The following is a 56887-nucleotide window of genomic DNA, read 5'->3' as shown; positions in this document are numbered from 1 at the left end:
ACTCCCATGGTTACGTGGAAGTGGAGACGCCCATGCTGCAGCTGATCCACGGCGGTGCGACGGCCCGCCCCTTCGAGACACACCTGAATGCCTTCAACCAGGACATGACGCTGCGTATCGCCACCGAGCTGTACCTCAAGCGCGCTGTGGTCGGCGGCATTGACCGGGTCTTTGAACTCGGCCGGATTTTCCGCAATGAAGGCGTTGACTCTACGCACAGTCCGGAATTCACCACGCTGGAAAGCTATGAGGCGTACGCCGACCAGTTCGTGATGGCCGACCGCATCAAGGAGATGATCCTTAATGTGGCGGACAGCCTGGGCACCAGGGTGCTTGAAACCCCGCAGGGCACCATTGACCTTAATGGAGAATGGCGCTGGCTGGGGGTCTACCCGGGATTGTCCGAAGCGGTGGGCCGGGAAATCACTCCGGAGACCGGTGGCCACATCCTGCGCGAAATTGCCGACGAGCACGGCGTGAAGATCGACCCGAAGTGGGATACCCAGAAAACCGTGGTTGAGTTGTTCGGCGAAATCGTCGAGCCCACCCTGCTGCAGCCGACCTTCGTCTACGATTACCCGCCAGCGGCGCAACCGCTGGCCCGAAACCACCGGGATAAGCCGGGGCTGATTGAGGCATGGGATCTCATTATCGGCGGAATGGAACGCGGCACCGCGTTCTCCGAACTGATTGATCCGGTGATCCAGCGCGAACGCCTGACCCAGCAGTCACGTCTGGCGGCGGCCGGCGACGAAGAGGCCATGCAGTTGGATGAAGACTTCCTGCGCGCCCTGGAATACGGCGCTCCGCCGATGGGCGGCATCGGACTGGGCATTGACCGGCTGGTGATGCTCTTCACCCAGGTCGGAATCAGGGAAACCATTCTGTTCCCGCTGCTGAAGCCGGAGGTGGGTTGAGCATGGAATACCTGTGGGTGCTCGCGCCGTCGCTAGGCGTCGGACTCTTGTTCTATTTCGTGATGAAAGCCATATTCAATGCCGACCGCAAAGAGCGCGAAGCATTGGCTGAGGCGGAGCGCGAAGCCGATAGGCGTGCCGCCGAAGGCGGCACCGAATAACGGCAAACCCCGGACGATTATTGATCGCCCGGGGTTTCTCCTTTAAGCACTACAGTGCGTGTGGTTTGGTGCGATGACGGTTATACCGATATCGCTCATGCCAGATTCTCTAGGGTTTTCTAAATCAGTTCGTATTGCCATCAAATACAGTGTGCGCAATAATCAGTTTGGTTCGGTAATCCCGGCCAAATTGTTCACTCACTAAAGGAGCCTTCCGTGGCGCAAGAAGTAAAAATCATTCTGGTTGACGATCTGGATGGTGGCTCGGCGGATGAAACGGTCCGCTTCAGCATGGATTCCAGCAGCTACGAGATTGATCTTTCTTCAAAGAATGCCGCGGCCCTTCGCGACGCTGTTAAGCCGTTCATTTCCGCCGGTCGGAAGATTCCTTCCCGCGGTGCAAGGGCCGGCAAGCCGGCCAGCAGCACCCGCAGCCAGGATGCCTCGGCAATCCGGGCGTGGGCGCGGGACAACGGCTACAACGTCAGCGACCGCGGTCGTGTGCAGTCTGAGATCATCGAGGCCTACAAGGCCGCCCACGGGGGATAACGGGCGGCCCGTTCCCTGGCGGGCAGATCGATCGGCGGGGCGGACAGGCAACTGTCCGCCCCGTTTGCGCTCCTGTCGCAGGGCATTACCCCTAGGGCGAACAGGCCTCCCAAGAGGCAGTCGGGCACGTAGCATCAAAGTACGCAGTAGCTAGGAGTGTGCGAGATGTTTGAGAGATTTACCGACCGTGCCCGTCGCGTTGTCGTGCTGGCTCAAGAAGAAGCCCGCATGCTCAACCACAACTACATCGGCACCGAACATATCCTCCTGGGTTTGATCCACGAGGGTGAGGGCGTTGCCGCCAAAGCACTGGAGTTCCTCGGCGTCTCCCTGAATGGCGTTCGTGAGCAGGTCCAGGAAATCATCGGCCAGGGCCAGCAGGCCCCGAGCGGTCACATTCCGTTCACGCCGCGCGCCAAGAAGGTTCTGGAGCTCTCGCTGCGCGAAGCCCTCCAGCTTGGCCACAACTACATCGGTACCGAGCACATCCTGCTGGGCCTGATCCGCGAAGGCGAAGGCGTGGCCACCCAGGTGCTGGTCAAGCTGGGTGCGGACCTCAACCGCGTGCGCCAGCAGGTCATCCAGCTGCTCTCCGGCTACCAGGGTAAGGAGCCGGTCACCGCGGGCCAGCAGCAGGAGGGTACTCCTGCCGGGTCCGTCGTGCTGGACCAGTTCGGCCGCAACCTCACCCAGGCCGCGCGTGAGTCCAAGCTTGACCCGGTGATCGGGCGCGAGCATGAGATGGAACGCGTCATGCAGGTCCTCTCCCGCCGCACCAAGAACAATCCGGTGCTGATCGGCGAACCCGGCGTCGGCAAGACGGCCGTGGTCGAGGGCCTGGCCCAGGCCATTGTCCGCGGCGACGTGCCCGAGACGATCAAGGACAAGCAGCTCTACACGCTGGACCTGGGGTCACTGGTGGCCGGTTCCCGCTACCGCGGTGACTTCGAGGAGCGGCTGAAGAAGGTCCTGAAGGAAATCCGGACCCGCGGCGACATCATCCTGTTCATCGACGAAATCCATACGCTGGTCGGAGCGGGTGCGGCCGAGGGTGCCATCGACGCCGCGTCCATCCTGAAGCCCATGTTGGCCCGCGGGGAACTGCAGACCATCGGTGCCACCACGCTGGACGAGTACCGCAAGCACATCGAGAAGGACGCCGCGCTGGAGCGCCGGTTCCAGCCGATCCAGGTTGAGGAACCGTCCGTGGAGCACGCCGTGCTGATCCTCAAGGGTTTGCGCGATCGCTACGAGGCGCACCACCGGGTCTCCATCACCGACGGCGCCTTGGATGCCGCCGCGCATCTGGCCCACCGCTACATCTCCGACCGTTTCCTGCCGGACAAGGCCATCGACCTGATCGACGAGGCCGGCGCCCGGCTGCGCATCCGCCGGATGACTGCACCGCCGGAGCTCAAAGACATCGACGAGCGCATTTCCCAGCTGAAGAAGCAAAAGGAATCGGCCATCGATGCCCAGGACTTCGAGGGTGCCGCCACGCTGCGGGACCAGGAAAGCCGGCTGCAGGACGAGCGGGCGGAGAAGGAACGCGCCTGGAAGTCCGGCGACTTGGATGAGATTGCCGAGGTTGACGAGGACTTGGTGGCCGAGGTGTTGGCCAACTCCACCGGCATCCCGGTGTTCAAGCTGACCGAGGAAGAGTCCAGCCGCCTCATGCACATGGAGGCCGAGCTGCACAAGCGCGTGATCGGCCAGGACGAGGCGATCAAGGCCATCTCGCAGGCGATCCGGCGCACCCGCGCCGGCCTGAAGGACCCCAACCGTCCCTCCGGTTCGTTCATCTTCGCCGGCCCCACCGGCGTCGGCAAGACCGAGCTCGCCAAGGCCTTGGCGGAATTCCTCTTCGGTGAGGAAGACGCGCTGATCACCCTGGATATGTCCGAATACTCGGAGAAGCACACGGTCTCGCGGCTTTTCGGTGCCCCTCCGGGATATGTCGGCTACGAAGAGGGCGGGCAGCTGACCGAGAAAGTCCGCCGCCGTCCGTTCTCCGTGGTGCTCTTCGACGAGGTGGAGAAGGCCCACGCGGACCTGTTCAACTCGCTGCTGCAGATCCTCGAGGACGGCCGCCTGACAGACAGCCAGGGCCGCGTCGTGGACTTCAAGAACACGGTGATCATCATGACCACCAACTTGGGCACACGGGACATCTCCAAGGGCGTCATGACCGGCTTCCAGTCGGGCACGGACACCAAGACCGGATACGAGCGGATGCGCGCCCGGGTCCAGGATGAGCTCAAGCAGCACTTCCGGCCCGAGTTCCTCAACCGCGTTGACGACACGGTGGTCTTCCCGCAGCTGAGCGAGGAAGAGATCGTCCAGATCGTGGACCTGTTCGTCGAGCGGCTGCGGAAGCGGCTGACCGAGAAGAACCTGAAGATCGAACTGTCCGATCCGGCCAAGGTGCTGCTTGCCACCCGCGGCTACGATCCCACGATGGGTGCCCGACCGCTGCGCCGGACCATCCAGCGGGAGATCGAGGACCAGCTCTCGGAGAAGATCCTCTTCGGCGAGTTCCACCCCGGCGAAACCATCCACGTGGACGTCGAGGGCGAGGGCGAAACGGCAACGTTCGTCTTCACCAGCACCGGCGCCCCCAAGGCGATTGAGGAAGTGCCGGACACCCCGGCTCTGTCCCAGTAGCCAGCACTGCGCACGGAGAACCCCGGCCCCGGCCGGGGTTCTCCGCTTTAACCGCCCGATATTGGACGCGAACAGCGTTGATTTGCGTGCTTGTCCGTGATCCGCGGCACAAGTAGTGTTTACTGAATCCATGAGTTCTGAAGCACTTACTTCCGATGTGCGGGTGGAGGCACCCCTCCAGCAGGCTCCCGCCACCCCGTTCAGCGACCTGGACCGCTTTATCGCGCTGCCGCGGCTGGGGTCGCTGGTGCTCAGCCCGGACGGCAGCCGACTGGTCACCTGCGTCGGCGTGCTGAACTCCGGCGCCACCGAGTATGTCTCGGCCCTCTGGGCAGTTGATCCCGCCGGTGCGCGCCCGGCCCGGCGGATCACCCGCAGCTCCAAGGGCGAATCCGGTGCGGCCTTTGCCCGCAACGGCGATCTCTATTTCACCTCCGCCCGCCCGAGCCCCGACGATCCCGCTGAAGAGCCGGTGCCGGCACTGTGGCGTCTGGCGGCGACCGGAGGCGAAGGCCGGATGGTGCTGTCGCGTCCCGGCGGCGTCGCCGCGGTGCGCTGTGCCCGCGACGCAGACACCGTGGTGGTGGACGGCCAGGTCTTGCGCGGCTCCGACGGGGAAGAGGGCGACGCGAACCTGCGCGCCGCCCGCAAGGACAAGAAAGTCTCCGCGATCCTGCACTCGGGGTACCCGGTGCGCTTCTGGGATCATGACCTGGGACCGGGGGAGAAGCGGCACTTCATCCTGCAGGAATCCGCGGACGACGCGGCTGTAACCCTGACAGTGGATGACGAGCCGAACGGCAGCCTGCGCAACATCACCGAGTGGGCCGGAAATGCCCTGATGGAAACCGCGGCCGAACTCAGCCCGGACGGCAGCACCCTGGTGGTCAACATCCGCCGGCCGCTGCCGCGGGGAGACAGCCGCAGCGTGCTGGCCGCCGTGGACACCGCAACCGGCGTGCGCCGGACCCTGCTGGAAAGCCCGGACACCGACTACTCGCCCGGTCCGGTCAGCCCCGACAACCGAACCGTGGTGGTTGTCTGCGAATCGGTCTCCGGGCCGCAGACCGTTCCTTCGGTCCGGCTGGGGCTGCTTCCGCTGGCCGGCGGCGAGCTGCGTCCGCTGGCTGCGGACTGGGACCGCTGGCCCCACCCGGCGGCCTGGTTGCCCGACGGTTCGGGCCTGCTGGTGACAGCCGATGACGCTGGCCGCGCTCCGTTGTTCCGCGTCGACGCCAACACCGGCGCCGTGCGGCAGGTGACGCACGACGACGCGGCCTACACCGACGTCGTGGTCAGCCCGGACGGTCGGTTCGCCTACGCGCTGCGCAGCTCCTACCTGTTTCCGCCCGAGCCGGTGCGCATCGACCTGTCCTCCGGGGAGACCACCGTCCTGCCCTCGCCTGCGCCCCGTCCGGAACTGGGCGGCCGGCTGGAAGAAATCACGACGACGGTGGGCACCGACGGCGCGCAGGTTCCGGTGCGCGCCTGGCTGGCGCTGCCCGAGGGCGCGTCCGCCCAGAACCCCGCGCCACTGCTGCTGTGGGTGCATGGCGGCCCGCTCGGCTCATGGAATGCGTGGAGCTGGCGCTGGTGCCCGTGGCTGCTGGTGGCGCAGGGCTACGCCGTGCTGCTGCCGGATCCGGCGCTCTCCACCGGTTACGGCGATGACTTCATCCGCCGGGGCTGGGGGCAGTGGGGACAGGCCCCGTACACGGACCTGATGGCCATCACCGACGCCGCCGTGCAGCGGGAGGACATCGACGGCACCCGGACGGCGGCGATGGGCGGTTCCTTCGGCGGCTACATGGCCAACTGGATTGCCGGGCATACCGACCGGTTCCGGGCCGTCGTCACCCACGCCAGCCTGTGGGCACTGGACCAGTTCGGACCGACCACTGATGTATCCCCATACTGGGAGCGGGAGATGACCCCGGAGATGGCGCTGGAGAACTCCCCGCATTTGCATGTGCAGAACATCAACACGCCGATGCTGGTGGTGCACGGCGACAGGGACTACCGGGTTCCGATCGGCGAGGGGCTGCGGCTCTGGTACGAACTCCTGTCCCGGTCGCAACTGGCCGCGGGGACGGACGGGGAGACGCCGCACCGGTTCCTGTACTTCCCCGACGAGAACCATTGGGTGCTCTCCCCACAGCATGCCAAAATCTGGTACTCCGTCGTCTCCAACTTCCTCGCCCGGCACGTGCTGGACCAGGAGGCGGAGCTGCCGGCCGAACTGGGGCTTTAGACTGACTGGGTGACCGACGCCTTCAAGATCCGCCCCGCCCGCACCTCCGACGTCGTGGAGATTCGTCGACTGGTGAAACCGCTGGCCGACGAACGGGTGCTGCTGGAGAAGGAAGCGGTGGCGTACTTCGAAGGCATCCAGGAGTTTCGGGTCGCCGAGACGCCGGAGGGCGAAGTAGTGGGCTGTGGCGCCGTGCACGTCATGTGGGAGGACATTGCCGAGGTGCGCACGCTGGCCACCGCAGCGCACTGGCGCGGCAGGGGAGTAGGCCATGCCCTGCTGGACGAACTCATCGGCGCGGCCAGGGATTTGGGTGTCAACCGCGTCTTCTGCCTGACCTTCGAGGTGGACTTCTTCACCCGGCATGGCTTCGAGGTCATGGCCGACCAATCGGCGGTGGACCCGGAGGTCTATTCCGAGCTGCTGCGGTCCACCGACGAAGGCGTGGCCGAGTTCCTCGACCTGGCCCGGGTTAAACCCAATACGCTGGGCAACACCCGGATGATCCGCTCACTCTGACCGGCCGCCGCGGCCGCTGGGACCGGCTCCTTCCCTGCTAGCTGGGAAGGCTGATGCCGTCGCCTGCCGTGACGGCCAGCCCGTCCGCCAGCAGCCCGTCGAGGGCCCGGCCCAACTGGTCGTCGCCGGCCGGCAGTGCGCGCAGCGCAGCCAGAGGCCCTTGGTAGGCAGCGGGCAGCACCGCCAGTTCAAAACTGCCCAGCAGGACCTCGCGCGGAACGGACGATTCCGCTTCGCGCAGGACGGCCATCATGGCACCCCGCACTTGCCGGTCGGTGCCCGCCCAAGCCTGCCCCTTGGGGACGTAATGGGGCTCCGGGCGCCCTGCTTTCACCCAGGCGCAGCGGTCCAGCACCGGGCAGGCATCGCAGCGCGGCGACCTCGCCGTGCAAACGAGGGCGCCGAGCTCCATGGTGCCGGCGTTCCACTCCTCAGTGCCGCCGGCCGGCATCAACTGTCGGGCCAGGCGCATTTCGGCGGCAGTGAGCGTTGGCGCGGGGAGGGCCGCGCCGGTCACCAAGCGGGCATGTACCCGGCGGATATTCGTGTCCACCACTGTTTCCGGCAGCCCGAAGGCGAAGGATGCCACCGCGGCCGCCGTATAGGTCCCCACGCCGGGGAGTTCCAGCAGGCTGGCGTGGTCGTCCGGCACCCGGCCCCCGTGTCGGTCCACAATCGCCGTGGCCGCGGCATGCAGGCGCAGCGCACGGCGCGGATAGCCCAGCCGTCCCCAGGCCCTGACCGCTTCGCCGGCCGAATCGGCGGCCAAGTCGGCCGGGCGCGGCCAGCGCTGCATCCATTGCTCCCAGACCGGCAGCACCCTGACCACCGGGGTCTGCTGCAGCATGAATTCGCTGACCACAATGCCCCACGGGTCGCACTCCGGGCGACGCCAGGGCAGGTCCCTTGCACTGGCCGCAAACCAGTCGCGGATTCGCTGGTGCAGCAGGCCGGCTTCTGCCGGTTCGATGGAAGCAGCCGGAGCGGCGGCGTCGGGGCGGGGCATGAAACTCCTACGATGTGATCAACCAATACTGTACTGCTCGGCGTGGTGCTGACTGCGCCGGACGATGCCGTCTCCTAACCTTGAGGTATGGCAGGCAGCGGCACATCCGGCGGGCGCGGACAGGGTTCATCCGTCCGGCGGCCCAGCCCTGCGGTCTACCGCCGCCGGCGCCTGGTGGTGTTGGTGCTGGCAGTGCTGGTGGTGGCAGCCATCGTGGCCGCCGGATTCTGGCTCGCCAGCCTGGTGGGAGCGGGACGGGACGACGCCTCGGCGGAGGTGGCCGAAGCGGCAGCAGCGCCCAGCGCGCCTGTGGCCAGCCCCGCAGCCACGGCGGGCTGCGAGGACTCGGACGTGGTCGTGCGTGCCGAAACCGATGCCCCGGCTTACGGGAGCGGGGAGAACCCCACGCTGATTCTGGAAGTGGCGAACAAGGGCAAGAGCCCCTGCGAAGTCAACGTCGGCACCGACGCGATGGAATTTTTGGTCACCAGCGGCGACGATCGGATTTTCTCCTCCACGGACTGCCAGGTGGACGCCGAACCGTTGATGATGACCCTTGAGCCGGGCAAGAGCGAGCAGGCGCGCTTTACCTGGGAGCGGAACCGGACCGCGCCGGGTTGCACCTCGGTGGAGGCCAACCCGCAGCCGGGCACCTATGTCCTGACCACCAAGCTGGATAAGAAATCCAGCAAGAAGACCGTGTTCGAACTGCGTTAGTAAGCGTGCACCGGAACCTAGAGGAACCGGTCCAGCAGGCTGGTTTCGGCGATCCGGGACAGGCCCTCGCGGATCACGCGTGCCCGCTGCTCGCCGATGCCGTCGACGGCCATCAGATCGTCGATGTTGGCCGCCATCAACGACTGCAGGCCGCCGAAGTGATCCACCAAACGGTCGGCTACCGCCCGCGGTACGGACTTGACCCCCGCCAGCAGCCGGTAGCCGCGGGGCTGGACCACAGCGTCCAGGGAGTCCTGGCCGGGCTGGATGCCAATCACGCTGGCCACCCTGCCCAAATCGATCAGATCGTTCGACGTGAAACCGCGCAGGGTCTTCAGAGCGGTGTCGACGTCGATGCCGCCCTTGATTTCCGCGTAGTCGCGCAGGATCATTTCACTGTCCGGGCCCAGCCCCGACGTCAGCTCATCCAGTTGCAGGGAGAGGAGCCGGCCGTCCACCCCGAGCTCGAGCACGTATTGGGAGATCTCGTCGGAGATGCGGCGGACCATTTCCTGCCGCTGCAGGGTCACTGCCACGTCCCGCACGGTGACCATGGCCTCGATCTCCAGCGCGGAGAGCGAGCCGGTGACCTGGTCCAGCCGGGCGCGGTAGCGCTCCAGGGTGGCCAGCGCCTGGTTGGCGCGGGCAAGCACCGGCTCGGAGCCCTCCAGAACGTGCCGGATGCCTTCCACATACAGTGCAATGATCTGCATGGACTGGCTGACCGAGATCACCGGCAGCCCGGTCTGGATGGCCACACGTTCGGCAGTCCGGTGCCGGGTGCCCGACTCCTGGGTGGCAATCGAAGGGTCCGGGACCAGCTGCACCGCGGCCTTGACGATGGTCCCCGCGTCCTTATCGCAGACGATGGCGCCGTCCATCTTCGCCAGTTCGCGCAGCCGGGTGGGCGAGAACTCGATCCCGATGTCGAACCCGCCGCTGCTGATCTCTTCCACCTGCTGGTCGTACCCGAGCACAATGAGCGCGCCGGTGCGCCCGCGGAGGATCCGTTCCAACCCGTCGCGCAGCTGGGTTCCCGGAGCTACACGGGCCAGGGTCGCCTTGAGGGCGTCCTCGGGGCTCTTGACCATGTGGGAGTTTCCTTTGGGCAGGCGGGCATGGGTGCGGGGCCGCCGTCCGGACAGCCTCAGGCTCCATGATAGTGCCGGATCTTGGCTATCCTTTCTCCCGGATGCTCAGCGGAACAGTGTGGACAGCGCTTCGGAGACGGTGTGTACTTCCTTGACCGTGAATCCGGCCGGAACCTGGCCCGTTCCATCCGGCGAAGCCGGAACGATCGCGTGCGTGAATCCGAGCCGTTCGGCCTCCTGGATTCGCCGCCCGATACCGGGGACGGGCCGCACCTCGCCCGCCAGCCCAACCTCGCCGAAGGCGATCAACTGCGCCGGCAGCGGCTGGTTGGTTTTGGCTGAGGCAATGGCCAGTACGGTGGCCAGGTCGGTGGCCGGTTCGCCCAGCCGGACCCCGCCCACCGTTGCCACGTAGCTGTCGTCCTTGTGCAGCGACATGGAGGCGCGGCGCTGCAGCACGGCCATCATCATCGCCACGCGGGAAGAATCCAACCCGCTGGTGGCACGCCGCGGCTGTGCGTTGGAGGTCTCGGCCAGCAACGCCTGAACTTCCGCCACCAGCGGCCGGCGGCCCTCAAGCGTGACCGTGATGCAGGTGCCGGAGACCGGATCCTTGGTGCGGGAGACGAACAGGCCGCTCGGGTCGGTCAGCCCCTCGATGCCGGCCTCCGTCAGATCGAAACAGCCCACCTCGTCGGTGGGACCGTAGCGGTTCTTGACCGCACGCACCAGCCGCAGGCGCGAATGCCGGTCGCCGTCGAACTGGCACACCACGTCCACCAGATGTTCGAGGAGCCGCGGCCCCGCGATGGAGCCGTCCTTGGTCACGTGCCCCACCAGGATGGTGGTCATGCCCTTGGTTTTGGCGGCGTTGATCAGCGAAGCCGCGACCTCGCGCACCTGCGTCACGCCGCCGGCAGCCCCTTCCACGGCGCTGCTGCTGAGCGTCTGGACCGAATCCACGATCAACAGCGACGGCTGCAGCTGTTCCACGTGGCCCAGCGCAATGCCCAAGTCCGTCTCGGCGGTCAGGTAGAGGTTGTCTGCCACAGCGGAGATCCGTTCGGCCCGCAGCTTGACCTGGGCCGCGGATTCCTCGCCGGTCACGTACAACACGTCGCGGTCCTGCCGGGCCACCCGGGCTGCAACATCGAGCAGCAGCGTGGATTTGCCGATACCGGGTTCGCCGGCCAGCAGGATGACCGCACCGGGCACCAAGCCGCCGCCGAGCACCCGGTCCAGTTCCCCCACCCCGGTGGCGCGGAAGGCGGCGTTCGTGGCATCGACGTCGGCGATCCGTTCGGCCGGCCGGGAGACCGCGGCGGCTGCGGTGGTGCGCGCCGCCACCGGCGTGGCCTCTTCAACCGTTCCCCACGCCTGGCACTCGCCGCAGCGACCCACCCATTTGGCCGTGCTCCAGCCGCACTCGGCGCAGCGGTAGGCGGGGGCCTTGGAACGGGTCTTGGTGCTCATGCACCCAGCGTAGCCGGGGGCTCGGACAATCAGAGTCTGGGCAGGTAGGACGCGGCGTCGTCGTGGCTGAGCCCGGCGGCCTCGAGCAGATCCACCATCAGCGGGCGGAAGACCAAGACCAGGCTCTCCCCCTCCATGGTGGCAATGCCCAGGTGCTTGGGGTGCAGCCGGGTGGCGATCTCGGCCAGGTCGTTCCTGGCCCCGGAGAGCCGGCGTTCGCGTGCCCCGGGATCTCGGTCGGAGAGGCCCTCGGCAAGGATTTCGACGGCGTCGGCTGTTTCCTGGAGTATTTCGGAGAAGGCCTCGATCGCTTCGTCCGTCATGGCCGCATGGTTGATCACGGATGTCAACCGGCGGGAGAACACCCGGCTGTTGCGCATGGCCAGGTCCGCCATCTCGGCAGAATCCTGCAGGTCCCCCACCTCGTCGCGATGGCGGCGGTAGGCCAGGGAGATCCGGGCAACTTCCCGGGCCGAGGAGAAACTGCCGCGCACCTCGTCGATCAGCGGCTGGCTGGCCCGCGCCCGGATCAGCGCGTGCCATGCCTTGGTGGGGTCGCTTTTGGCCAAGGCATCCGAGCACTCGCGCAGCACGGCGGAGAGTTCATCCAGGAGTTTCTGCAGGCCCGAGCGTGGTTCCGAGCGCGGGTCGCCGGGAATCAACATGGTCACAATCAGCGCGAAGGCGCCGCCAATGACGGCATCCAGGCTGCGGGTGAAGGGCCCGCCGGCGGGCGCGGGCAGCAGCACCACCAGCACCGACTGCAGCGCCATTTGGGTGGTGAAGATGCTGCCGCTGTCCAGGAATCTGGCCAGCAGGATGGAGACAAGAAGCACCAGGGCCGCCTGCCAGATGCCCGGCCCGAGGAAATGCAGCAGCAGGTCGCCGACGGTGATGCCGAGGGTGCAGCCGATGGCGACCTCGAGCACTTTGCGGACCCGGGGTCCCTTGGCGAAACCGAGCGCAATGATGGAGGAAGTGGCGGCGAACAGCGGGCCCTCGTGGCCCAGTACCTTTTCGGCGAAGACGTAGGCGGCGACCGCGCATAAGGTGATCCGCAGCGCGGACATGAACGAGGATTTGCTGCGGCTGTAGCCGGCACGTCCCCGCCTGCGCAGGAACGACCGGGCCTGTACCAACCGGGTGCCTGCGCTCATGCTCCCAGTCTAGGTGGGCGGATCGGCGATTCTTTCGGACCGCGCCCGCTTGGCCGGACCGCGGCCCGGCCAAACCGGGTCCATAGTATGAGCCTGCTCACGAAGGCAAGCCATGCGCGCGGTTCGTTAGCAAACGGTCCCGCCTTGTTCACTTTGCGTTCACTTTAGTCGTGCACATTCTTTACGTGGCGCCCATAGCGTCGAAGGAGCACGACACGGGGGCGGAAAACGTCCGGTCGTCGTGATCCGTTCTCACCCTGAAAGGGACCATACTCGTGAAGGCAATTCGCATCGGCCGCGCGGCCGCCGTCCTCTCCGTTGCAGCACTGGCACTGACCGCATGTGGCTCCGACAACGCCACCGGAAACCAGGCAGCTGCCGGCAGCACCGACTCCGCGTCGACCGTTTCCGGCACCCTGTCCGGTGCCGGTGCTTCCTCGCAGGATTCGGCCATGCAGGCCTGGATGGCCGGCTTCACCGCCAAGAACCCCGAAGCCAACGTGCAGTACTCGCCCGACGGCTCCGGCGCCGGCCGCGACGCGTTCCTCGCCGGTGGCGTGCAGTTCGCCGGCTCGGACGCCTACCTGGACGACGAAGAGTGGAAGCAGGCCCAGGAAGTTTGCGGCCCGGACGGTGCGATGAACCTCCCCGGCTACGTCTCCCCGATCGCCGTTGCCTTCAACCTTGAAGGCGTCGACTCGGTGAACATGGACGCCGAGACCATCGCGAAAGTCTTCCGCGGCGAGATCACCAAGTGGAACGACGAGGCCATCGCCTCGCAGAACGAGGGCGTCGAACTGCCCGACACCGCCATCACCGTGGTGCACCGCTCCGACGAGTCGGGCACCACCGAGAACTTCGTGGAGTACCTGTCCGCCGCCGCCGGCGATGTCTGGACCGACGAGGTCTCCGGTGACTGGCCCGCCAAGCTGCAGGCCGAGAACGCGCAGGGCACCTCCGGCGTGGTCTCCACCACTACCTCCACCGACGGCGCCATCACCTACGCCGACGCTTCCGCAGTGGGCGGCTTGGGCACCGTGAAGGTCAAGGTCGGCGAAGAATACGTCGAGCTCAGCGCCGAGGCAGCCTCCAAGGCCGTCGAGGTGGCCAGCCCGGTTGAGGGCCGCAGCGACGTGGACATGTCCCTGGACCTCAAGCGCGACACCACCGAGTCGGGTGCCTACCCGATCGTGCTGGTTTCGTACCACATCTACTGCTCCACCTATGCTGATCAGAACACCGTTGACCTGGTCAAGGCCTTCGGCAGCTACGTGATCAGCGAAGAAGGACAGCAGGCAGCCCAGGACTCGGCCGGCAACGCACCGATCTCCGAAACCCTGCGCGAGCAGGCACAGAAGGCTATCGACTCCATCTCGGTGAAGTCCTAGTCCTTATCGAAGTCCGGTTGGCCCCGCGCCGTCGCAATTTGACGCGCGGGGCGCAGCCGTGTTCCGGCCCGGCAATATTGCCGGGGCGAAACGAACCAGCAAGACTGGCAGAACAGCCAGACGAAGTGCAGAAGGAACCCGAAGGGTTGTGAAGTGTCCCAAACATTGACCGAGACAGGCAGAGGCCGGACCGGCGACAAGGTCTTTTCAGGCCTGACGCTTGCCGCAGGCTGCCTGATCCTCTTCGTGCTGTTCTGCGTGGCGGCATTCCTGCTCTGGCAGGCGCTGCCGACGTTTGGGGCCGACCCTTCCGCGATTTCCGGCGGAAACGGCTTCTGGGCCTACATCTGGCCCATCGTCATCGGCACCCTGATCGCCGCAGCCATCGCCTTGTTGCTGGCCACCCCGGTGGGTGTGGGCGTTGCCCTCTTCATCTCGCATTACGCGCCGCGCCGGCTCGCCCAAGGCCTGGGTTACGTGGTTGACCTGCTGGCGGCCATCCCGTCGGTGGTCTACGGCGCGTGGGGCATTGCGGTCCTGGCGCCGGCACTGGTGGGCCCCTACACCTGGCTGGCGGAGAACGCCGGCTGGATCCCGATCTTCGAAGGACCGGCCAGCCAGACCGGCAAGACCATGCTGACGGCCGGCATCGTGCTGTCCGTGATGATCCTGCCGATCATCACCTCGCTCAGCCGCGAGATCTTCCTGCAGGCGCCCAAACTCCACGAGGAGGCTGCGCTGGCCATGGGAGCTACCCGCTGGGAAATGATCAAGATGGCCGTCTTCCCGTTCGCGCGCCCGGGCGTCATCAGCGCCGTGATGCTGGGACTGGGCCGCGCGCTGGGCGAAACCATGGCGGTTGCCATGGTCCTGTCCGGCGGCGGGCTGATCGCCAGCCTGATCAAGTCGGGCAACCAGACCATTGCCGCGGAAGTCGCCCTGAACTTCCCGGAAGCTTACGGTCTGCGGCTGTCCGAACTCATCGCCGCCGGCCTGGTGCTGTTCCTCATCACCCTGGCCGTGAACATGATCGCCCGCTGGATCATTAGCCGGCACAAGGAATTCTCGGGAGCCAACTAATGTCCAAAATGCTCACTGAAGCCCCCGCACCGGTCAAACGCAACACCCTCACCAAGAACCAGCTGCCTGGCTGGGCCATCTGGGCGGTCGCCGCAGGCTCGCTCATCCTCGGCGCGGCGGTCTCCTCGCTGATCGGTTTCAGCCTGGTCTCCTGGGCACTCCTCTCGGCCGTGATCTTCGTGATCGCCGGCTACGTGGTCACGCTCTCGGTGGAGGGCGCCCGCAAGGCCAAGGACCGGTTCGCCACCAACCTGATCTTCGCGGCGTTCATCATTGCCGTGGTGCCGCTGATCTCGGTGATCTGGACGGTGCTGCAGAACGGCATCGCCGGACTGAGCTACAACCTCGTCTTCACGTCCATGAACGGCATGACCGGCATGGTGGACAACGAGACCGTAGCCAACGGAACCGAGGTGCTCGGCGGCGCCTATCACGGCATCATCGGCACCCTGCTGATCACCATGTGGGCCACCATCATCTCGGTCCCGATCGGCCTGCTCACCGCGGTCTACCTGGTCGAATACAGCAGGGGCGGAGCGCTCTCGCGCGGCATTACGTTCTTCGTGGACGTGATGACCGGCATCCCCTCGATCGTTGCGGGCCTGTTCGCCGCCGCACTGTTCGGCCTGATCTTCGGGCCGAGCACCCGCACCGGCTTCGTGGCCGCCGTCGCGCTCTCCGTGCTGATGATCCCGGTGGTGGTCCGCTCCACCGAGGAGATGCTCAAGATCGTGCCGAACGAACTGCGCGAGGCCTCCTACGCGCTGGGCGTGCGCAAGTGGCGCACCGTCCTGAAGGTGGTCGTGCCGACGGCGATCTCCGGCATTGCCTCCGGCGTCACCCTGGCCATCGCCCGCATCATCGGCGAGACCGCCCCGCTGCTGGTTACCGCCGGCTTCGTCAACAGCATCAACTGGAATGTGTTCGGCGGCTGGATGACCACCCTGCCCACCTATATCTACCGGCAGCTGATGAACCCCACCTCGCCCACCAACGTGGAACCCAGCATGCAGCGTGCCTGGGCTGCGGCGCTGATCCTGATCATCTTCGTGATGCTGCTGAACCTGCTTGCCCGGCTGATCGCCCGCATCTTCGCCCCCAAGACCGGCCGCTGAGCCAGAACCAAAGAGAAGGAACCCCATGTCCAAACGCATCGACGTCAAGGACCTGAACGTCTACTACGGCAACTTCCGCGCGGTGGAGGGTGTCAACATCAACATCGACGCCCGGTCCGTGACGGCCTTCATCGGCCCCTCCGGCTGCGGCAAGTCCACCTTCCTGCGCACGCTGAACCGGATGCACGAGGTGCTGCCCGGCGCCCGGGTGGAGGGCGAAGTCCTGCTGGACGGCGACAACCTCTACGGCTCGGGCGTGGACCCGGTGACCGTGCGCAGCCAGATCGGCATGGTCTTCCAGCGCCCCAACCCGTTCCCCACCATGTCCATCCGCGACAACGTGCTGGCCGGCGTCAAGCTGAACAACAAGCGGATGTCCAAGTCCGACGCCGACGCGCTGGTGGAGAAGTCGCTGACCGGCGCCAACCTGTGGAACGAGGTCAAGGACCGGCTGGCCAAGCCCGGATCCGGCCTCTCCGGCGGCCAGCAGCAGCGCCTGTGCATCGCCCGCGCCATCGCGGTCTCCCCGCAGGTGATCCTGATGGATGAGCCGTGTTCGGCACTCGATCCCATCTCCACGCTCGCCATTGAGGACCTGATCGAGGAACTCAAGACGCAGTACACCGTGGTGATCGTTACCCACAACATGCAGCAGGCGGCCCGCGTGTCCGACAAGACCGCGTTCTTCAACATCGCCGGCACCGGGAAGCCGGGCAAGCTGATCGAATACGGCGATACGCCGACCATCTTCAGCAACCCGACCGAGAAGGCCACCGAGGACTACGTGTCCGGCCGCTTCGGATAAACCCCCAGTAAGTACGCCGGCGGTGCCTCCCCACGCGCGGGAGGCACCGCCGCCGTGGTTTAGATGGGTCCTATACGCCACGGAGGCCCCGCGGGCCGGTGCGAGCGGCAAATCAGTGCCGCAGTGCCGTGGCGGGGACGCACAGCGGCCGTTGGCTGCCGGTCAGAGCACCGGATCCAGCGCCAGCAGCAGGATGCCGCCCAACAGCGAGGTGACCACCAGGGTCAGCACCCAGGTGGCCAGGACGCGGATGGCAACCCGCCAGCGCACCGCCTGCAGCTTCTGGCTCGCGCCCGCGCCCAGGATGGATGACGTCGCTGTGTGCGTGCTGGAGAGCGGCATGTGCAGGCCGATGGCGCCGATGAACAGCATGGCGGAGCTGACGCCCTGCGCGGCGGCTCCGTGTAATGGGTCGATCCGGACCAGCCGGGACCCTAGGGTGTGGGAGATCCGCCAGCCGCCGAAGAGTGTGCCCACCGCCAGCAGCACCGCGGCGAAGACTTGCACCCAGATGGGCATCTGCTCGCCCGAGGCATAGCCGGCCGCGACCAGCGCCAGCAGCACCACAGCCATCGTGCGCTGGCCGTCCTGCAGGCCGTGGCCCAGCGAGAACGTCCCCGCAAAGACCGCCTGGGCCAGCCTGGTGGTCCGGCCCACCTCGCGAGGCGTCCGGTAACGGGACAGCCAGGTCAGCGGCACCATGGCCAGGTAGGACAATGCGAACGCCACCAGCGGGGACAGCAGCAGCGGCAGCACCAACTCGGCCCAGATCGGATTCTCGGTGGCGCTGATGTTCTCCCCGCCCAGAATCGTGGATGCCGCTCCGGCCCCCACCAGGCCGCCGAGCAGCGCATGCGTGGACGATGACGGCATCCGCAGCCACCACGTGAACACTCCCCAGGCGCTGGCGCTCAGCAGTCCGGCCAGCAAGATGGCGAGTCCGGTGCGCCCCTCGGGCAGGCCAATCCAGCCGGTACTGATCAGCAGGGCCAGCGTGCTGGAAATCAAGGCGCCGGCGAGGTTGCAGATGGCAGCCAGAACGACGGCGATGCGCGGCGTGAGCGCGTGGGTGCGCACCGCCGTCGCTACGGCATTGGAGACGTCATGGAAGCCATTGATGAACGCGAAGCAGCCGGCGAATGCGACCACCAACACCAGCAGGACAAGCTCCACCTACGATTCCTTGACCAGAATTTGCCCCACATGGTGGGACGCCTGGCGCAGGGTCTTGGTGGCAGCTACCAATTGGTCGGCGACGTCGCGGTGCCGGGCCAAGGTGGCACCCTTCTGGTCCGACAACAGCTCCGACACCCACACCCGGTGGGTGCGTTCGGCCCGTTTGGCCAGCCGGATCATCTCGATGCAGTACTCGTCCAGGTCCTCCAGGGAGTTCAGCCGGGGCATGGCTTCCCTGGTCATCTCCGACATCCGCCCGATGACTTCCAGCTGTTCGGAGGCCCGAGGGGACAGGCGTTTGACCTGGTTCAGTGCGATCAGTTCGGCGGCCGCGTCGAGGTGTTCGAAGGTGTTGACCAGATGCAGGGAGAGCTGGAACATGTCCTCGCGCGGGAGGGGATTCACAAAGCTGGTGCGCAGGTTGGTGAGCAGCGCGAAGAGCAGGCGCGAAACGTTGGAGTCCCTGTCGTGCAGCTCTTCGGAGAGCTTGTCGTAGTCGTCTGCGGGTGCCCCGAGGATCTCCGAGAGGGTCTTCACTCCTGCCATGAGCTCGGCGGCCGTCTGGGCGAGCAACTCCAGGCTCTTAGTGTCCTGCGGGAAGAGGCTTAACTTCATGTCACCGGCGATTTTCTCAGTGGTCCGAACGGCGGAAGGGAAGCATCCGCCGTGCCTAGATTAGCGCCTCTGGGTGAACAAGATTAATGGTGCCGAACCGGGAGCGCCTCTCGGCGGAAGGCCGCTCGAGGCGGCTAAAAGTTGGAGCCCGGGGCTGCCACGGTTCGACACCACCTTCAGTTTTCTACGCCTCAGTGCCGATGTCAACAGCCCCGAAAAACCGGGGAAAAACGTGTCAACTGAGGATATTTGTGGTACGCGCGCGCGTCATATTTAGGCCCGATTCGCGGAGTTTTGACCCCCTCGAAGGGCCCCACTGTCAAGGTGTGCGGGCAGGGGATTCCTATCGGATTTAGCGTTCGGTCTGGGTACGCGCGCTGGCCTTCCGGCCGTCAGTCGAGTTCGTCGCGGCGCCAAGCGGCGGCCGCCGCCTCAAGGTCCTCAGCAGTCTTCACCAGTCGGTGCGAACTCAGCGTCAGCTTGGTGGCGTGATTCTCGTTGGACGGCTCGGCCGAGTCGGCGTGATGGGTCTGGCCGAGGGCGACGATGCGGCAAAAGGCCGCGGACCGGTCCAAGGCAACGTCGAAGTCGCCGTCGAAGGCTCCGGACAGGATCGTGTCGGCCATCGTGCGCACCTCGTCGGCGCCGGGCGGCTCGGCCACGCCCGCGATCACCTTGGACACTTCAGCAGATGCCGTGCCCGCCTTGAAGAAGGCCGCCAGCTTGTCCGGATGGGACTGCACCGCGGCGCGGATGGCGTAGAGCCGCCAGAGCGCGCCGGGCAGGGACCTGGCCGGGCTCTCCGACCACATTTCGGCTATCGCCTCGAGCCCCTGCTGGTCGGCGAGTTTGACCAGGCGCTTGGTGATCTCGGGATCGTCGGAGCCGCGGCCCCGGTGCACCAAAGCCTGGGCTGCCAGATGGGCAGCCTCGGAGACTCGTGCGGGGTCGGCGCCGCCGGCGAAGTCCTCAAAATCCAACGGGGCAAAGGGCTTCGGCTTGTGCGGCCGGGGGACGTCATTTCCGTTGTTCGGGCTCATGCCACGACCTTACTCCCGCCTCTGACGCCGGTACAGGGAGGCGGTGTCCCGGGGCGGTGGCAGGTGGAAGCACGGCCAACGCCACGGCCGGCACGGCGGATTCGAATGCGCGGCAGTGGGTGCGATAAACTGTGAACCGGCCAAATCCGCCCACGTCCCGGTCTTCACCGGGACGGACGGAATAGGCTGGCGGGCCTTTAGCTCAGTTGGTAGAGCATCGGACTTTTAATCCGCGGGTCGCGGGTTCGATCCCCGCAGGGCCCACCGCGAAAGCGGCTTCGACCGGGATGTCGCCGGTCGGAGCCGCTTTTTCTTTGCCCGCCGGCGCTCGATTCCCGCCCGGCGGCAGGATCTGTCCAGGTTCAGGCCTAACTGTCCAGCTTTTGGCTATCCACAGACCGCTGACCTGCGGTGATGCCGGGGTGCGCGTCAAAACGTGGACAGCGCCCCGGCGGATGCGGCCGTGCGGCAGGGCCGCCCGCCGGCCCAGGTCACATGCCTTGCCTCGGCCGGTGGGCCGTCGTGTACCAACCGGGCTGCGGCCGGGCCCCCTCGAGCCGGTCATTTCGCTCACGGACCTGGCTGTTGCCGATGTGCCGGTGACGAACCGCCCGACCCTCCACGTAACGGTTTGTAGGGCGCTCTGGTAGCCGTTCTGGCCAAGGGGGTGAGCGGCCCGTCACACGCTGTATGTCACGAAATGATAACAAAAAATCGAGTGGCGGACACCGCCGTCGTCATTCCGCTGCAGGGCAACTGGCACAAGGGATCGGGCGGGCTGAGCGCAGACTGGACCCATCACGGATCCGGCCGCATTCGGTGTCAAATCGGCGGGATGCCGGTTGATAACGCCTCGATCCTCGTTAGGTTTGAAGGGATGGTTGAAGAACTAGCAGAACCCCAGTCCATACCGAGGATCGAAGCAAAATTCCGCAAACCAACCCTGAATGACGGGCAGTCCCTGTGGCGCATGGCCAAGGACTCACAGGTCCTGGACCTGAACTCGTCCTACTCCTATCTGCTGTGGTCACGGGACTTCGCCGAGACGTCGATGATGGCCACGGTGGACGGCGAGCCGGCAGGCTTCATTACCGGCTACATCCGGCCCGACGAACCCGGCACGCTGATGGTGTGGCAGGTCGCCGTGGGCTACGAATTCCGCGGCCGCAGGCTGGCCGCCGAGATGCTGGACCGGTTGGCCGGACAAGTGCAGGCTGAACGCGTGGAAACCACCATTACTGCGGACAATGAGGCCTCCATCCGGCTGTTCGCCGGCTTCGCGTCGCGCCGTGAGGCGCCGATTCAACGCGAGCCGCTGTTCACCGCAGAGCTTTACCCGGACGGGCACGACACCGAGTACCTGTACCGGATCGGCCCGCTCAACTAATTCCCGCCGGCGTCCAGCCAACTGCGCACCGCACGCCGGCCATCACCATCTGCACCAACGCACATCCGCACGAATCGACCTGCGGTTGCTGTGGCGCTGCCCCGTACCCGGGAGCGTCCGCGGCCGCACTGAGGAAGGAAGCGTTTTATGACTGACATTTTCGAAACCCTGGAGTCCGAGGTCCGCGGTTACTGCCGCAGCTGGCCCGCCGTGTTCACCCGCGGCGAGGGCAGCAGCCTGACCGCCGAGGACGGCCGCACCTATCTGGACTTCTTCTCCGGAGCCGGCGCGCTCAACTACGGGCACAACAACCCGGAGCTGCTGCAGCCGCTGCTGGAGTACCTGGCCAGCGGCGCCGTAGTCCACTCGCTGGACATGAAGACTCCGGCCAAACGGAAGTTCCTGGAGACCTTCCAGGACGTCATCCTGCGGCCGCGCAACTTGGACTACAAGGTGATGTTCCCCGGCCCCACCGGCACCAACACCGTTGAGGCGGCGCTGAAGCTGGCCCGCAAGGTGACCGGGCGCCAGCACATCCTGTCCTTCACCAATGCCTTCCACGGCATGACGCTGGGCTCGCTTTCGGTGACCGGCAACTCGATGAAGCGCCGCGGCGCGGGCATCCCGCTGACCAACAGCTCCAAGATCCCCTACGACGATTACTTCTCCGGCGAGACCACGGACTTCCTCTGGCTGGAGCGCGTGCTCGAAGACAGCGGCTCCGGCGTGGACAAGCCGGCGGCCATCATCGTGGAGACCGTCCAGGGCGAAGGCGGCCTCAATGCTGCCCGCGCCGGTTGGTTGCGCGGCCTGTCCGAGCTGTGCCGAAAGCACGAAATCCTGTTGATTGTGGACGATGTGCAGGCCGGCTGCGGGCGCACCGGCACGTTCTTCAGCTTCGAAGAAGCGGGCATCACCCCGGACATCGTCTGCCTGTCCAAGTCCATCTCCGGCTTTGGCCTGCCGATGGCGCTGACCCTGTTCCGTCCTGAGCTGGACGTCTGGGACGCCGGCGAACATAACGGCACCTTCCGCGGCCACAACCCGGCGTTTGTCACGGCGACGGCGGCGCTGGAGACCTACTGGCGGACCGGTGACTTCCAGCAGCAGGTCAAGGCCCGGATCACCCAGTTGCACGAAGGCCTGGAACGGATCGCCGCCTCGGTGGAAGGCGCCAGCGTGCGCGGCCGGGGAATGCTGGCGGGAATCAAGTTTGCCGACGACGAGACGGCCGGCAGGATTGCCGCCGAGGCCTACGAAAACGGGCTGTTGGTGGAAACCTCCGGGCCGGAGAGCGAAGTCGTGAAACTGATGCCTGCGCTGACCATCAGCGCGGCAGATCTGGACCGCGGCCTGGACATCTTGATCGAGGCCACCCGTGCCGTCACCGCGGTTCCGGAACTGGCCGGGGCCCACTAGCGGGAGCCGGGGGCCCTGAAACGGCAGGGCCGCGCCACCGCGCCCGCCGCAACGGGCAGGCCCGCCGCCGCCCGTACCAACAGCTTTCTGACCATCAACACCGAGGAGTACCCATGATTGTTACCAACCTGAACGACCTGAACGACACCGACCGCGACGTGAAGTCGGAGACCTGGCGGAGCCGCCGGATGGTGCTGGCCGGCGAAGGCGTGGGCTTTTCCTTCCACGACACGGTGATCTACGCGGGCACCACGTCCACGTTCCACTACGCCAACCACATCGAGGCCGTTTACTGCGTGCAGGGCGAAGGCACCCTGACCAACGAGGTCACCGGCGAGGTCCACGACCTCCGCGACGGCACCATGTACCTGCTGAACGGGCACGAGAAGCACACCGTCCGCGCCGCCACCGAGCTGCGGATGGCCTGCGTGTTCAACCCGCCCGTCACCGGCCGCGAAGTCCACGACGAGAACGGCGTGTACCCGCTCGTCGAGGCTGATCCGGCCCACTAGAGCGGCAGCAGGAGGTCCGGTCGGCACTATGCCGGCCGGGCTTTTCCGCACCCAGCCCAGGAAATAAACCCACGAGGAGGATAAAGATGACTGCGATCGCAGAACAAAGCCGTGTTGACCTCTATCCGACACGATCAGCAGGCACCGCGAGCGTGCAACCCCGCCAGGACAAGGTCGTCTGGGGAACCGCGGAGTCGGGCCCCATGGACGCCGCCACGCTGGCCGGTTTCGAGGAAAAGGGCTATCTCAACATCGAGGAGCTGATCTCGCCCGAGGAAGTGAAGGCGTACCAGGCGGAGCTGGACCGGCTCGCCGCGGATCCGGCCGTCCGAGCGGACGAACGCTGCGTGGTCGAAGCCACAAGCCAGGAAGTGCGCTCCATCTTCGAGGTGCACAAGTTCAGCGAGGTTTTCGCGAAGATCGCCAACGATCCGCGCGTGGTGGACCGGGCCAAGCAGTTGCTGGGCTCCGACGTCTACATCCACCAGTCCCGGGTGAACTTCAAGCCCGGTTTCGAGGGCAAGGAGTTCATGTGGCACTCCGACTTCGAGACCTGGCACGCGGAGGACGGGCTGCCGCGCATGCGCACAGTGTCCATTTCCATCTCGCTCACGGACAACTACTCCTACAACGGTCCGCTGATGATCATGCCCGGCTCGCATCGGGAGTACATCTCCTGTGTAGGAGCGACGCCGGACGACAATTACAAGCAGTCGCTGGTGATGCAGGGCGCCGGGACCCCGGACAAGGAAACGCTGCGGGAGTTCGCCGACCGCTACGGGATCGACGTGATGGAAGGCAAAGCCGGCGGGGCCACCATGTTCGACTGCAACTGCATGCACGCCTCCAACGGCAATGTCACGCCGTACCCGCGCTCCAACCTGTTCTTTGTGTATAACAGTGTGGAAAACACGGCGGTGGATCCTTTCGCCGCCAAGAACCCGCGCCCGGACTACATTGGCGCCCGGGAATTCACCCCGGCAGGCAGCTAGCACCGGCGCGCCGTTAGCGGACTGAGAGGCAGCTAACGACGGCGATGGCCCGCCTTCCGCAGGACACCTGCGGAAGGCGGGCCGCCACCTCTTCAATGCCATCTGCCCCGCCGCTCAGCCTCCGGCGGCCAGCACCTTGCCCAGCACCGGCCGGGTGGTGCGCAGACCCGCCCACACCAGCAGGATGCCTGCGCCCAGGCAGCCGGCGATCGTCAGGATGGACAACGGTGCCAGCACCAGGGCCATCCCGGCCAGCGGGAAGATCAGGACAAAGGAAACCGCGGCGGAGCCGAGGGAAACCAGCACCAGCGGAAGCATCACGGCGCGGGTCCGGGCCGCGTCCATGGTTTTTCGCGGCATGCCCAGCCGGTCCAAGCTGGTGTACAGGTCCGCGCGGTCCAAAACCGCCGCCGCCTGATTGACCCCGGCCGAGCACGCCACCATGACGAACGAAACGACGATGGTGATCAGGATGCCGGTGCGGATGTCTCCGGACAGGAACTGCTCCGGACCCGAGACCGGGCCGGGGGCACCATCCGTCATGGCCACGCCGGTTCCGCCGAACACGGCCACGAAGCTGGTCATGGCCAGCCCGGAGACCTGCCGCCAGGCGGCCTTGGGGGATTCAAGGATGCTTCGGGCGGCCAGCAGTTTCTCCGCCGTCGCCGCCTTGCGCAATTGCCGGCGGCCCATCACCGCCACCGCCCACGGGCCAACGAGATTGAGCACCGCCAGTCCGGCGGCGAAGGCGCCGAGCACGCAGGCCACCGCCACGGCGGTGGAGGCGTAGCCGGCATTCATCGCGATGAAGCCGGCCAGCACAACGACGGCGGCTAGCAGCGCGCGCAGCCAATGCATCTTCGCCGGGGCCTGGCGGGTCCGCACGCCCAGCGGCGATATGACCACCTTGCGCAGGCCCACTGCAGCGCTGATGGCGGCCAGCAAAACCACGCCGGCCACCACGGCAAGCACGGCCAGCGGGCCCAGCCAGTAGGCGCCGCCGATCGGCTCCCCGCGGAACGGGATCAGCTGCACAGCCGGGCCGAGCATCAGGTAGCCGGCAACCCCGGCCACGGCGCCAGAGGCAGCCAGCGCGGTGGATTCGATGATGGTGATGCCGGCAACCGTGGCCGGGGTAGCGCCGAGCAGGTGCAGCGTGGCCAGCCGGTCGTCGCGGCGCCGGGCGGAGAGCCGGGCCGCCGAACCGCCCAGCGTCAGCAGCGGGAAGACCAGCAGGATCAGCGCCAGCACCGCCAGGAGTTGTTGGAGAAACGCCAGTTCGTCCTGCCAGCGCAGGAAGGACAGCGCGCCGGCCAGCACGGTCAGCAGCAGCGTGGTGACCAGCCCGAACGCCACCATCGGCAGCACGGCGGTGCCGCCGCCGGATTTGCCCGGGCGGGACAGCAGCCACGCCAATTTCCAGGGCACGACGGCAGTGCTTCCGCCCCGGGGCACATCCGGCACCGCGGGCGAGGCCGGGGAGGCTGCGGGAGTGGTCATCGGTTGCCGCCCTGGGCCAGGCCTGCCGCGATCACGCCGCCGGCACTATCGCCGGTCAGCCGTCCGTCCCGCATGGTGAGTACGCGACCGCAACTGGCCGCCACGCCGTCGTCATGCGTCACCACAATCAGGGTTCTCCCGGCGCCGATGGTGGACTCCAGCAGCACTTGCATCACGTCCGCGGAGGTTGCGGAGTCCAACGCCCCGGTGGGTTCGTCGGCGAAGATCACGCCCGCGCCGGTCACCTGGGCCCGGGCGATGGCAACCCGCTGCGCCTGCCCGCCGGAGAGCTCGCCGATCCGGCGCCGTTCCATCCCGCCCAGGCCCAGCGCCCGAAGCCATTCGGCGGCAGCCTGCTCGGCCGCCGGGCGGGGCGTGCCGTTCAGCATGAGCGCCACCGCCACGTTCTCCAACGCGTTCAGTTCCGGAATCAACAAGCCCTGCTGGAAGACGAAGCCAAAGGCCTCGCGGCGCAGCCTGGACCGGGCGGACTCGGCGAGGGCTTCCACCTGAACGCTCTGGCCGGGCAGATTCAGGTGCACCTGCCCGCTGTCCGGGCGGATGATGCCGGCCAGCACGTGCAGCAGCGTGGTCTTTCCGGAACCGGAGGCGCCCATGATGGCCACGGACTCGCCGGCCCGGATCTCCAGCGAGGGCCCGGCCAGCGCGGTGGCGGGGCCGTAGCTCTTGGTGAGATTGCGGGCGCTGAGCACCGGCGGGTGGCTGGGGTGCCCCAGGAAGCCGGCCGCAGAGGTACGTGTGGACGGCGGGGCCGGAGTGAAGTCGCGGTTCTCGTTCATGATTCCATCGTCGCGGCCCGGGCGCTGCCGGCGCCTCGGGCCGAAGGCTGAAACCTGCCGCTCGAGGCTCATACCCGGGGTGGAGCCGCTCCGGCCTTCGCGTCTGCGCCGTCGCCCCGCCCGTACCCGTTGCGCCCGGTCCGTCCCGTCTGCGCCCGGTCCCCACCGTCAGCGGCGTCCCGGCTGCGCCCCGCCGGACTGTACGCTATGCGCCACATTGCGGACCCGGAGTCACCACGCAACCCGCACCAGCGGGGAAATCGGCTCGGAGTTTCCGCAATTGCGCCATGGCCGGTGAGACCTGCGGGCCAATGTGGCGTATAGCGTACATGCCTGCCGACCAGCCCGGCCGGCCCGAGAACACGCCCGGCGCACGCATCGGCGGCCTGGCTGAAGCGTGAGGGCCAAGCCGGCCGCCCCAGGGGGCAGACACCGCAGGTGCCGGTCGGTAGGGTGAGCCGCATGCAGACGGTTGACGGGGCTGCGGTGGACAGCGCTGCGGCGGCAAGGGTGCTCGAGGTGCTGCGGCGGAACGGGGTGGCGGACGTCCGGGCCGACGCCACTACCCGGGATGTCTACTCGTCGGACGCCTCGCTCTTCCGGGTGCGGCCGGCGGCCGTGGCCTTCCCGCACGATGTGGACGAAGTGCTGGCGGTGCTGGCAGCCTGCCGCGAGGCCGGCGTCCCGCTCACGTCCCGCGGGGGCGGCACATCCATTGCGGGCAATGCGGTGGGCCCCGGCGTGGTGCTGGAATTTAGCCGCCACATGAACCGAGTGCTCCGGCTGGACCCGGAGGCCCGCACGGCCACTGTGCAGCCCGGCACCGTCCACACCACGCTGCAGCGGATGGCGCTGGCCCACGGACTGCGGTTCGGGCCGGACCCGTCCACGCACACCCGCTGCACCATCGGAGGGATGATCGGCAACAACTCCTGCGGCGCCCGAACCCCTGCCTACGGCCGCACGGTGGACAACGTGGAGCACCTCCAACTGGTCACCGGTTCCGGCCGCCGGCTCCGGCTGGACGGCAACCGCGTCCCGGACACGCCGGAAACCGGGGCGCTGCGCGAACTGGCCGCCGGGCACCTGGAGACGCTGCGCACGGAGTTCGGCCGCTTCGGACGCCAGGTCTCTGGCTATGCCCTGGAGCACTTGCTGCCGGAGAAGGGGTTTGACCTGCGCAAGGCGCTGGTGGGCAGCGAGGGGACCCTCGCCGTCGTGCTGGAAGCGGGGGTGCGGCTGGTCAAGGACCCGGCGCACAAGACGATGGTGGCGCTCGGTTTTCCCGACATCGGCACCGCCGCCGACATGGTGACGGAGGTAATGGCCCTTGCGCCGACTGCGTGTGAGGGGCTGGACCGGCGGATTGTGGACGTGGTGCGCAGGAGGAAGGGGCCGGGCTTTGTGCCGGAACTGCCCGCCGGGGCCGCGTGGCTGTTCGTGGAGCTGGCCGGCGACCACCCTGCCGAGGTGGCGGACCGCGCCGCCCGGTTGCTCCGCCTGCCCGAGGCCGTGGCTGCGCGGGTGGTGGATCATCCGGCCGAGGCCGCCGCGCTGTGGAAGATCCGCGAGGACGGTTCCGCGTTGTCGGGGCGCTCGCCGGCCGGGGAGCCGGCGCACTCCGGCTGGGAGGATGCAGCCGTACCGCCGGAACGGTTGGGCGCCTACCTGCGCGAGTTCGACGACCTGGTGGCGCGGCACGGGTTCAGCGGTTTCCCGTACGGGCACTTCGCCGACGGCTGCGTGCACGTGCGGCTGGATTTCCCGTTCGGCAACCGCGGCCCCAACGAAACCGACGGCCGCACCGAGTATCGCGCCTTCATGAGCGACGCCGCCGACCTGGTGGCCCGCTACGGCGGTTCGCTCTCCGGCGAACACGGCGACGGCCGGGTCCGCGGCGAGCTGCTGCCGCGGATCTACTCGCCGGAAGCCGTCCGCCTGTTCGGCACGGTCAAGGGCATCCTGGACCCGGACAACCTGCTCAACCCGGGCGTGCTGGTGGACCCGCGGCCGCTGGACGCGGACATCCGTACCGCAGCGGCCAAGCCGGTCCGCATTCCGCTGGGGTTTTCCTACCAGCACGACGGCGGTGACTTCGGCCGGGCGGTCCACCGCTGCACCGGGATCGCCCAGTGCCGGACGGACGCGGCAACCCGGCCGGGCATGGTGATGTGCCCGTCCTACGCGGCCACCAAGGAGGAGAAGGACTCCACCCGCGGCCGCGCCCGCGCGCTTCAGGAAATGATCCTGCGGGCCTCGGGTGGTGATGACGACGGCGGTGCCCGGCCTTTCGACGGCGGCGCCAGGCCCGGCGGTGCTCGCGTCGGCGGGGCAATGGTCGGGAGCAGCGGACCGGCCGAAGCGGCGCCGGACTGGCGCTCGCCCTCGGTGCATGAGGCGCTGGACCTGTGCCTGTCCTGCAAGGGCTGCCTCTCCGATTGCCCGACCGGAATCGACATGGCCTCCTACAAGGCCGAGGTCTTGTATCAGAGCTATCGCGGGCGGCTGCGCCCGGCGTCCCACTACTCACTCGGGTGGCTGCCGCGCTGGGCAAGGTTGGCCTCGTTCGCACCCACGCTGGCGAATGGACTGCTGAAGATCCCGGGTCTGCGGTGTGCCGGTTTACGGCTGGCCGGGGTGGATGCACGGCGCGGACTTCCGCAGTTCGCGCAGGAGACGTTCGACCACTGGTTCCGGAACCGGGATCCCTCGCCTGCGGCGGCACCGAACGGGCCGGTGCTGTTGTGGGCCGACACGTTCACCAACCACTTCTCGCCGGAGATCGGGCAAGCCGCCGTCAGGGTGCTGGAGCGTGCCGGCTACGAGGTGCTAATTCCCGGCGAACGGCTGTGCTGCGGCCTGACCTGGATTTCCACCGGACAGCTGGACACCGCGCGCCGGATCCTGGGCCGCACCGTCGAAGCGCTCGCCGGCTACCCTGCCGCCGGCGTGCCGGTGCTGGGACTGGAGCCGTCCTGCACCGCCGTGCTGCGCTCCGATGCGCTGGAGCTGCTCGGCGGCAAGGCGCTTCCGGTCGCCCAATCCACCCGAACCCTCGCAGAACTGCTGGCGGGCACCCAAGGGTGGACGCCGCCGTCGTTAGCGGGGGAGGAGATCGTGGCCCAGCCGCATTGCCACCACCACGCCGTCCTTGGCTGGGGAACCGACCTGGACCTGCTGCGGGACGCCGGCGCGAACGTACAGAGCCTGGGCGGATGCTGCGGCCTGGCCGGTAATTTCGGCGTGGAGCGCGGCCACTACGACGTTTCCGTGGCGGTCGCCGAGACCCAGCTGCTGCCGGCGGTCAGGGCGGCCGGAGCCGGGGCCGTGCTGCTGGCCGACGGGTTCTCCTGCCGGACCCAGCTCACCGATCTGGCCGACCGCCGCGGAGTGCATCTGGCGCAACTGCTGGATGGCGCGTGCGGTGTCAGAATGCAGTAACGGCAAACGATCAAAGGGGACATCGTGGCCATTAAGGACAAGCTGGCGGGGGCCCAGCGCAGACTGAAGAGCTACGCGGCGCGGGCGGGCCAAGTCCGCGTGCGGGAGAGCGACTCCGGTCCGAGCGCCAGTGCACAGACGGCGCGGGTGTCAGTGGTGATCCCCGTGTTCAACGCGATGCCGTACCTGAAGGAACTGCTGGACTCGCTGGCGGCGCAGGACATGGACCCGGCGCTGTTCGAGGTGGTGGCCGTGGACGACGGATCCACCGATGACGGCGGCAAGCTGCTGGATGAGTACGTGGCGAAGCACCAAAACTGGCGCGTGATCCACCAGCAGAACAGCGGCTGGCCGGGAAAGCCGCGCAACGTGGGGATCAACGCCGGCATGTCCGACTACGTCTTCTTCTGCGACGCCGATGACAAGCTGGGCGTGGAGGCGCTGCGCCGCATGGTGGCCTTCGCAGACCGGCATCAGGTGGATGTGCTGGCGCCGCGGATGGTCGGAATCGGCGGCCGGCGGGTCCAGGCCTCGCTCTTCACCGAGACCGTTCCCGATGTTCCGGTGCGGAAGATCCTGGGCACGCTGTCGCCGCAGAAGCTGATCCGGCGCGAGCTGCTGGACACCCACGGCATCCGGTTCCCGGAAGGCAAGGTCCGGCTGGAAGACGGCATGATGCTGACCCGCTGCTACCTGGCCTCGCGGCGAAATGCGATTGCGGCCGACTACGACTACTACTTCATCCGCACCCGGCACGACGGTACAAACATCAGCTCACAGGAGGCCATCCCGGAAAGCTACACCGGCTCGGTGGCGGAGATCGCCCGCATCATCACGGAGAACTATGACGACGCCGATCAAGCCGAGCTGCTGGCATTGGATTTGTACCGGCGCAAACTCCTGCGCACCTACGTGCCCTCGCGCTACCGTTCGATGCCAGCCGGTATTCGGAAGCGCTGGGTTGAAGCCCACGGCGGCTTCGTGGACCGGTACATCCCGGAGCGGCTGGAAGCGCAACTGGACTCCCCGTTCCGGCAGCGCTCGGAGCTGGTCCGGGCCCGGGATGCGGAAGGCCTGCTGAAGCTGGCAGCCACCGAGGAAGCACTGAAGCCGACCGTACGCGCCCTGCTGCCGCAACTGGACGAAGAGTCGGTGGCGTTCGGTCTGCACCTTGAACCGGGAGCCGAGTTCGAATCAGTCCGGGTGGTCGCGCGCGGGCGCGGCACGACTGAGGCGCGCACCTTTGACGCCAAGCCCGACGCCGGCGAGTACCGTGCCGTCCTGCCCCGGGCCGAACTGGCCGGACTGGGCAACGTGTTGGTGGACCTGTTCGTGCAGCTGAGGCTGGACGGCATGGAAGGGCCTCCGCGGCGGATCCTGGCGCCGGGGGAGGGGCTTCCGGTAACCTCCGGCGGCCTGCGTGTCTACGCCACGGTTCACGGCAACCTCAGCCTGGACCAGCGCCGCTGACCGGTGGGCCAGGGGTCTCCACGCGCTCGCTGGCGCTCGCTTGGTCTCCACGCGCTCGCTGGCGCTCGCTTGGTCTCCACGCGCTCGCTGGCGCTCGCTTGGTCTCCACGCGCTCGCTGGCGCTCGCTTGGTCTCCACCGGCTCTCGATGGAAGTTTGCCGGGGTTGTCCGGTGGTCGGTGGAGGCGCGCCGGGATTGTTCGGTGGTCGATGGAGGCGCGCCAGCGCCGAGTAGAGACCGGGCTAGCCGGCTATGTCCGGTCGCCGCTGATCTTCCCTGCGGTCTCCTCCAAAACTTCCCGGAGCGCCAAAATGGCGGGCCGGTTGGCGGAGGCCCGGCGGGCGGAGGTAAAAACGGTCCGGCGGGGATGATTTGGCAGGTCCAGCATCCGGCAGCTGGTGCCCCGGCCGCTCCAGACCAAATCAGGGAGGAAAGCTACCGCATTGCCGGATTCGATCAGCCGGATCTGGGCCTGCAGGTCAGCAGTTTCGTAGCGGACGTCCGGTTCAAAGCCGGCTTGGCGGCATGCCTGTTCAGCCCAGTGCCGGGACGCTGCCCCGTGCGGTTCCATCACCCAAGGCAGGCCGCCGGCATCCTCGAGGGAGCGGGCCTCGCCGCCGGGCAGCCCGGCCGGCGGGACGGCGAGGCGGAGGGCATCGGTGGTGAGCCTTTTGCGGTCCAGTTCGGGATGGTGCGGCGCCGCATGGCCCGGGTACTGCTCGGCTACCACCAGGTCGAAGTCGCGCGCCCACGTCTCGTACAGCGCGGTTTCCGGTTCCCGCTGGACCATCTCGATCCGCACCTCCGGATACAGCTGCCTCATGCCGGTGAGCGCATCGGGCAGCAGCGCCAGGGCGGCGGACTGGAAGACCGCCAGTCGGACGCTTCCGGTCACAGTGGTCAGGGATGCGGCCAGGTCAGTTTCGGCCTGTTCGAGCCGGGACAGCAGCGACTCCGTGTGGGCCACCAGGATCTCCGCCTGCGGGGTGAGCTGGACTCGGCGGCCGGCCTTGCGCAGCAGTTCCACGCCGGCTTCTTTCTCCAGCAGCGTCAGCTGTTGGGATACCGATGACGGGCTCAGGTTCAGTGCGGTGGCCACTTCGGCCAAGGTGCCGCGCACCTTGACCTCCCGCAGCAGCCGCAGCCTGCGGACATCCAGCATGGGCGCTCCATTGATCACAGAAAATGATGATTACCGGTCGGAAAAGATCGCTTTTTCTTCACCAAGTCTAGTTCCATACTGGTCCTTAACAGGCAATGCACTTAAGTTGAAAGGACTGATGCAGCCGTGACCGACGTCCTCAAGGAGGCACCGATGCAGACCACAAGTTTTGCCGGAACGCAGGCGGCCGACCTCGCCGCCGACACCATCAAGCTGGTCCGTCACTGGCTGACCGAAGCAGAGAAGATTCCGGCCGACGCCGCGGCCGAGCAGTTGGCCGGCGTGCTGAACGATCCCCACGGCCTGGAGTTCACCGTGGGATTCGTAGACGGCGTGATCCGGCCCGAGGATCTGAGGGTCGCTGCCCGCAACTTGGCCACGCTGGCGCCGAAGGCTCCGTCCTTCCTGCCCTGGTACATGCGTGCCGCGGTGCGGACGGGCGGCACCTTGGCGCCGGTGCTGCCGCAGGTAGTCATTCCTGCGGCCCGCCGGGTGCTGCGCGAAATGGTGGGCCACCTGATCGTTGACGCCACCGACGCCAAGCTGGGGCCGGCGATCGCCAAGATCCGCAAGGACGATGTCCGGCTGAACATCAACCTGCTGGGCGAGGCGGTCCTGGGCAGCCGCGAGGCCGAACGCCGGCTGGAAGGCACCAAGCACCTGCTGGCGCGCGACGACGTGGACTACGTCTCGATCAAGGTCTCCTCCACCGTGGCCCCGCACTCTCACTGGGCTTTCGACGAAGCGGTGGAGCACGTCGTCGAGAGCCTCACCCCGCTCTACCGGCAGGCGGCCACCTCCCCGAAGCGCAAGTTCATCAACCTGGACATGGAGGAATACAAGGACCTGGAGATGACCATGGCGGTCTTCACCAAGATCCTGGACCAGCCCGAGTTCGAGCAGCTGGAAGCAGGCATTGTGCTGCAGGCCTACCTGCCGGACGCACTCCGGGCCATGATCCGGCTGCAGGAATGGGCTGCCGCCCGCCGTTCCCGCGGCGGCGCCGCTATCAAGGTGCGGGTGGTCAAGGGGGCCAACCTGCCCATGGAGCAGGTGGAAGCCTCGCTGCACGGCTGGCCGCTGGCGACCTGGGAAACCAAGCAGGACTCGGACACCAACTACAAGCGCGTGATCAACTATGCCCTGCAGCCGGAGCGGATCCGCAACGTGCGCATCGGCGTGGCCGGACACAACCTCTTCGATGTCGCGTTCGCCTGGCTGCTCGCCAAGCAGCGCGGTGTGGAGGCCGGTATCGACTTCGAGATGCTGCTGGGCATGGCGCAGGGCCAGGCCGAAGCGGTGAAAAAGGACGTCGGTTCGCTGCTGCTCTACACGCCGGTGGTCCATCCCGCCGAGTTCGACGTGGCGATCGCCTACCTGATCCGCCGGCTGGAAGAAGGCGCCAGCAGCGAAAACTTCATGTCTGCGGTCTTCGAACTCAGCAAGAACGAGAGGCTGTTCGAACGCGAAAAGCAGCGCTTCCTCGCCTCGCTGGAGGCGCTCGACGACGAAGTGCCGGAACCCGGCCGGCAGCAGGACCGCAGGAAGCCGGAGCCGGCCCGTCCCTCCGACTCCTTCGACAACATCCCGGACACCGATCCGTCGCTGCCCGCCAACCTGGCCTGGGGCAGGGAGATCCTGGCCCGGGTCCCGGCCTCGACACTCGGCCACGACACGGTTGCGGCCGCCCAGATCAGCGACGAGGCGCGGCTGGAGCAGGTGATCGCCAACGGCGTGGAGCAGTCCAAGAGCTGGGGCGCAATGAGCGGCGCCGAACGCGCCGAGGTGCTGCACAAGGCAGGCGACAAGCTGAACGCCAACCGCGCCCGGCTGCTGGAGGTCATGGCGTCCGAGGCAGGCAAGACGCTGGACCAGGGCGACCCGGAAGTCTCCGAGGCCGCCGACTTCGCGCACTTCTACGCCGAGCTGGCCCGGAAGCTGGACAGCGTGGACGGCGCCACCTTCGTCCCGTCGAAACTGACCGTGGTGACCCCGCCGTGGAATTTCCCGACCGCGATCCCCGCCGGAGGTGTGCTGGCAGCCCTCGCCGCGGGCTCCGCCGTCGTGATCAAGCCCGCGCAGCAGGCCGCACGCACCGGTGCCGTGATGGTAGAAGCGGTGTGGGAAGCGCTGGATGAGGCCGGCGTGCCGCGGGACGTGCTGCAGTTGGTGCAACTGGGCGAGCGTGAACTTGGCAAGCAGCTGATCTCCCACCCGCAGGTGGACCGGGTGATCCTCACCGGCGCCTACGAGACCGCCGAACTGTTCCGTTCCTTCCGTCCGGACCTGCCGCTGCTGGCCGAGACGTCCGGCAAAAACGCCATCATCGTCACCCCCAGCGCCGACTTCGATCTGGCCGCCAAGGACGTGGCGTACTCCGCGTTCGGCCATGCCGGGCAGAAGTGTTCTGCGGCATCGCTGGTGATTTTGGTCGGATCCGCCGCCACCTCGCCGCGGTTCCGCAACCAGCTGGTGGATGCGGTCACGTCCATGAAGGTGGGCTACCCGGAGGACCCCACATCGCAGATGGGTCCGATCATAGCGCCGGCCGAAGGCAAGCTGCTGGACGGGCTGACAACGCTGGGGGCCGGGGAAAGTTGGCAGATCCAGCCCCGCCAACTCGACGGTTCCGGCAAGCTGTGGAGCCCCGGGGTGCGGACCGGCGTGGCGCGCGGATCGCGCTACCACTTGACCGAGTTCTTCGGCCCGATCCTGGGTGTGATGACCGCCGAAACCCTGGAGGAAGCGGTGGCCATCACCAATGACATCGACTACGGACTGACCTCCGGCCTGCATTCGCTGGATGCGGATGAGCTGGATTACTGGCTGCAGAACATTCAGGCCGGCAACCTCTACGTGAACCGCGGCATCACCGGAGCCATTGTGCGGCGCCAGCCGTTCGGCGGCTGGAAGAAGTCCTCGGTGGGCGCTGGCACCAAGGCCGGCGGACCCAACTACTTGATGGGGCTCGGCGAGTGGGAGACGGCTCCGTCCACGGCTGCGGCGGAGGTGCACGGCGCCGCGGCCAAGCTGCTGGAGGCCGCACGCAGGGCCGGGCAGTCGCTGTCCGCGGAGGAGTTGGGCGGGCTGGAGCGTTCGCTGCGTTCCGACGCCGCGGCCTGGGCCGACGAGTTCGGCGTGGCCAAGGACGTCTCCGGGCTGACGGCGGAGCGCAATGTGTTCCGCTACCTGCCGGTTCCGGTCACGGTCCGGTTGTCCGAAGGCGAGCCGCTGGCACAGTTGGTCCGCGTGCTGGCCGCCGGCGTGCTGGCGGGTTCCGATGTGGCGGTATCCACCGCCGTCGCGCTTCCCGCGTCCTTGCAGGCGCTGGCCACGGAGCTGGGCCTTGAGGTGACGGTGGAGGACGACGGCGCCTGGCTGGCCCGGCTGCCCCGGCTCGGTGCCGGGCGGATCCGCTTGATCGGCGGGGACGCCAAGGCGCTGGCCGTCGCCACCGGTGGGCGGCCGGATGTGGCGGTCTATGCCCACCCGGTGACCGAAGCCGGCCGGTTGGAAATGCTGCCCTTCCTGCACGAGCAGGCGGTCAGCATCACCGCGCACCGCTTCGGCACCCCCGACCATCTGGCCGACGGCCTGATCTGAGCGCTGCGGCGACTCCACCCGAACCGCCGCACCCCCCCCGGGCCGCCGCCACCCCCCGGGCCGACTATTCAGCAGGCGCCCTTCTCAAGCGTGAGGAGGGCGCCTGCTGAATAGTGGATGCCAGGAGCTGTCCAGGGCCGGGCGGCGTCTGCTCAGCCGTGCCGCCGCGTCCAGCCGACCGCGTGCAAGGTGAGCACACCGGCAATAGTAACCAGCCCGGCGAGCAGCACATTGGGGGCCACGGTTGACAACAGGAAATACCACGGCGGCCCGAAGGGGCTGCTCGGCACAGCCTCAGCTTCCATCTCGATCAGATACGGCGCGACCGACGCCCACGTGCCAAAGGCGGTGAGCCCGAGGCCAAGCACCCAAAGCGCCACCAGGAAGGGGTTGATCGTTCGGTGCGCGGCGGGAGTGCCTTCCGGCCGGACCTGTGCTGCTGCGTCCGGCGGAATGATCTCGGCGATGCCGGTCGACTGCGCGAGGCTGTCGCCCTCAAGCTCCGTTGCGGCAGCGTTGAAGGCGGGTCGGGCATCCTTGGCGTGTACGGCGGGGGGTGCCGCGGGCCTGGCCGGGGCTACTTGGGGCACGGCGGGCCGGGCGGCGCTTCGCGCAGTTTCATGGGCTACACCGCCCCGCTGGTAGATCGAGTCGTACCGCTGGTCGAACTGTGATGCGGACATGGTCCCCCTTGGCCGGCCTTTCTTTGAGAATCTACCGGATGCCGGGCAACGCTGTTAGGCTGTGCGCCATGGGAATTCTGATTTTCGGGTAACCAGGTCCTGGACCGGTCAAAAACGACGACCGAAACAATGCTTGCTGAGGCTCTACCTCGCGAGTGGTTCCCTGAATCCACCCCCGCTCTCCGGATCCGATCCGGCTATTTGGCGTCCGCGCCTTGAGCCCTGATCCGGCGGAGAAGTCTCCAGCAGGCTCGATGAGAATCCGAAGGAGAGCCATGACTGATATCGATCCGCGGGCGCCGAAGCCCGCCGAACTGAGTGCACCGAACATCCACCTCGCTCCGGCCGCCGCAGCCAAGCTGACCGCTGAGCAGCAGGCCAAGCTGGCCCCGCGGGGTGCGAAGGCCGGCGATCTGCCCGGCTGGCACAGCATCGGCAACAACCACAAGCCGAAGCATTCCAGCGGCAGGCAGGGTCCGCAGGAGAAGAAGGTGCGCTGGTAAAAACAGCGCAGTACACCCGCGCAGTGCCCCGGACGGACAGGTTCCGCCGGGGCACTGCGCCTCTGCGGATCTGCAGGGAGGAGGCAGCGTGAGACCTGATGTGCGCCGCATGCTGTTGATCCAGGCGGGCAACATCCTGCTGCTGGCCATTGCGGCGGGTGTCATCGTGATGGCCCTGGACGCCCTGACCGCTTATGCCACCGGGGCTCGGGACGAGCCCGACGCGGGCGGCGCGCTCGCCTGGATCTCGCTGGCCGGTTCGCTCGCCGTCATGGTGCTGGCGATTCTTGCGTACCGGTGGACGGCTCGGGGCGAGCGCTACGCGCCGTTGTTCGCTGTACTCGGCTGGGCCGTGCTCTGGCTGCCGCTCAGCCTGACCCTGGGCGCGGCCAGCGGCACACCGCTGTTGGCCTTCATCGCCACGCTGGTCTGCGGGGCAGGGATCGTGCTCTCACTGGTGGCGCTGGGAAGCAAGAAACCGCGCTGATCCGCCGGCCCCGCGCCGACGACAATGCGCCGCACGCCGCCGGCGCACGCCGGTACCGGAGGTTGACCTAGAGGCTGCCGCGGGTTTCGTCTCGACGGATGGTTTCGCCGGTGTTCGGGTCCTGCACCTGGCGGCTCTCGGTCACGCGGTGGTCTCTGCGGGGAACGGCCATGACGATCGAGATGATCAGGCCCAGCACGCCGACCCCCATGAGGATCCAGCCGATCAGTGTCAGGTCGATGAAATCCACGACATCCGCAACAGCGAAGGCCAGGATTGCGCCGATGGCGATCAACGCAATTGATGATCCGATTCTCATAGCCACTAACTCCTTTTACATAGGGCGGCCGGCGCAGCCAGTACTGAGCCGACCGTCGGACAGGAAGTACGCGGTGCAATTGTCAGCATACTTGCTGTTTGGGAGAACGTCCCGGAAGCTGTGATTTAGGCTTAAGGCCGGAACACCATTGCGGTGCTGAGAGTTCCAGGAGGTTTTGTGGCCAAAGGACGGAAGATCAATCCAGCCATGCGGGTGGCTACGGATGCGGCCTTCGATAAGCAGGGCAACCCGAAACCCGGCACGACCACTGCCTTCATGAGGGCCCTGGACGTGCAGCGGCCGCTGGTGCTGGCCAATCTGGACCGGCTGCGGCGCAAGTATCCGGACGCCACGCCGGCGGAGCTGGCCGCGAAGCTGGAGAAGCACTATCTGACAACGGTGAGCTCAGGCGGTGCGGCGGTGGGTGCCACCGCCGTCGTTCCCGGGATAACCGCGCTGGCCTCGCTGGGCCTGTCTGCGGTGGCGACCGTCGGCTTCCTGGAATCCACGGCGCTCTTCGCCCAGTCCATCGCCGAACTGCACGGCATTGACACCGAAAACCCGGAGCGCTCGCAGGCCATGGTGATGGCCATCCTGATGGGCGAGGAGGGCCGCTCGCTGATCAAGGAGTTTGCCGGCCAGGCCGGCGGCCGCGGAGGGAATCCGACCCGCGCGTGGGGAAACGCGGTGGGCAGCACCATGTCCTCCGGCATGGTCAGCTCTCTGGTGGACAGCCTGAAGAAGCGGTTCCTGGCCAAAATAGTGGCCAAGCAAGGTACCGCGATGCTGGGCCGGGTCATTCCGTTCGGCATTGGCGCGGCGGTGGGCGGTGTGGGCAACCACGTGATGGGCCGGCGCGTCATCGGCGCCACCAAAACGGCCTTCGGTGAACCGCCGCTGGTCCTGCCGATGTCACTGGTGGAGGATCTGGTCGAAAACCGGTACCGGCTGGGCGCACTTCCGGCAGCGCCTGGGCGATTGACCGCCAAAATGGTGGAGAAGCTGCCCGTGGTCAGGCGCAAAGGCCAGAAGGCCATCACGGAGTCCGCGGACCATGACCGCGAGTGACCGGCCGGGGATCGACCTGAACAGCGACCTCGGCGAATCGGTCGACGGCCGGCTGATGGGCGACGACGCCGCGATGTTCCCCCTGATCACCAGCGCCAACATAGCCTGCGGCTACCACGCCGGCGACGACGAAACCATGCTGGCCAGCTGCCGCCGCGCGGCCGAGAACAGGGTGGCGGTGGGCGCGCACGTTTCCTATCAGGACCGCGCCGGGTTCGGCCGTCGGTCCATGGAGGTGGCGCCGGCCGACTTGGTCGCCGATGTGGCGTCCCAGCTGGCTGCCCTCGACCGGATTGCCCGCGGGGCGGGAACGCCCATTGCCTATGTGAAGCCGCACGGTGCCCTGTACAACCGGATAGTCCACGACCGCAGCCAGGCCGCGGCCGTGGTGGAAGCTGTCGGTGCCTTCGATCCGCGGCTTCCCGTCCTGGGGTTGCCGGGATCCGCCGTGCTCGAGCTGGCCGCCGATGCCGGGCTGCCGGTGTTCCGGGAGGCGTTCGTTGACCGCGGCTACCGCGCCGACGGCACGCTGATTCCGCGCGGCGAGCCGGGCGCCCTGCTGGAAGACCTGGAGCAGATTGCCGACCGCGCGGTGGAATTCGCCCTGCGTGGCGCGGCCGATTCGCTCTGCGTCCATGGCGACACCCCCGGGGCAGTGGCCATGGCGCGGCTGGTCCGGCAGCGGCTGGCCGCGGCGGGCATTAGCCTCCGCCCCTTCACCGATGCCGCCCGGACCTCCGGACGGTAGGGTGCGGATCCTGCCCTTCGGCGAGGGTGCACTGCTGGCCGAATTCCCCACCCTGGACGACGTCCTGGCCCACTACACCGCGCTCTCGGCTTCAACGCCGCCCGGGGTAACGGAGCTGGTTCCCGCTGCCCGCACCATCCTGGTGACATTCGCCGCCCCGGCGAGCACCGCCGTCGTCCGACACTGGCTGGAACAAACGGCACCGCACGACGTCGAAGCAGGCACCGCCGCAGACCCCGGGGACGTCCTCACCCTTGAGGTGGACTACTCCGGCCAGGACCTGCCGGAGGTGGCGAGGCTGCTGGGCGTGAGCGAGGCTGAGGTGGTCCGCCGGCATCAGCAGTGCGAGTGGATGGCCGCCTTTACCGGCTTCGCGCCCGGGTTTGCCTATCTGGTCACACCGGAGAATCCGCTGCAGGTGCCGCGGCTGGCCGAACCGCGGACCCGCGTGCCTGCCGGATCCGTGGGGCTGGCGGGCGAGTTCAGCGGCGTCTATCCGTCGGCGTCGCCCGGCGGCTGGCAGCTGATCGGCAGGACCGATGCGCGGCTGTGGGACGCCGCGCGGGAACAGCCCGCGCTGATAGCGCCGGGAACGCGCGTCCGGTTCAGGGCGGTGCAGTCGTGATCACGGTGGTCAAGACCGGGCCCGAACTGCTGGTGCAGGACCTCGGCCGTCCGGGCCACGCCGCCATCGGGCTCGGCCCGTCCGGGGCGCTGGACGCCCGGGCCCTGCGTGCTGCCAACCGGCTGGTGGGTAACCCGGAGTCCGCAGCGGGCCTGGAGCTGCTGTTGGGCGGGGCGGTTCTGCAGTTCGACGACGACGCGGTGGTTGCACTGACCGGCGCCTTCGGCGAGGTGTCGGCCTCGGGAAGCGGGAGCATGGACCGCTACCGCCCGTTCCGGATCACGGCGGGCCAGCGGCTGGAGATCGGCGTGGCCACGTCCGGACTGCGCTATTACCTGGCAGTGGCCGGCGGCATCGTGGCCGAGCAGCTGATGGGGTCGGCGGCCACCGATCTGCTGTCCGGGATGGGCCCGGCGCGGTTGCAGGACGGGGACGTGCTGCGGGTCGGTGCCGACACCCCGGCGCCCGAGTCGCCATGGATGCCGGTGCCGCTTCCGCCCGCGGGCACCGTGGCCGTGCGGTTGCAGTCAGGCCCGCGGCTGGACTGGTTCGCCCCGGACACCCGCCAACGATTGACGCTCGGCAACTGGACGGTGAGCGCCGACAGCAACCGCGTGGGGCTGCGGCTGCTGGGGCGGCCGTTGCGGCGGGTGGACGAACGGGAACTGCCCAGCGAGGGCATGCTCACCGGCGCGGTGCAGGTGCCGCCGTCCGGGCTGCCCACAGTGTTCCTGGCCGACCACCCGGTGACCGGCGGCTATCCGGTGCCGGCCGTGGTGGCAGCGGCGGACCTGCCGCTGCTCGCCCAGGCCCGTCCCGGCCAGCGCATCCGCTTTTTCTGGGCCGGCTGAGAACGGCCCCGGCGCGGGCCGGTTCTGGCCCCAGATCGATCCCGGCGTGCTGACCGCAGCCCGCCGGGCCGGTCTATCCGAAGACGGCGGTGGCCACGGTGAAGATGGTCAGCCCGGCCAGCGATCCGACCACTGTGCCGTTGATCCGGATGAACTGCAGGTCCCGGCCCACCTGGAGCTCGATCTTGCGCGACGTCTCCTGCGCATCCCAGCGCTCCACCGTCTCGGTGATGACGCTGGCGATTTGCGAACGGTAGGTCCGGACCAGGTACCCCGCCGCTTCCTCGATCCAGCCGTCGATTTTGGCCGCCAGTTCCGCGTCGGTGGCCAACCGGTGGCCGAAGTCGGCCAACGCCCGCTTGAAGGCCAGGCTCAGCTCGCTCTGCGGATCTTCCACCGCCTCCAGCAGCGCTGTTTTCAGCGTCTCCCAGGTCCGGGTGGCCAGCGCCCGGACTTCGGGATCGCCCAGCGCGTTGTGCTTGATCGCTTCGACCCGCGCCATCATCTCCGGATCGTGCTGCAGATCCTGCGCCACGGAGTTGAGATAGGCGTCCAGCTGCCGGCGCATCGGATGGTCCGGGTCGGCCTGCACCGCAAGGATGAACTTGTACAGCTCCAGATGGACCTTGTCGCCCACCAGCGAATCCACGAACTGCGGCACCCAGGTCGGCGAGCGGTCGGAGACCAGCCGCGCCACGGTCTCTTGGTTGTCCAGCACCCAGTCGGCGGCGCGGTCCAGCAGCAGATCCACCAGCTTCAGGTGGTGGCCGTCGCGCAGCACATGCTCGGCCAGCCGCCCCAACGGCGGACCCCAAGGTGGATCCAGCAGGTGGCGGCGGGCCAGCGACTCGATCAACGCCTGCACGTCCTCGTCGTTGAGCACTTGCAAGGCCCCGCGGATGGCCGTGGCTCCCTCGCGGGCGACCCGTTCGGTGTTCTCCGGCCGTTCCAGCCAGAGCCCGGCCTTGGCGGTAATCCCGAGTGAACCGATCTTGGCCTTGACCACGTCCTCCGCCAGGAAGTTCTCCCCCACGAACTGGCCCAGGCTCGCCCCAATCTGGTCCTTGCGGCGCGGGATGATCGCGGTGTGCGGGATCTTCAGCCCCATCGGGTGCTTGAACAGCGCGGTCACCGCGAACCAGTCCGCCAGCGCGCCCACCATGCCGCCCTCGGCCGCGGCCCGCACGTAGCCCAGCCACGGATAGCTGTCCTGCAGAGCGAAGGAGACCAGGAAGACCAAGGCCAGTACCACCAGCAGCCCGGTGGCCAGCAGCTTCATCCGGCGCAGGCCCGCGGCCCGGACGCTGTCCGGCACCGCAGCGGTCCGGCTGCCCCCGTTCGGTCCGCTTCCGGGCATGTTCCCCGCCGCGCTTCCGTCCCGCGGGTCGCCTCTCGGCCCGTCCGCCCGTTCGTTCGCCGTGTCAGGTGCGACGCCGCCGCCAGTCTGAGTGCCCATGTTGCCTCCGAAGCCGAATCGCCGAACGATCATTGACCGTTCACCCTTCAGTCAACCCTACGGCGGGTCCGGTTGTCCGGTCATCGCGTACGGTGAATTCATGGACCAGAGGATCTATGCGCACCGCGGTTCCAGCGAGCAATATGCGGAGAACACCCGAGCCGCCTATCTGCAGGCGATCGCCGACGGCGCTGACGGGATCGAGTGCGACGTCCACCTGACCAAGGACCGCCGGCTGGTCTGCTTCCACGACTTCACGCTGGACCGCACCTCCAACGGCACCGGCAACGTTTCCGACTACACGATGGATGAACTGCTGCAGCTGGACGTCAGTTCCTGGAAAGGCGTGCCGATTCCGCCCGAATACGGCGGCACCGCGGACCAACTGGTCACCCTGGACGACCTGGTGGACCTGATGCGGGGCGCCGGACGGCCGCTGGGCCTGGCGGTGGAGCTCAAGCACCCCAGCCCGTACGGGCAGGAGCTGGAAGACGAACTGCTCAAGTACCTGATGGCAGAGGGCTGGGACCCGGACACCTCGCGGCTGGACAACATCCAGATGAGCTTCATGAGCTTCCACCCGGACGCGGTGAAGTACCTGGCCGACAACATGCCCGGCGAATATGTCTGCCAACTGCTGGATGACATTGACGCCGAAGAGCTCAAAGCCAGCCTGATGATGGGCGAGCTAACGGTCGGCGCAGTGGCCGGACTGTTGCGGCGGGCGTTGTCCGAAGGCGAGGGGCTGATCGAGGAGCATCGCGTCGGTCTGGCCGGACCTGGCGTGGACTACGTGCGCTCACATTTGCCGCTGGTCCGCCGCTGGCTGGATGCCGGCACGCAGTTCCGCGTCTGGACGGTCGACGATCCGCAGGACGTGAAGCTGTGCCGCGAACTGGGCTTCGGCGAGATCACCACCAACCGCCCGGCCGAGGTCCGCCGGCAACTGGAGACGGCCCGCGTCTAGGCCGCCGTCGCCCGGGATAAGCAGCCTGCGGCCACTGCCGCATCCAGTACCTTTGTGGTTTATTTGGTGCATGGCATCTCCCATTGAGGATTATGCACTCATATCGGATCTGCACACGGGAGTGTTGGTCTCCCGGTCCGGGAGCATGGACTGGCTCTGCCTGCCCCGCTTCGACTCGCCCTCTGTATTCTCCGCGCTCTTGGGCGGCCCCGGACACGGCCGCTGGCTGCTGGCCCCGGATGGTGCGCATTCCCAGACTGACTCTCCGATGGGGGCCGGCCCGGAGGGCAAACAGGGCAAGGACCCGGCAGATGTGCAAGGGAGCCAGCAGCCGGTCTCCACACAGGAACAGGACGAAGCGGTCTCCTCGGATCCGGAGGCCCACGGGCAGTCCGCCACCGAGGAGGCCAAGAGGGCTGCCGTGACGGGCCGCGCGGCCCGCGAAGCACAGTCCGGTGACGCGGACGGCGAAGCAGATCAATCCGGCGACGCGGCCGGCACCGCCGAGGCCGGGGACTCCGGGGCTGCCACCAGCGCCACGGCCGAGTCGGCGGCCGGCTCAGGATCCGGGCAGTCCACTGCGGCGGACGCCATGCACAAGGGAGGTGTGGCCTCAGCGCCCGTCCACCGGCAGCCCGCTCGGGATCACCGTCCGCCGACCGCCGCCGACGCAGCAGAGGAACCGCACGCCGTCGTCGTGAGGCGCACCTATATTGTGTCCACGTTTGTGCTGCAGACCCGTTGGAAGAGCAGCACGGGCGAAGCGCTGATCACCGAGTTCATGCCGGTGGGCGACCGCAGGGCGTCCTTGGTGCGGCGGGTTGAGGGCCTGTCCGGGGAAATGAAGATCCGGCAGGAGCTGATCATGCGGTTCCACTACGGGGACGTGGTCCCCTGGGTGAACCGGGTCAAGGACGAGCAGACCGGGAAGGAATCGATTGTCGCGATTGCCGGGCCCGACGCGCTGGTGCTGCACGGAGATGACCTGCCGCGGGCCGCGGAGCGCCGGCACCGGGGCGAATTCACCATCAGGGCCGGCGAGCGGGTGGACTACGAGCTGTGCTGGTTTCCCTCCCACCGGACCGTCCCGCCGATGATCGACGTCGACGCCGCGCTGGATGAGACGGTGAACTTCTGGCAGAACTGGTGCTCGCGGTTCCCGCCGCAGGGCGACTACCACGCCATGGTCAAGCGCTCGCTGCTGGTGCTGCGCGCCATGACGCATGAGACCACCGGCGGAATCGTTGCCGCGCCGACCACCTCGCTGCCGGAGGCCGTCGGCGGGGAGCGGAACTGGGACTACCGGTACGTCTGGCTGCGCGATGCGGCGTTGACGCTGGAATCGATGATGACGCACGGCTATGAGACCGAGGCCCTGCAATGGCGCAACTGGCTGCTCCGCGCGGTGGCCGGAGACCCGGAGGACCTGCAGATCATGTACGGGGTGGCCGGCGAACGCGATCTTCGGGAGCGCATCATCGAGCATCTGCCCGGTTATGAGGGCTCCGCACCGGTCCGGGTGGGCAACGGCGCCGTGGACCAGTACCAGGCGGACGTGATCGGCGAGGTCATGGTGGCGCTGGAGAAGCTGCGCAACTTGGGCGGCAGCGAGGACCACTTCTCCTGGCCGCTGCAGAAGGCCATGCTGCACTACATCGAGAAGCACTTCGACGAGCCGGACCAGGGCATCTGGGAGATGCGCGGTCCCCGGCGGCACTTCACGCACTCCCGGGTGATGATGTGGGCAGCCTTCGACCGCGGCGTCCGCGCGGTCCGGGAGCACGGGCTGGACGGCAAGGCCGTGCGCTGGACGGAATTGCGGGACCGGCTGCGCGAGGAGGTCATGGAGCACGGTTTCAACCGGGAGATCAACTCCTTCACGCAGTCCTACGACAGCACCGAAGTGGACGCGTCGCTGCTGGTGCTGCCGCAGGTGGGCTTCGTCAAGTACGACGACGACCTGATGCTCGGTACCGTGGCCCGGCTGGAGCAGGAGCTCGTGGACGCGGACGGGCTGATCCTGCGCTACCGGACCGGCTCCGGGATGGACGGGCTGGCGCCGGGCGAACATCCCTTCCTGGCCTGCTGCTTCTGGCTGGTGGAACAGTATGCCCGCTCCGGGCGGATCGGCGATGCACGCGACCTGATGGACCGGCTGATGGGTTACGCGAACGAGCTGGGGCTGATGGCCGAGGAGTATGACACGGTGAGCAAGCGGATGACGGGCAACTTTCCGCAGGCGTTCTCGCACCTGGCCCTGATCCGGGCGGCTGACGCGATTAACGGCCACGCGCAGGACGCGGTGTAGCCCGCCCGCACCGCTCGTTCCTTCCTGCACGACGACGGCGGTGCCCCTTCCGTGCGCCCGCGCGGCACCCCGTGGCCCGGCTACTGTAGATAGGTGAAGTTTTTTCAGTCCCCGGCCGTGAAGGTGGGGCTGTCCATCTCCATCGCCACCGGACTGTACGGGGTCTCCTTCGGCGCGCTGTCAGTGACGTCCGGACTGGACCTCTGGCAGACCATGGCGCTGAGCCTGCTGCTCTTCAGCGGCGGCTCCCAGTTCGCCTTCATTGGGGTGATCGGCGGCGGCGGGACCGGCGTGGCGGCGATGACTGCTTCCGCCTTGCTGGGCATCCGCAACGGCATCTACGGCATGCAGATGAATGCGCTCGTCTCCCCGCGCGGCTGGCGCCGACCGCTGGCCGCCCAGGTGACCATTGACGAATCCACCGCTACGGCGTCCGGCCAGGAGGATCCCGGCGAGCAGCGGCGCGGCTTTTGGACAGCCGGCGTGGGTATATTCCTGCTATGGAATCTTTTCACCTTGGTGGGAGCGCTGGCCGGTAACGCGCTCGGAGACCCGAAGCAGTGGGGCCTTGACGGGGCAGCGGTCGCCGCTTTCCTGGCCTTGCTCTGGCCGAGGCTGAGAGGCAAAGAGCCGGCCGCCATCGCCGCGGTGTGTGCCTTGGCCACGCTGCTGGCCGTGCCGTTCGTCCCCAGCGGCGTGCCCATCCTGGTGGCCGCAGCCGTCGCGGCGGCCATCGGCTGGTTCACGCACAAGCCGGTTCCGGCCGGGATGGCCCCGGACATCGAGCCCTACGACGAACCGTACGCCGAGCACGACTGCAGCCACACACTGGCCGAATCCGAGCGGCGCGCCGCGGGGCTGGACGGCGGCCCGGCCGACGGCGCAGACGGAAAGGATGCCCCGTGAGTCTCTGGATCTGGATCCTGATCGCCTGCGCCGTCTCCTACCTGACCAAGCTGGCGGGCTACCTGGTGCCGGCCAAGTGGATGAAGAACCAGCGGATGTCCCGCATTGCCGCCACCATGACCATTGGCCTGCTCGCCTCGCTGACCATGGTCAACACCTTCTCCAGCGGCCAGCAGTTGGTGTTCGACGCCCGGATCGGAGCCCTGCTGGCCGCAGCCGTCGCGCTGCTGCTGCGTGCGCCGTTCCTGGTGGTGGTCATCGCTGGCGCCGCCGCGGCCGCCCTGCTCCGCCTGTCCGGCTGGGGATAGCCGCGCGGCTGCCCCGCACACGCTGGCTGTGGTTCGACCTCAATGGGGGGGGAATGACTCTTAAGGCGCGATTGACGACGGCGGTGCGCACCGCCGTCGTCAATTGAGCAGTCAGGAGTCAGTCAGCGATCTTGGCGACCAGCCGGCCGACGACCTCGCCCCTCTTCAGCTTTTCCAGGCCTTCCGGGATCTCCTCGAAGCTGATCTCGGTGACGGTCGGGTTGAGCTTGCCGGTGGCGAAGTAGTCGTAGACGCCTTGCACGTCCTCCTTGGTGCCGCCCTGCGAGCCAACCAGGGTGACTTCGGACAGAATCAGCGTCTTGGTGCTGATGGTGGCTTCCAACCGGCCCATGCCGACCTGGACCACGCGGCCGCCGCGGCGGACCGTCTCGACGGCCTCGGCGGTGGTGGTGCCGAACCCGGCGAAGTCCACGATGACGTCCAGGCCAATCTCCTTGAAGTCAGCGATGGACTTGGCCACATCCTTGGCTCCGACCTCGCGGACCTGGTCCCAGACCTTCTCGTTGACTTCGGCCACGTAGACCTCCGCGCCGGCCAGGACGGCTACGCGGGCGCCGATGGAGCCGAGGCCGCCGAAGCCGATGATGCCGACCTTGTCGCCGGCCTCGACCTGTCCGTTCGCGATCACGGCGTGGTGACTGGTCATGCCGGCATCGGTGCCGGCCGCGCCCTGCGAGAAGCTGACGTTGTCCGGAATGCGGACCAGCGCCTCCTGGTCGATCGCAGCCTTGAAGGAGAAGCCGCCGTCGAACGCGTAGCCGGGAGCGCCAGCGGACGTGGTGGGGCAGAAGCCAACGCGGTCTCCGACCTTCCAGTCGGTCACGCCGTCGCCCACCTCGGTGACGACGCCGGCGACTTCGTGGCCCAGTGTGATGGGGCGCTTGGCCAGCGTGGAGAGCCAGCCCTCGTCTTCGAGCATGCCGACGTCGGAGTGGCACAAGCCGGCCGACTTGATATCGACGACCACACCGCCGGGGGCGGCCGTTGGCTCCTCGACGTCGGTCAGTACAAGGGGCTCGTGGGTATTGGTGAACTGCCAGGCTTTCATAGGTTTTCCTTTGGCTGCGTGTCTGACGTTCCGCTCCGTAGGGTCTGGCCGGAGCAGCGGGGCTCGTGGCCCTCCTGTCACCGTAGCCCGGCCACTCCAAAAGTTCCATGTATATGCATGTACCGTCCATCACCCTCCAGTGTGACCCAGCGGGCACCGCCGATTGCGGCAGGTGACGGTGGACCTGTCGTTGGCTGTGGCCCTGTGGAAGACTGAAGCCATGCTTGTAGCCTTCTCTGTTGCACCCTCCGGGGTTCCCACCGCCGGACCGGCACCGCACGACGCCTCGGTGCACGACGCCGTCGCCGAAGCCGTCCGGATCGTTCGGGAATCGGGCCTGCCGAACAAGACCGATGCCATGTTCACCACCATCGAGGGTGAATGGGACGAGGTCATGGACGTGGTCAAGCGCGCCACTGAAGCCGTGGGCAAGTACGGATCACGGGTTTCGCTGGTGCTGAAAGCTGATATTCGTCCGGGCTACTACGGAGAGCTCGCCGGAAAGGTGGACCGGCTGGAGGCCGCGATCACAGAACGGGATCAGAAGTGAGCCACGAGCGCGGCAGGCAGGACGCCGACCGGGCCGAAACGTGGACAGCGGTCGAGGACTACCTGACCGTCACCTTGGTGGGCGAAGATGCGGCCCAGGTGTCGGCACGGGAGAGCGCGGACCGGGAGGGCCTGCCGGCCATTGAGGTCAGCGCCCCGCAGGGGAAGCTGCTGATGCTGCTGGCCAAGCTGACCGGTGCGCGCAAGGTGTTGGAGATCGGCACGCTCGGCGGCTACAGCACCATCTGGCTGGCCCGCGGAGTCTCGGATGGCGGCGAAGTGGTCAGCTGCGAGTACGAGCCGCACCACGCAGAGGTCGCCCAGCGGAACCTGGAGGCCGCCGGCGTGGCGGACAAGGTCAGCATCCGGGTGGGTGCCGCGCTGGAAACGCTGCCGAGCCTGGCCGCCGGGGACGACGGGCCTTTCGATCTGGTGTTCATTGACGCGGACAAGGAAAACAACCGGAACTACGTTGAGTGGGCGCTGCGGCTGACGCGTCCAGGCAGCCTGATTGTGGTGGACAACGTGGTCCGCTCCGGGCAGGTGCTGGCCGAGGGCGGCGGTGGAAGCACGGAGGACCGCGACATCCGGGGAACCCGCGACGCGCTGGCGCTGCTGGGCTCCGACGAGCGCCTCGATGCCACCGCGATCCAGACCGTGGGCGGCAAGGGCTGGGACGGTTTCGCGCTGGCTCTGGTCAAGTAGCCGATGGGGCGGCGAAGCGCCCGTGCCGACGCGTCACGGGAGCCGGAGGCGTCCGGCGGGCCGGCCGAAGGACGCTACGAAATCTCTTCCGGAATGGCCGAACTGATCCGGGAACCGGAATCTGCGGACAGTTGGCTGCTCAAGATCAACGGCGTCCAGTCCTCCCACGTGGTGATTGGCGATCCGCTGCGCCTGGACTTTGAATACATGCGCTGGATGGCGGCGTTGATCGGATCCCGCTGGGAGTCCGGGGACAAGCTGCGCGTACTGCATCTGGGCGGCGGAGCCTGCTCGATGGCCCGTTATCTGGCGGCCGCCTATCCGCAGGCGCGGCAGGTCGTCGTCGAGATTGATGCGAAGCTGGCCGAGCTGGTGCGGCGGTGGTTCGACATCCCGCGCGCGCCTCTGGTGCGGATCAGGGTAGGCGAAGCGCGGTCGGTGACCGAATCGCTGAGCGAAGACAGCAGGGACCTGCTGATTCGCGACGTCTTCTCCGGCAGCACGACCCCGGAGGGGCTGACCACGCTGGAATTCACCCGCGCGGCGCGGCGCGTGCTCTCGCCCGGCGGCGTCTACCTGGTGAATTGCGGAGATACGCCCCAGCTGGCCGGGGCGCGCGAGGAAGCGGCCACCATCGGCGAGGTCTTCGAGCATCTGGTGATGATCGCCGACCCGCCGATGCTCAAGGGCCGGCGGCACGGAAACGTGGTGATCGCCGCCAGCGACGAGCCGCTGGAAACCGGCCCGGCGCTGATCCGCGAGCTACTGCACGGCGCGGTGCCCGCCCAGCTGTGGAGCGGGGCAAAAATAGCGCAGTTTTGCAGAGGATCGGCGATCCGGCAAGACCCTCCGGTCAATTAGCTGCCGTTCCTTGAACGTTATGACTTCGGCCCGGATTTGTTTGTAAGATGGAAGCGAACGGCCGATCCTCGGTCGTATAAGGCCCGGGAGCGAGCCGCTTGCGGCGGGCTCTCCGGAGGCAGGCATAGAAAAAACGGCTTCGACACTATGGATGGTGGCTGGAGCGCTATGTCTGCTCAGCCGGACTTGGTCCGGCGCCGGATGCCGGGTGCTGACAACCTAATCCCCCCAAGTTAGGTACAGTGCCCGGCATCTCGGTCAATTGAATCCTTTAACCGCACTGTTCACCGATCACCTTCACCCTTCGCTGTCCTTCCCAACAGTTCTGCCTCCCTGTTGCGGGCCTCCCGCCTCAACACCTCGACGACGGCGGCCACTGCCGGTTGCCGCAGTGATTCCGGGCGGGCCACCAGCCAGTAACCGAGACGCTCCTCCAACTCCTCCGGCAGGATGCGGACCAGATCCGGATGCCGGTTGGCCATGAAGCACGGCAACAAGCCCAGGCCGGCGCCGGCGCGGGTAGCCTCCACATGGACAAACACATTGGTGGAACCGAGGGCTGTCACCATCGCCGGCAGCAACCGGCGCGGGGCATCCAAATCGTCCACCTGCAGCATCGAGTCGATGAAATACACCAGCGGGTGGTTCATGGCCGCGCGGACGCTGCCCGGCGTGCCGTGCTTGGCCAGATAGTCGCGGGAGCCGTACAGGCCCAGGACGTAGCTGCCCAGCCGGATGGATCGGGCGCGGTTGACTTGCGGCCGCCCGACGACGACTTCGAAATCCAGGCCAGGGCGATGCTGCGAAGCCCGCCGGGCGGCAGTCACGATCTCCACGCTGAGCTTGGGGTGGTGCTGCTGCAGGCGGGCAATTGCCGGCGCGGCGACGAAGGCGCTGAAGCCGTCGGTGGCGGACATTCTCACCACGCCCGCCAGCTGGTCCGCTTCATCCGGCGTGCGGTTGAGCCCCGCCAGCGATTCCTCGATCCGTTCGGCCACCGTCGCCGCCTTGCGGCCCAGATCGGTCAGTTCCCAGCCGCCTGGCGCGCGGGAGAGCACGCGCCCGCCCAAGCCCTTCTCCAGTGCGGCGATCCGACGGGAGACAGTGGTGTGGTTCAGGCCCAGGTTGTCGGCCGCGGAGGTGTACCGGCCGGTGCGGGCCACAGCGAGCAGGATGATCAGGTCGTCCGGGTTGGTGGGCTGGGGCGCGGAAGTCATGTCTGCATTTTTGCAGACTAGGCCTGCAAAGTTTGCCATTGATGCACACGCCGGAAGAGGGAATACTCAGGGTGGTCGAATTGTGACCTCACTCACAGGCCACCGGAGCACTCCCGGCGGCCGCGCACCGCAGTATCCGCACGCCACGCAAGGAGAAAGATGAGCGCCCACGCTACCCCCACCGGACCCGGATCCGGTGCCTCGCACGAGTCACCACCGTCGGTCCTGCGCAAGGTTGTTATTGCTTCCATGGCCGGCACGGTTGTGGAATGGTACGAGTTCTTCCTCTACGCCACGGCCGCCACGTTGGTTTTCGGCGCCCTCTTCTTCCCGGATGCCGGCACCGAACTGGACGCGATCATCGCCGCTTTCGTCACCTTCGCCGTCGGCTTTATCGCGCGGCCCCTAGGCGGCATCGTATTTGGGCACTTCGGTGACAAGGTCGGCCGGAAGAAACTGCTGCAGCTGAGTATCATCCTGATCGGCACAGCCACCTTCCTGATGGGCTGCCTGCCCGGGTTCGACCAGATCGGTTACTGGGCGCCGGCCCTGCTCGTGGCCTTGCGGTTTATCCAGGGCTTCGCCATCGGCGGCGAATGGGGCGGCGCAGTGCTGCTGGTCGCCGAGCACAGCCCGGCTGCCAAGCGAGGCTTCTGGGCGTCCTGGCCGCAGGCCGGCGTGCCGATGGGTAACATGCTGGCCACTGTGGTGCTGTGGGTCATGTCCGGCATCCTCTCCGACGCCGAATTCCAGGCCTGGGGCTGGCGCGTTGCCTTCTGGCTCTCCGCAGTCATCGTGATCGTGGGCTACTACATCCGCACCAAGGTCACCGAGGCGCCGATCTTCCTGGAGGCCCAGGCAGAGTCCGCCAAGGTCAAGTCCACCTCCTACGGTGTGGTGGAAGTGATGAAGCGCTACCCCCGCGGCGTTTTCACTGCCATGGGCCTGCGCGTGGCAGAGAACATCATCTACTACATCGTCGTGGCGTTCTCCATCACCTACCTGAAGACCGTGCACGACTTCGACGTCACCACCGTGTTGGGCCTGCTGATCCTGGCGCACGCCTTCCACTTTGTGGTGATCCCGTTCTACGGACGGCTGTCGGACACCATCGGCCGCCGGCCGGTCTACATGGTCGGAGCCGTACTGTCGGGGGTCTGGGCCTTCGTCGCCTTCCCGATGTTCGACACGCAGAACCCGATCATCATCCTGGCCGCGATCTTCCTGGGCCTTGCCGTGCACGGCCTGATGTATGCGGGTCAGCCGGCCATCATGGCGGAGATGTTCCCCACCCGGATGCGCTATTCCGGCGTCTCGCTGGGCTACCAGGTGACGTCGATCTTCGCCGGCTCGCTGGCCCCGATCATCGCTTCCACCCTGCTGAAGGACTTCGGGCACTGGCTGCCGGTGGCCCTGTACCTGGTGGTCGCTTCGGTCATCACCATCGTGGCCGTGTACTTCGCACGTGAAACCAGGGGCGCGTCGCTGCGCGATCTGGATCGGGCCGACATCGCCGCCCAGACCGGAGCCGAGGTACGGACCCAGGCCTGACAAAGCCCAAGCCTGCCCGTGGCCCTGACCTGGCCACGGGCAAGCAAAAGGGACCGGCGCCATCCGTTGGGGGAGGCGCCGGTCCCTTCGCTGTTCAGCGAGAGGCTGTTGTCAGCGGAAGCCGATGAGCTGCTCGACCGGCCCGATCCCGAAGAAGAGCACGAAGGCTGCGGCAACAATCCACATCAGCGGGTGGATCTCCCGTGCCCGGCCCTGGAACGTGCGCACCAACACGTAGGCGATGAAGCCCGCGCCCAGACCGTTGGCAATGGAGTACGTGAACGGCATCAGGGTGAAGGTCAGGAAGGCCGGGATGGCCACGCCCCAGTCGGCCCAATCGATCTTGCCCACCTGGGAAACCATCATGAAACCGACGACGACGAGCGCCGGCGCCACTGCCTCGAACGGCACCAGCGAAATCAGCGGGGTGAAGAACATGGCCAGCAGGAACAGCAGCCCGGTGACGACGTTGGCCAGGCCGGTGCGCGCACCTTCGCCAATGCCTGCGCCGGATTCCACGTAGATCTGGTTGGAAGAGACCGATGCGGCGCCGCCGGCAACCGCGCCCACTGCGTCGACGATCAGCACCCGGTCCACGTGCGGAATGTTGCCCTGCTTGTCGGTCAGCCCTGCCTCATTGGCCAGGCCCACCATGGTGCCCATGGCGTCGAAGAAGATGCTCAGCAGGATGGCGAAGGCCAGCAGGGAAGCGGCCGTGAAGCCCAGCGTGCCGAAGGAGCCGAAAATGCTGACCTGGCCGACCAGGCTCAGATCGGGCAGTCCCACCCAGCTACCGGTCGGCAGCTCGGGCACCACCAGGGACCAGCCCTGCGGGTTGAAGCCGTCCGGGCCCACGGACGGCCCGACGTTGGCCACTGCCTCGATGATCACCGCGAGCACCGTGGCGGACAGCACGCCGATCAGGATGCCGCCCTTGACCTTGCGCACCACCAGGGCGATGGTCAGGATCAGACCGAAAATGAAGACCAGGGTCGGCCAGCCCAGCAGCACGCCGTCGAACCCCAGGCCCACCGGAACAGTGGTGCCCGCGGCGTCCGGGATGCGGCGGATGAAGCCAGCGTTGACCAGGCCGATCAGAGCGATGAACATGCCGATGCCCACCACAATGGCGGTCTTTAGGCTTTGCGGCACAGCGTTGAACACCGCGGTCCGGAACCCGGTGAGCACCAGGATCAGCATGGTGATACCGGAGAGCACCACCAGGCCCATGACGTCCGGCCAAGTCAGGCCAGGATTGGTAGCGACCGTGATGGCGACGAAGGCGTTGACACCCAGGCCGGTCGCCAGGGCGAACGGGTACTTGGCCCACGCGCCCATCGCAATCGTCAGCACGCCGGCCACCAGGGCCGTCACCGCCGCGACGCGTTCTGCGCCAAGCATGGCTCCGGTTGAATCGGCGCCGCCCAGGATCAGCGGGTTCAGCACCACGATGTAGCTCATCGCGAAGAACGTGGCCAGGCCGCCGCGGATTTCACGTGAATAGTTGGAGCCGCGCTTGGTGATCTCAAAGTATCGGTCGAGCACCGAAGTCTTGTCGGCTACTGCTGCCTTTGCGGGCATGGGGAATGTCCTCCACGGGTGAGTGGCATAGTTGGAAGTTTCCCCAGAATTCTACGCTCCTGCTGTGCGCAGAGGCGTACGACGGCGGTGCTTGGCTCCCGATCCTCAGGCGACGGCCGTGCGGCCGGAGGACGCGATGGCGTTTCCGGCCACCTTCGCCTGCCGGATAATCTCCCGAGTACTCGGGGCCAGCAGGTCCGCCACGCCCACCAGATACAGGCCGATGGCGTTCAGGACAGCAACTGCGTTTTCCCCGGCCGCGATGCCCAGGCTGCGGAGCAGGCGCCGCATCTGGTTCTGCGCGCAGCCCGTCAGGACCACCGAATCGGCCACCAGCAGCCCGCGCTCGGTGCGGATGACCCACCGCTGCTGACCGTCCCGGCTGATCGAAGGGACACGCCCCGCGTTGTCCTCGGATGCAACTGAGTGAGTGCCCGGTTGCTTTGACGGCGCAGCTTTTCCGGAGGTCCGGCTAACGCCGCAGGCAAAGGTGCTACGCCGGATGTCCAGGGCATGGCTGGCGGCGTAGGCCTGCAGCAGCCGCAGCAGGTCGTTGCGTTCGCCGCGGGCCGATGAGTCTGGCAACGCGGAGCGGCGGCTGGGGTCGGACGGCTGCGCAAGCAGCCCCTCCACGACGATCGAGGACACGCCTCGGCGGCTCAGTTCACTGGCCACGGCCAATCCGGGCAGCCCGGAGCCGATGACCACCGTGGTGGTGTACTCGGTCGGCACCTCTGGGATGGAAACGCCACTCACGGCACGGACTCCTTGAACGGTAGGGAGAACCTCGGACGGCGAACGGACCGCCCGTAATGCATTGTGAAACTGTTGTTCAACAAGTAATTTCCTCGAAGCCTACATAACTTTTCGGCCACTGAGAAGGCCTTTGCCGCGGAGTAAGCTGAGGGTAGCTGGCGAGGGAGCCAGTGCTACGTTGAGGGAGGCGGAACGAATGACAGAAGCCACAGCCGGAAGCGCCGGACAGGGTGCCGCACGACGCGGCATCGTCGTCGGAGTTGATGGTTCCGACCAGAGCATCTGTGCGTTGGTTTGGGCTGCTGAGGAGGCGCAGCGGCGCCGGACCCCACTGCATGTCGTGACTGCCTACACCGTTCCGGTTTTTGCTGCATCCAGCATGGATGCCGGCTATGCCACGCTGGACGATTCCGTGATCCGCGAAGGCGCCGAAGCCGTGCTGGAGCAGGCCGTCGCCAAAATCGGCGGCTACAACCTGGACGTGGACTCCAGAGTCGAAACCGGCGATGCTGCCGGCGTCCTGCTGGAGCTCTCCGAACAGGCCGAACTGATCGTTGTCGGCACGCGCGGGCGTGGCGGCTTCATGGGCAGGTTGCTCGGCTCGGTCAGCAGTGCCGTCCCGGCCCACGCGGAGTGCCCCACAGTGACCATTCCGCTGGCCTGCGCGCCCCGACTCGGCGATCTGGACATCGAAGTCCCACGGTCCAAGGAACAAGCCGTGCGGCCGGAGGACATCGAGAAGGTCGTCGTCGTCGGCGTCGACGGGTCGGAGCAGGCACGCAATGCCACCCTGGTGGCAGCAGAGCAGGCGGAACGGCTTGGCTATCCGCTCAAGATGGTGTGCGCGCTGCCGCCGTTCACCGGCTCGCTGGCGTGGGTGCCCGCGCCGCTGGACCGCGAAGCGCTCTACGCGGATATCCGGGAGCAGCTCGACGCCGGCGTGGCCTGGATCAAGAGCCACTTCCCGAACCTGCACGTCATCGGCGAGGTGCAGGACGGCTCGCCGGTGGAACTTCTGATCGATGCTTCCCGCACGGCAGAACTGCTGGTGGTCGGCACACGCGGCCGTGGCGGCTTCGCCGGCATGCTGCTCGGTTCCACCAGCCAGGGCGTGCTTCACCACGCCAGGGGGCCGGTCATGGTGGTCCCGGACCGGCAGGATCCACGGCTGAACGACCGCCGGAACTTCGGTCCCCTGCCTGACGCCGACGAGCGGTAACCACCGCAGTACACATGGGCCGGGGACGGAAACAAACAAAGTCTCGGCCCGGCCCAGTTCCTTCTTTTCCCACCCCAACCACCCCCCCCCCCCCCAAAGCCGTCCACCTTCCCCCCCCCTCACCCCCCCTCCCCCTCCAC

At 67.3% G+C, this 56887-nt stretch carries 50 protein-coding genes and 1 tRNA gene (1 of these 51 running past the window's edge); 34 read left to right on the top strand and 17 right to left on the bottom strand.

All coding sequences use genetic code 11. The features are described 5' to 3' along the window. From lysS to ACWF5H_RS00470, 6 genes are all read left to right on the top strand, one after another. Positions 1-917: the 3' portion of a lysine--tRNA ligase gene (gene lysS, locus ACWF5H_RS00495; protein WP_452034162.1), read on the top strand. 601 nt of this gene lie to the left of the window's left edge; only the last 917 of its 1518 coding nucleotides appear in the window; its start codon lies beyond the left edge, outside the window; the stop codon is at positions 915-917. 2 nt (positions 918-919) lie between these two features. Continuing rightward, the gene (locus tag ACWF5H_RS00490; RefSeq protein ID WP_364651677.1) at positions 920-1078 is read left to right on the top strand and encodes a hypothetical protein; all 159 of its coding nucleotides are present in this window, start codon (positions 920-922) and stop codon (positions 1076-1078) included. Between the two features lie 216 nt (positions 1079-1294). Further along, positions 1295-1627 carry a histone-like nucleoid-structuring protein Lsr2 gene (locus ACWF5H_RS00485; protein ID WP_364651675.1) on the top strand — a complete coding sequence of 111 codons (333 nt, stop codon included), beginning with the start codon at positions 1295-1297 and terminating at the stop codon, positions 1625-1627. Between the two features lie 165 nt (positions 1628-1792). Continuing rightward, positions 1793-4291 carry an ATP-dependent Clp protease ATP-binding subunit gene (locus ACWF5H_RS00480; protein ID WP_364651673.1) on the top strand — a complete coding sequence of 833 codons (2499 nt, stop codon included), beginning with the start codon at positions 1793-1795 and terminating at the stop codon, positions 4289-4291. A 130-nt stretch (positions 4292-4421) separates the two neighbouring features. After that, positions 4422-6542, top strand: a complete 2121-nt coding sequence (locus ACWF5H_RS00475; protein ID WP_452034160.1) for a S9 family peptidase — start codon at positions 4422-4424, stop codon at positions 6540-6542. Between the two features lie 9 nt (positions 6543-6551). Continuing rightward, positions 6552-7061 (top strand): amino-acid N-acetyltransferase, encoded by a 510-nt coding sequence (locus ACWF5H_RS00470; RefSeq protein WP_127513121.1) that lies wholly within the window; start codon positions 6552-6554, stop codon positions 7059-7061. A 37-nt stretch (positions 7062-7098) separates the two neighbouring features. Here ACWF5H_RS00470 and ACWF5H_RS00465 read toward each other — a convergent pair whose 3' ends face one another. After that, the gene (locus ACWF5H_RS00465; protein WP_452034159.1) at positions 7099-8067 is read right to left on the bottom strand and encodes an A/G-specific adenine glycosylase; all 969 of its coding nucleotides are present in this window, start codon (positions 8065-8067) and stop codon (positions 7099-7101) included. Between the two features lie 87 nt (positions 8068-8154). Here ACWF5H_RS00465 and ACWF5H_RS00460 point away from each other — a divergent pair, with 87 nt between their 5' ends. Beyond that, positions 8155-8784, top strand: coding sequence for a hypothetical protein (locus tag ACWF5H_RS00460; RefSeq protein WP_452034158.1), 630 nt, complete (start codon positions 8155-8157; stop codon positions 8782-8784). A gap of 17 nt (positions 8785-8801) precedes the next feature. Here ACWF5H_RS00460 and disA read toward each other — a convergent pair whose 3' ends face one another. The 3 genes from disA to ACWF5H_RS00445 form a co-directional block, all read right to left on the bottom strand. Next, complete coding sequence (disA, locus tag ACWF5H_RS00455) at positions 8802-9875, bottom strand: DNA integrity scanning diadenylate cyclase DisA (protein WP_364651663.1); 1074 nt, start codon at positions 9873-9875, stop codon at positions 8802-8804. Between the two features lie 105 nt (positions 9876-9980). Further along, positions 9981-11348 carry a DNA repair protein RadA gene (gene radA / locus ACWF5H_RS00450; RefSeq protein WP_452034157.1) on the bottom strand — a complete coding sequence of 456 codons (1368 nt, stop codon included), beginning with the start codon at positions 11346-11348 and terminating at the stop codon, positions 9981-9983. A 29-nt stretch (positions 11349-11377) separates the two neighbouring features. Beyond that, positions 11378-12505 carry an FUSC family protein gene (locus ACWF5H_RS00445; protein WP_452034155.1) on the bottom strand — a complete coding sequence of 376 codons (1128 nt, stop codon included), beginning with the start codon at positions 12503-12505 and terminating at the stop codon, positions 11378-11380. 275 nt (positions 12506-12780) lie between these two features. Here ACWF5H_RS00445 and pstS point away from each other — a divergent pair, with 275 nt between their 5' ends. The 4 genes from pstS to pstB all read left to right on the top strand — a co-directional run bounded on the left by pstS (position 12781) and on the right by pstB (position 16893). Further along, positions 12781-13893, top strand: a complete 1113-nt coding sequence (gene pstS, locus ACWF5H_RS00440) for a phosphate ABC transporter substrate-binding protein PstS (protein WP_364651657.1) — start codon at positions 12781-12783, stop codon at positions 13891-13893. Between the two features lie 153 nt (positions 13894-14046). Beyond that, entirely contained in the window at positions 14047-14973 is a 927-nt protein-coding gene (gene pstC, locus ACWF5H_RS00435; protein WP_452034153.1) for a phosphate ABC transporter permease subunit PstC, read from the top strand. Next, positions 14973-16088, top strand: coding sequence for a phosphate ABC transporter permease PstA (gene pstA, locus ACWF5H_RS00430; protein WP_452034152.1), 1116 nt, complete (start codon positions 14973-14975; stop codon positions 16086-16088). The genes pstC and pstA overlap by 1 nt, the downstream gene beginning before the upstream one ends. Positions 16089-16113: 25 nt before the next feature. Beyond that, positions 16114-16893, top strand: a complete 780-nt coding sequence (gene pstB / locus ACWF5H_RS00425) for a phosphate ABC transporter ATP-binding protein PstB (protein ID WP_127513112.1) — start codon at positions 16114-16116, stop codon at positions 16891-16893. A gap of 162 nt (positions 16894-17055) precedes the next feature. Here the strand turns inward: pstB and ACWF5H_RS00420 are convergent, their stop codons facing one another. From ACWF5H_RS00420 to ACWF5H_RS00410, 3 genes are all read right to left on the bottom strand, one after another. After that, positions 17056-18066, bottom strand: coding sequence for an anion permease (locus ACWF5H_RS00420; protein WP_452034151.1), 1011 nt, complete (start codon positions 18064-18066; stop codon positions 17056-17058). Continuing rightward, positions 18067-18684, bottom strand: a complete 618-nt coding sequence (locus ACWF5H_RS00415; RefSeq protein WP_452034150.1) for a DUF47 domain-containing protein — start codon at positions 18682-18684, stop codon at positions 18067-18069. A gap of 392 nt (positions 18685-19076) precedes the next feature. Beyond that, complete coding sequence (locus ACWF5H_RS00410; protein WP_127513109.1) at positions 19077-19724, bottom strand: hypothetical protein; 648 nt, start codon at positions 19722-19724, stop codon at positions 19077-19079. 191 nt (positions 19725-19915) lie between these two features. Between ACWF5H_RS00410 and ACWF5H_RS00405 the strand changes: the two genes are divergently transcribed. From ACWF5H_RS00405 to thpD, 5 genes are all read left to right on the top strand, one after another. Then, a tRNA-Lys gene (locus tag ACWF5H_RS00405) sits at positions 19916-19988 on the top strand. Between the two features lie 613 nt (positions 19989-20601). Further along, positions 20602-21111 carry a diaminobutyrate acetyltransferase gene (gene ectA, locus ACWF5H_RS00400; protein ID WP_452034148.1) on the top strand — a complete coding sequence of 170 codons (510 nt, stop codon included), beginning with the start codon at positions 20602-20604 and terminating at the stop codon, positions 21109-21111. Between the two features lie 147 nt (positions 21112-21258). Continuing rightward, positions 21259-22530, top strand: a complete 1272-nt coding sequence (gene ectB / locus ACWF5H_RS00395) for a diaminobutyrate--2-oxoglutarate transaminase (protein ID WP_452034146.1) — start codon at positions 21259-21261, stop codon at positions 22528-22530. Between the two features lie 113 nt (positions 22531-22643). Further along, positions 22644-23042 (top strand): ectoine synthase, encoded by a 399-nt coding sequence (locus ACWF5H_RS00390; protein ID WP_452034144.1) that lies wholly within the window; start codon positions 22644-22646, stop codon positions 23040-23042. A gap of 86 nt (positions 23043-23128) precedes the next feature. Then, the gene (thpD, locus tag ACWF5H_RS00385; RefSeq protein ID WP_452034142.1) at positions 23129-24034 is read left to right on the top strand and encodes an ectoine hydroxylase; all 906 of its coding nucleotides are present in this window, start codon (positions 23129-23131) and stop codon (positions 24032-24034) included. 114 nt (positions 24035-24148) lie between these two features. On the opposite strand, the gene ACWF5H_RS00380 is transcribed toward thpD, so the two are convergent. After that, positions 24149-25534 carry a permease gene (locus ACWF5H_RS00380; protein ID WP_452034141.1) on the bottom strand — a complete coding sequence of 462 codons (1386 nt, stop codon included), beginning with the start codon at positions 25532-25534 and terminating at the stop codon, positions 24149-24151. Beyond that, complete coding sequence (locus tag ACWF5H_RS00375) at positions 25531-26334, bottom strand: ABC transporter ATP-binding protein (protein ID WP_452034139.1); 804 nt, start codon at positions 26332-26334, stop codon at positions 25531-25533. Before ACWF5H_RS00375 ends, ACWF5H_RS00380 begins: the two co-directional genes overlap by 4 nt. A 462-nt stretch (positions 26335-26796) precedes the next feature. On the opposite strand from ACWF5H_RS00375, the gene ACWF5H_RS00370 reads away from it, so the two are divergent. Both ACWF5H_RS00370 and ACWF5H_RS00365 read left to right on the top strand, forming a co-directional pair. Further along, positions 26797-29775 (top strand): FAD-binding and (Fe-S)-binding domain-containing protein, encoded by a 2979-nt coding sequence (locus ACWF5H_RS00370; protein WP_452034138.1) that lies wholly within the window; start codon positions 26797-26799, stop codon positions 29773-29775. A 24-nt stretch (positions 29776-29799) separates the two neighbouring features. Then, positions 29800-31245 carry a glycosyltransferase family 2 protein gene (locus ACWF5H_RS00365; protein WP_452034137.1) on the top strand — a complete coding sequence of 482 codons (1446 nt, stop codon included), beginning with the start codon at positions 29800-29802 and terminating at the stop codon, positions 31243-31245. Between the two features lie 250 nt (positions 31246-31495). Here the strand turns inward: ACWF5H_RS00365 and ACWF5H_RS00360 are convergent, their stop codons facing one another. Further along, positions 31496-32407 carry a LysR family transcriptional regulator gene (locus tag ACWF5H_RS00360; RefSeq protein ID WP_452034135.1) on the bottom strand — a complete coding sequence of 304 codons (912 nt, stop codon included), beginning with the start codon at positions 32405-32407 and terminating at the stop codon, positions 31496-31498. 153 nt (positions 32408-32560) lie between these two features. Between ACWF5H_RS00360 and ACWF5H_RS00355 the strand changes: the two genes are divergently transcribed. Next, on the top strand, positions 32561-36010 hold the full coding sequence (locus ACWF5H_RS00355; RefSeq protein ID WP_452034134.1) for a bifunctional proline dehydrogenase/L-glutamate gamma-semialdehyde dehydrogenase: 3450 nt from the start codon (positions 32561-32563) through the stop codon (positions 36008-36010). 152 nt (positions 36011-36162) lie between these two features. Here ACWF5H_RS00355 and ACWF5H_RS00350 read toward each other — a convergent pair whose 3' ends face one another. Further along, complete coding sequence (locus ACWF5H_RS00350; RefSeq protein ID WP_452034133.1) at positions 36163-36693, bottom strand: hypothetical protein; 531 nt, start codon at positions 36691-36693, stop codon at positions 36163-36165. A 275-nt stretch (positions 36694-36968) separates the two neighbouring features. Here ACWF5H_RS00350 and ACWF5H_RS00345 point away from each other — a divergent pair, with 275 nt between their 5' ends. After that, positions 36969-37196, top strand: a complete 228-nt coding sequence (locus tag ACWF5H_RS00345) for a hypothetical protein (RefSeq protein ID WP_452034132.1) — start codon at positions 36969-36971, stop codon at positions 37194-37196. 88 nt (positions 37197-37284) lie between these two features. Continuing rightward, positions 37285-37683, top strand: a complete 399-nt coding sequence (locus ACWF5H_RS00340; RefSeq protein WP_452034131.1) for a hypothetical protein — start codon at positions 37285-37287, stop codon at positions 37681-37683. 67 nt (positions 37684-37750) lie between these two features. Here the strand turns inward: ACWF5H_RS00340 and ACWF5H_RS00335 are convergent, their stop codons facing one another. Next, entirely contained in the window at positions 37751-38002 is a 252-nt protein-coding gene (locus tag ACWF5H_RS00335) for a DUF6458 family protein (protein WP_452034129.1), read from the bottom strand. A 177-nt stretch (positions 38003-38179) separates the two neighbouring features. Here ACWF5H_RS00335 and ACWF5H_RS00330 point away from each other — a divergent pair, with 177 nt between their 5' ends. The 4 genes from ACWF5H_RS00330 to ACWF5H_RS00315 are packed head-to-tail and all read left to right on the top strand — an operon-like array spanning position 38180 to position 41294. Next, entirely contained in the window at positions 38180-39070 is an 891-nt protein-coding gene (locus ACWF5H_RS00330) for a hypothetical protein (RefSeq protein ID WP_452034127.1), read from the top strand. Next, complete coding sequence (locus ACWF5H_RS00325) at positions 39057-39818, top strand: LamB/YcsF family protein (RefSeq protein ID WP_452034126.1); 762 nt, start codon at positions 39057-39059, stop codon at positions 39816-39818. The genes ACWF5H_RS00330 and ACWF5H_RS00325 overlap by 14 nt, the downstream gene beginning before the upstream one ends. A gap of 1 nt (position 39819) precedes the next feature. Continuing rightward, positions 39820-40443 carry a 5-oxoprolinase subunit B family protein gene (locus ACWF5H_RS00320; protein ID WP_452034125.1) on the top strand — a complete coding sequence of 208 codons (624 nt, stop codon included), beginning with the start codon at positions 39820-39822 and terminating at the stop codon, positions 40441-40443. Further along, a complete protein-coding gene (locus tag ACWF5H_RS00315; RefSeq protein ID WP_452034124.1) occupies positions 40440-41294 on the top strand; it encodes a 5-oxoprolinase subunit C family protein in 855 nt (284 codons plus the stop codon). The genes ACWF5H_RS00320 and ACWF5H_RS00315 overlap by 4 nt, the downstream gene beginning before the upstream one ends. Before the next feature lie 73 nt (positions 41295-41367). Here the strand turns inward: ACWF5H_RS00315 and ACWF5H_RS00310 are convergent, their stop codons facing one another. Next, the gene (locus ACWF5H_RS00310; RefSeq protein WP_452035289.1) at positions 41368-42651 is read right to left on the bottom strand and encodes a DUF445 domain-containing protein; all 1284 of its coding nucleotides are present in this window, start codon (positions 42649-42651) and stop codon (positions 41368-41370) included. 199 nt (positions 42652-42850) lie between these two features. On the opposite strand from ACWF5H_RS00310, the gene ACWF5H_RS00305 reads away from it, so the two are divergent. The 4 genes from ACWF5H_RS00305 to ACWF5H_RS00290 all read left to right on the top strand — a co-directional run bounded on the left by ACWF5H_RS00305 (position 42851) and on the right by ACWF5H_RS00290 (position 47239). Beyond that, complete coding sequence (locus tag ACWF5H_RS00305) at positions 42851-43717, top strand: glycerophosphodiester phosphodiesterase family protein (RefSeq protein WP_452034122.1); 867 nt, start codon at positions 42851-42853, stop codon at positions 43715-43717. Between the two features lie 52 nt (positions 43718-43769). Next, positions 43770-46025, top strand: a complete 2256-nt coding sequence (locus ACWF5H_RS00300) for a glycoside hydrolase family 15 protein (RefSeq protein ID WP_452034120.1) — start codon at positions 43770-43772, stop codon at positions 46023-46025. A gap of 93 nt (positions 46026-46118) precedes the next feature. Continuing rightward, a complete protein-coding gene (locus tag ACWF5H_RS00295; RefSeq protein WP_452034119.1) occupies positions 46119-46931 on the top strand; it encodes an AzlC family ABC transporter permease in 813 nt (270 codons plus the stop codon). Beyond that, on the top strand, positions 46928-47239 hold the full coding sequence (locus ACWF5H_RS00290; protein WP_452034117.1) for an AzlD domain-containing protein: 312 nt from the start codon (positions 46928-46930) through the stop codon (positions 47237-47239). The genes ACWF5H_RS00295 and ACWF5H_RS00290 overlap by 4 nt, the downstream gene beginning before the upstream one ends. Positions 47240-47357: 118 nt before the next feature. Here ACWF5H_RS00290 and ACWF5H_RS00285 read toward each other — a convergent pair whose 3' ends face one another. Further along, positions 47358-48308 (bottom strand): zinc-binding dehydrogenase, encoded by a 951-nt coding sequence (locus tag ACWF5H_RS00285; protein WP_452034115.1) that lies wholly within the window; start codon positions 48306-48308, stop codon positions 47358-47360. A gap of 220 nt (positions 48309-48528) precedes the next feature. Here ACWF5H_RS00285 and ACWF5H_RS00280 point away from each other — a divergent pair, with 220 nt between their 5' ends. The 3 genes from ACWF5H_RS00280 to ACWF5H_RS00270 all read left to right on the top strand — a co-directional run bounded on the left by ACWF5H_RS00280 (position 48529) and on the right by ACWF5H_RS00270 (position 50423). After that, positions 48529-48858, top strand: coding sequence for a thiamine-binding protein (locus ACWF5H_RS00280; protein WP_452034113.1), 330 nt, complete (start codon positions 48529-48531; stop codon positions 48856-48858). After that, the gene (locus ACWF5H_RS00275) at positions 48855-49562 is read left to right on the top strand and encodes an O-methyltransferase (protein WP_452034112.1); all 708 of its coding nucleotides are present in this window, start codon (positions 48855-48857) and stop codon (positions 49560-49562) included. The genes ACWF5H_RS00280 and ACWF5H_RS00275 overlap by 4 nt, the downstream gene beginning before the upstream one ends. A gap of 93 nt (positions 49563-49655) precedes the next feature. Continuing rightward, positions 49656-50423 (top strand): spermidine synthase, encoded by a 768-nt coding sequence (locus tag ACWF5H_RS00270; RefSeq protein ID WP_452034111.1) that lies wholly within the window; start codon positions 49656-49658, stop codon positions 50421-50423. Positions 50424-50707: 284 nt separating this feature from the next. Here the strand turns inward: ACWF5H_RS00270 and ACWF5H_RS00265 are convergent, their stop codons facing one another. Then, entirely contained in the window at positions 50708-51640 is a 933-nt protein-coding gene (locus ACWF5H_RS00265; RefSeq protein ID WP_452034109.1) for a LysR family transcriptional regulator, read from the bottom strand. Positions 51641-51799: 159 nt separating this feature from the next. Between ACWF5H_RS00265 and ACWF5H_RS00260 the strand changes: the two genes are divergently transcribed. Beyond that, positions 51800-53191, top strand: coding sequence for an MFS transporter (locus ACWF5H_RS00260; RefSeq protein WP_452034108.1), 1392 nt, complete (start codon positions 51800-51802; stop codon positions 53189-53191). Positions 53192-53302: 111 nt separating this feature from the next. Here ACWF5H_RS00260 and ACWF5H_RS00255 read toward each other — a convergent pair whose 3' ends face one another. Beyond that, the gene (locus tag ACWF5H_RS00255) at positions 53303-54772 is read right to left on the bottom strand and encodes an NCS2 family permease (RefSeq protein ID WP_364652203.1); all 1470 of its coding nucleotides are present in this window, start codon (positions 54770-54772) and stop codon (positions 53303-53305) included. A gap of 105 nt (positions 54773-54877) precedes the next feature. Continuing rightward, positions 54878-55528: an FAD-binding protein gene (locus ACWF5H_RS00250; RefSeq protein ID WP_452034106.1), complete on the bottom strand. Its 651-nt coding sequence runs from the start codon at positions 55526-55528 to the stop codon at positions 54878-54880. Between the two features lie 196 nt (positions 55529-55724). Here ACWF5H_RS00250 and ACWF5H_RS00245 point away from each other — a divergent pair, with 196 nt between their 5' ends. Continuing rightward, positions 55725-56747, top strand: a complete 1023-nt coding sequence (locus tag ACWF5H_RS00245; RefSeq protein WP_452034104.1) for a universal stress protein — start codon at positions 55725-55727, stop codon at positions 56745-56747. Positions 56748-56887 lie beyond the last annotated feature (140 nt).

Source organism: Arthrobacter sp. NPDC055138 (assembly GCF_053607305.1).
This window is presented reverse-complemented; position numbering and strand designations above follow the sequence as displayed.

Excerpts from the sequence above, each read along its gene's own strand:
- ACWF5H_RS00310 (WP_452035289.1), bottom strand. The coding sequence starts at position 42,651 with ATGCCCGGAAGCGGACCGAACGGGGGCAGCCGGACCGCTGCGGTGCCG.
- ACWF5H_RS00350 (WP_452034133.1), bottom strand. The coding sequence starts at position 36,693 with ATGTCCGCATCACAGTTCGACCAGCGGTACGACTCGATCTACCAGCGG.
- ACWF5H_RS00380 (WP_452034141.1), bottom strand. The coding sequence starts at position 25,534 with ATGACCACTCCCGCAGCCTCCCCGGCCTCGCCCGCGGTGCCGGATGTG.
- ACWF5H_RS00260 (WP_452034108.1), top strand. The coding sequence starts at position 51,800 with ATGAGCGCCCACGCTACCCCCACCGGACCCGGATCCGGTGCCTCGCAC.
- thpD (WP_452034142.1), top strand. The coding sequence starts at position 23,129 with ATGACTGCGATCGCAGAACAAAGCCGTGTTGACCTCTATCCGACACGA.
- pstA (WP_452034152.1), top strand. The coding sequence starts at position 14,973 with ATGTCCAAAATGCTCACTGAAGCCCCCGCACCGGTCAAACGCAACACC.
- ACWF5H_RS00255 (WP_364652203.1), bottom strand. The coding sequence starts at position 54,772 with ATGCCCGCAAAGGCAGCAGTAGCCGACAAGACTTCGGTGCTCGACCGA.
- ACWF5H_RS00305 (WP_452034122.1), top strand. The coding sequence starts at position 42,851 with ATGGACCAGAGGATCTATGCGCACCGCGGTTCCAGCGAGCAATATGCG.
- pstB (WP_127513112.1), top strand. The coding sequence starts at position 16,114 with ATGTCCAAACGCATCGACGTCAAGGACCTGAACGTCTACTACGGCAAC.
- disA (WP_364651663.1), bottom strand. The coding sequence starts at position 9,875 with ATGGTCAAGAGCCCCGAGGACGCCCTCAAGGCGACCCTGGCCCGTGTA.
- ACWF5H_RS00355 (WP_452034134.1), top strand. The coding sequence starts at position 32,561 with ATGCAGACCACAAGTTTTGCCGGAACGCAGGCGGCCGACCTCGCCGCC.
- ectA (WP_452034148.1), top strand. The coding sequence starts at position 20,602 with ATGGTTGAAGAACTAGCAGAACCCCAGTCCATACCGAGGATCGAAGCA.
- ACWF5H_RS00360 (WP_452034135.1), bottom strand. The coding sequence starts at position 32,407 with ATGCTGGATGTCCGCAGGCTGCGGCTGCTGCGGGAGGTCAAGGTGCGC.
- radA (WP_452034157.1), bottom strand. The coding sequence starts at position 11,348 with ATGAGCACCAAGACCCGTTCCAAGGCCCCCGCCTACCGCTGCGCCGAG.
- ACWF5H_RS00345 (WP_452034132.1), top strand. The coding sequence starts at position 36,969 with ATGACTGATATCGATCCGCGGGCGCCGAAGCCCGCCGAACTGAGTGCA.
- ACWF5H_RS00460 (WP_452034158.1), top strand. The coding sequence starts at position 8,155 with ATGGCAGGCAGCGGCACATCCGGCGGGCGCGGACAGGGTTCATCCGTC.
- ACWF5H_RS00480 (WP_364651673.1), top strand. The coding sequence starts at position 1,793 with ATGTTTGAGAGATTTACCGACCGTGCCCGTCGCGTTGTCGTGCTGGCT.
- ACWF5H_RS00370 (WP_452034138.1), top strand. The coding sequence starts at position 26,797 with ATGCAGACGGTTGACGGGGCTGCGGTGGACAGCGCTGCGGCGGCAAGG.
- ACWF5H_RS00280 (WP_452034113.1), top strand. The coding sequence starts at position 48,529 with ATGCTTGTAGCCTTCTCTGTTGCACCCTCCGGGGTTCCCACCGCCGGA.
- ACWF5H_RS00390 (WP_452034144.1), top strand. The coding sequence starts at position 22,644 with ATGATTGTTACCAACCTGAACGACCTGAACGACACCGACCGCGACGTG.
- ACWF5H_RS00285 (WP_452034115.1), bottom strand. The coding sequence starts at position 48,308 with ATGAAAGCCTGGCAGTTCACCAATACCCACGAGCCCCTTGTACTGACC.
- ectB (WP_452034146.1), top strand. The coding sequence starts at position 21,259 with ATGACTGACATTTTCGAAACCCTGGAGTCCGAGGTCCGCGGTTACTGC.
- ACWF5H_RS00445 (WP_452034155.1), bottom strand. The coding sequence starts at position 12,505 with ATGAGCGCAGGCACCCGGTTGGTACAGGCCCGGTCGTTCCTGCGCAGG.
- ACWF5H_RS00335 (WP_452034129.1), bottom strand. The coding sequence starts at position 38,002 with ATGAGAATCGGATCATCAATTGCGTTGATCGCCATCGGCGCAATCCTG.
- ACWF5H_RS00375 (WP_452034139.1), bottom strand. The coding sequence starts at position 26,334 with ATGAACGAGAACCGCGACTTCACTCCGGCCCCGCCGTCCACACGTACC.
- ACWF5H_RS00465 (WP_452034159.1), bottom strand. The coding sequence starts at position 8,067 with ATGCCCCGCCCCGACGCCGCCGCTCCGGCTGCTTCCATCGAACCGGCA.
- ACWF5H_RS00270 (WP_452034111.1), top strand. The coding sequence starts at position 49,656 with ATGGCCGAACTGATCCGGGAACCGGAATCTGCGGACAGTTGGCTGCTC.
- ACWF5H_RS00475 (WP_452034160.1), top strand. The coding sequence starts at position 4,422 with ATGAGTTCTGAAGCACTTACTTCCGATGTGCGGGTGGAGGCACCCCTC.
- ACWF5H_RS00265 (WP_452034109.1), bottom strand. The coding sequence starts at position 51,640 with ATGACTTCCGCGCCCCAGCCCACCAACCCGGACGACCTGATCATCCTG.
- ACWF5H_RS00245 (WP_452034104.1), top strand. The coding sequence starts at position 55,725 with ATGACAGAAGCCACAGCCGGAAGCGCCGGACAGGGTGCCGCACGACGC.
- ACWF5H_RS00410 (WP_127513109.1), bottom strand. The coding sequence starts at position 19,724 with ATGAGCCCGAACAACGGAAATGACGTCCCCCGGCCGCACAAGCCGAAG.
- ACWF5H_RS00415 (WP_452034150.1), bottom strand. The coding sequence starts at position 18,684 with ATGAAGTTAAGCCTCTTCCCGCAGGACACTAAGAGCCTGGAGTTGCTC.
- ACWF5H_RS00325 (WP_452034126.1), top strand. The coding sequence starts at position 39,057 with ATGACCGCGAGTGACCGGCCGGGGATCGACCTGAACAGCGACCTCGGC.
- ACWF5H_RS00490 (WP_364651677.1), top strand. The coding sequence starts at position 920 with ATGGAATACCTGTGGGTGCTCGCGCCGTCGCTAGGCGTCGGACTCTTG.